55 protein-coding genes and 2 tRNA genes (2 of these 57 running past the window's edge) are annotated in these 57,335 nt (G+C 62.7%); 41 read left to right on the top strand and 16 right to left on the bottom strand.

What is annotated here, in order from left to right:
* Positions 1 to 490, top strand: the 3' portion of a protein-coding gene (locus tag IPM20_04035) for a hypothetical protein (protein MBK9130800.1). 224 nt of this gene lie to the left of the window's left edge; the window shows 490 of its 714 coding nt (coding positions 225-714); its start codon lies off the left edge, out of view; the stop codon is at positions 488 to 490.
* A 221-nt stretch (positions 491 to 711) separates the two neighbouring features.
* Positions 712 to 1,419 (top strand): ParA family protein, encoded by a 708-nt coding sequence (locus tag IPM20_04030; GenBank protein MBK9130799.1) that lies wholly within the window; start codon positions 712 to 714, stop codon positions 1,417 to 1,419.
* A 29-nt stretch (positions 1,420 to 1,448) separates the two neighbouring features.
* Here the strand turns inward: IPM20_04030 and IPM20_04025 are convergent, their stop codons facing one another.
* From IPM20_04025 to IPM20_04005, 5 genes are all read right to left on the bottom strand, one after another.
* Positions 1,449 to 1,727, bottom strand: a complete 279-nt coding sequence (locus IPM20_04025; GenBank protein MBK9130798.1) for a hypothetical protein — start codon at positions 1,725 to 1,727, stop codon at positions 1,449 to 1,451.
* 35 nt (positions 1,728 to 1,762) lie between these two features.
* On the bottom strand, positions 1,763 to 1,957 hold the full coding sequence (gene csrA / locus IPM20_04020; GenBank protein MBK9130797.1) for a carbon storage regulator CsrA: 195 nt from the start codon (positions 1,955 to 1,957) through the stop codon (positions 1,763 to 1,765).
* Between the two features lie 297 nt (positions 1,958 to 2,254).
* A complete protein-coding gene (locus tag IPM20_04015; GenBank protein MBK9130796.1) occupies positions 2,255 to 2,911 on the bottom strand; it encodes a response regulator transcription factor in 657 nt (218 codons plus the stop codon).
* A 211-nt stretch (positions 2,912 to 3,122) separates the two neighbouring features.
* Entirely contained in the window at positions 3,123 to 4,799 is a 1,677-nt protein-coding gene (locus tag IPM20_04010) for a hypothetical protein (GenBank protein MBK9130795.1), read from the bottom strand.
* Between the two features lie 206 nt (positions 4,800 to 5,005).
* Entirely contained in the window at positions 5,006 to 5,443 is a 438-nt protein-coding gene (locus tag IPM20_04005) for an Hsp20/alpha crystallin family protein (GenBank protein MBK9130794.1), read from the bottom strand.
* A 182-nt stretch (positions 5,444 to 5,625) separates the two neighbouring features.
* Between IPM20_04005 and IPM20_04000 the strand changes: the two genes are divergently transcribed.
* The 16 genes from IPM20_04000 to IPM20_03925 all read left to right on the top strand — a co-directional run bounded on the left by IPM20_04000 (position 5,626) and on the right by IPM20_03925 (position 24,508).
* Entirely contained in the window at positions 5,626 to 5,952 is a 327-nt protein-coding gene (locus tag IPM20_04000) for a BolA/IbaG family iron-sulfur metabolism protein (protein ID MBK9130793.1), read from the top strand.
* A gap of 64 nt (positions 5,953 to 6,016) precedes the next feature.
* The gene (locus IPM20_03995) at positions 6,017 to 6,493 is read left to right on the top strand and encodes a hypothetical protein (GenBank protein MBK9130792.1); all 477 of its coding nucleotides are present in this window, start codon (positions 6,017 to 6,019) and stop codon (positions 6,491 to 6,493) included.
* A gap of 78 nt (positions 6,494 to 6,571) precedes the next feature.
* Complete coding sequence (locus IPM20_03990) at positions 6,572 to 6,865, top strand: hypothetical protein (GenBank protein ID MBK9130791.1); 294 nt, start codon at positions 6,572 to 6,574, stop codon at positions 6,863 to 6,865.
* 218 nt (positions 6,866 to 7,083) lie between these two features.
* Positions 7,084 to 9,591 carry a DUF1631 domain-containing protein gene (locus tag IPM20_03985; GenBank protein ID MBK9130790.1) on the top strand — a complete coding sequence of 836 codons (2,508 nt, stop codon included), beginning with the start codon at positions 7,084 to 7,086 and terminating at the stop codon, positions 9,589 to 9,591.
* Between the two features lie 60 nt (positions 9,592 to 9,651).
* Positions 9,652 to 11,484 (top strand): YdiU family protein, encoded by a 1,833-nt coding sequence (locus IPM20_03980; protein ID MBK9130789.1) that lies wholly within the window; start codon positions 9,652 to 9,654, stop codon positions 11,482 to 11,484.
* 231 nt (positions 11,485 to 11,715) lie between these two features.
* Complete coding sequence (locus IPM20_03975; GenBank protein ID MBK9130788.1) at positions 11,716 to 11,907, top strand: hypothetical protein; 192 nt, start codon at positions 11,716 to 11,718, stop codon at positions 11,905 to 11,907.
* 255 nt (positions 11,908 to 12,162) lie between these two features.
* Positions 12,163 to 12,720 carry a 3-hydroxyacyl-[acyl-carrier-protein] dehydratase FabA gene (gene fabA / locus IPM20_03970; protein MBK9130787.1) on the top strand — a complete coding sequence of 186 codons (558 nt, stop codon included), beginning with the start codon at positions 12,163 to 12,165 and terminating at the stop codon, positions 12,718 to 12,720.
* A gap of 15 nt (positions 12,721 to 12,735) precedes the next feature.
* Entirely contained in the window at positions 12,736 to 13,953 is a 1,218-nt protein-coding gene (gene fabB / locus IPM20_03965; protein ID MBK9130786.1) for a beta-ketoacyl-ACP synthase I, read from the top strand.
* Positions 13,954 to 13,986: 33 nt separating this feature from the next.
* Complete coding sequence (locus IPM20_03960) at positions 13,987 to 14,298, top strand: DUF2007 domain-containing protein (protein MBK9130785.1); 312 nt, start codon at positions 13,987 to 13,989, stop codon at positions 14,296 to 14,298.
* A 94-nt stretch (positions 14,299 to 14,392) separates the two neighbouring features.
* Positions 14,393 to 15,316, top strand: a complete 924-nt coding sequence (locus IPM20_03955) for an ABC transporter ATP-binding protein (protein MBK9130784.1) — start codon at positions 14,393 to 14,395, stop codon at positions 15,314 to 15,316.
* Positions 15,316 to 16,074 (top strand): ABC transporter permease, encoded by a 759-nt coding sequence (locus tag IPM20_03950; protein MBK9130783.1) that lies wholly within the window; start codon positions 15,316 to 15,318, stop codon positions 16,072 to 16,074. Before IPM20_03955 ends, IPM20_03950 begins: the two co-directional genes overlap by 1 nt.
* Positions 16,075 to 16,120: 46 nt before the next feature.
* Complete coding sequence (locus IPM20_03945) at positions 16,121 to 16,444, top strand: sulfurtransferase (protein ID MBK9130782.1); 324 nt, start codon at positions 16,121 to 16,123, stop codon at positions 16,442 to 16,444.
* A 112-nt stretch (positions 16,445 to 16,556) separates the two neighbouring features.
* Positions 16,557 to 18,227 carry an ankyrin repeat domain-containing protein gene (locus IPM20_03940; protein MBK9130781.1) on the top strand — a complete coding sequence of 557 codons (1,671 nt, stop codon included), beginning with the start codon at positions 16,557 to 16,559 and terminating at the stop codon, positions 18,225 to 18,227.
* A gap of 19 nt (positions 18,228 to 18,246) precedes the next feature.
* Positions 18,247 to 19,554: an extracellular solute-binding protein gene (locus IPM20_03935; GenBank protein ID MBK9130780.1), complete on the top strand. Its 1,308-nt coding sequence runs from the start codon at positions 18,247 to 18,249 to the stop codon at positions 19,552 to 19,554.
* Between the two features lie 54 nt (positions 19,555 to 19,608).
* A complete protein-coding gene (gene hrpA, locus IPM20_03930) occupies positions 19,609 to 23,475 on the top strand; it encodes an ATP-dependent RNA helicase HrpA (protein MBK9130779.1) in 3,867 nt (1,288 codons plus the stop codon).
* Positions 23,476 to 23,596: 121 nt separating this feature from the next.
* The gene (locus IPM20_03925; protein ID MBK9130778.1) at positions 23,597 to 24,508 is read left to right on the top strand and encodes an HDOD domain-containing protein; all 912 of its coding nucleotides are present in this window, start codon (positions 23,597 to 23,599) and stop codon (positions 24,506 to 24,508) included.
* A gap of 548 nt (positions 24,509 to 25,056) precedes the next feature.
* Here the strand turns inward: IPM20_03925 and hypE are convergent.
* A complete protein-coding gene (gene hypE / locus IPM20_03920; GenBank protein ID MBK9130777.1) occupies positions 25,057 to 26,094 on the bottom strand; it encodes a hydrogenase expression/formation protein HypE in 1,038 nt (345 codons plus the stop codon).
* Between the two features lie 22 nt (positions 26,095 to 26,116).
* On the bottom strand, positions 26,117 to 28,426 hold the full coding sequence (gene hypF / locus IPM20_03915; GenBank protein MBK9130776.1) for a carbamoyltransferase HypF: 2,310 nt from the start codon (positions 28,424 to 28,426) through the stop codon (positions 26,117 to 26,119).
* Between the two features lie 239 nt (positions 28,427 to 28,665).
* Here hypF and IPM20_03910 point away from each other — a divergent pair, with 239 nt between their 5' ends.
* Positions 28,666 to 28,875: a dodecin domain-containing protein gene (locus IPM20_03910; GenBank protein MBK9130775.1), complete on the top strand. Its 210-nt coding sequence runs from the start codon at positions 28,666 to 28,668 to the stop codon at positions 28,873 to 28,875.
* 77 nt (positions 28,876 to 28,952) lie between these two features.
* On the opposite strand, the gene IPM20_03905 is transcribed toward IPM20_03910, so the two are convergent.
* The 6 genes from IPM20_03905 to IPM20_03880 form a co-directional block, all read right to left on the bottom strand.
* Positions 28,953 to 29,297, bottom strand: a complete 345-nt coding sequence (locus tag IPM20_03905; GenBank protein MBK9130774.1) for a 4a-hydroxytetrahydrobiopterin dehydratase — start codon at positions 29,295 to 29,297, stop codon at positions 28,953 to 28,955.
* A gap of 298 nt (positions 29,298 to 29,595) precedes the next feature.
* Positions 29,596 to 30,297: a protein-L-isoaspartate(D-aspartate) O-methyltransferase gene (locus tag IPM20_03900; GenBank protein ID MBK9130773.1), complete on the bottom strand. Its 702-nt coding sequence runs from the start codon at positions 30,295 to 30,297 to the stop codon at positions 29,596 to 29,598.
* A gap of 2 nt (positions 30,298 to 30,299) precedes the next feature.
* Entirely contained in the window at positions 30,300 to 30,743 is a 444-nt protein-coding gene (locus IPM20_03895; GenBank protein MBK9130772.1) for a universal stress protein, read from the bottom strand.
* A gap of 54 nt (positions 30,744 to 30,797) precedes the next feature.
* Positions 30,798 to 31,964 (bottom strand): hydrogenase formation protein HypD, encoded by a 1,167-nt coding sequence (gene hypD / locus IPM20_03890; GenBank protein MBK9130771.1) that lies wholly within the window; start codon positions 31,962 to 31,964, stop codon positions 30,798 to 30,800.
* A complete protein-coding gene (locus IPM20_03885; GenBank protein MBK9130770.1) occupies positions 31,961 to 32,305 on the bottom strand; it encodes a hydrogenase maturation nickel metallochaperone HypA in 345 nt (114 codons plus the stop codon). Before IPM20_03885 ends, hypD begins: the two co-directional genes overlap by 4 nt.
* A gap of 3 nt (positions 32,306 to 32,308) precedes the next feature.
* Positions 32,309 to 32,533 carry a HypC/HybG/HupF family hydrogenase formation chaperone gene (locus tag IPM20_03880; protein MBK9130769.1) on the bottom strand — a complete coding sequence of 75 codons (225 nt, stop codon included), beginning with the start codon at positions 32,531 to 32,533 and terminating at the stop codon, positions 32,309 to 32,311.
* Positions 32,534 to 32,602: 69 nt separating this feature from the next.
* Here IPM20_03880 and IPM20_03875 point away from each other — a divergent pair, with 69 nt between their 5' ends.
* The 22 genes from IPM20_03875 to IPM20_03770 all read left to right on the top strand — a co-directional run bounded on the left by IPM20_03875 (position 32,603) and on the right by IPM20_03770 (position 55,713).
* The gene (locus IPM20_03875) at positions 32,603 to 33,730 is read left to right on the top strand and encodes a 4Fe-4S dicluster domain-containing protein (GenBank protein MBK9130768.1); all 1,128 of its coding nucleotides are present in this window, start codon (positions 32,603 to 32,605) and stop codon (positions 33,728 to 33,730) included.
* Positions 33,633 to 34,568, top strand: a complete 936-nt coding sequence (locus IPM20_03870; GenBank protein MBK9130767.1) for an FAD/NAD(P)-binding protein — start codon at positions 33,633 to 33,635, stop codon at positions 34,566 to 34,568. Before IPM20_03875 ends, IPM20_03870 begins: the two co-directional genes overlap by 98 nt.
* Before the next feature lie 12 nt (positions 34,569 to 34,580).
* Complete coding sequence (locus IPM20_03865; protein ID MBK9130766.1) at positions 34,581 to 35,414, top strand: sulfhydrogenase subunit delta; 834 nt, start codon at positions 34,581 to 34,583, stop codon at positions 35,412 to 35,414.
* The gene (locus IPM20_03860) at positions 35,407 to 36,705 is read left to right on the top strand and encodes a Ni/Fe hydrogenase subunit alpha (GenBank protein MBK9130765.1); all 1,299 of its coding nucleotides are present in this window, start codon (positions 35,407 to 35,409) and stop codon (positions 36,703 to 36,705) included. The genes IPM20_03865 and IPM20_03860 overlap by 8 nt, the downstream gene beginning before the upstream one ends.
* 20 nt (positions 36,706 to 36,725) lie before the next feature.
* Complete coding sequence (locus IPM20_03855; protein MBK9130764.1) at positions 36,726 to 37,220, top strand: hydrogenase maturation protease; 495 nt, start codon at positions 36,726 to 36,728, stop codon at positions 37,218 to 37,220.
* A gap of 24 nt (positions 37,221 to 37,244) precedes the next feature.
* The gene (locus tag IPM20_03850) at positions 37,245 to 37,706 is read left to right on the top strand and encodes an Rsd/AlgQ family anti-sigma factor (protein ID MBK9130763.1); all 462 of its coding nucleotides are present in this window, start codon (positions 37,245 to 37,247) and stop codon (positions 37,704 to 37,706) included.
* A 125-nt stretch (positions 37,707 to 37,831) separates the two neighbouring features.
* The gene (relA, locus tag IPM20_03845) at positions 37,832 to 40,048 is read left to right on the top strand and encodes a GTP diphosphokinase (protein MBK9130762.1); all 2,217 of its coding nucleotides are present in this window, start codon (positions 37,832 to 37,834) and stop codon (positions 40,046 to 40,048) included.
* Positions 40,049 to 40,228: 180 nt separating this feature from the next.
* Positions 40,229 to 40,771 (top strand): ribosome-associated translation inhibitor RaiA, encoded by a 543-nt coding sequence (gene raiA, locus IPM20_03840; GenBank protein ID MBK9130761.1) that lies wholly within the window; start codon positions 40,229 to 40,231, stop codon positions 40,769 to 40,771.
* Positions 40,772 to 40,846: 75 nt separating this feature from the next.
* Complete coding sequence (locus tag IPM20_03835; protein MBK9130760.1) at positions 40,847 to 41,512, top strand: uracil-DNA glycosylase; 666 nt, start codon at positions 40,847 to 40,849, stop codon at positions 41,510 to 41,512.
* Positions 41,512 to 43,332 carry an excinuclease ABC subunit UvrC gene (uvrC, locus tag IPM20_03830; protein ID MBK9130759.1) on the top strand — a complete coding sequence of 607 codons (1,821 nt, stop codon included), beginning with the start codon at positions 41,512 to 41,514 and terminating at the stop codon, positions 43,330 to 43,332. The genes IPM20_03835 and uvrC overlap by 1 nt, the downstream gene beginning before the upstream one ends.
* Before the next feature lie 14 nt (positions 43,333 to 43,346).
* A complete protein-coding gene (pgsA, locus tag IPM20_03825) occupies positions 43,347 to 43,910 on the top strand; it encodes a CDP-diacylglycerol--glycerol-3-phosphate 3-phosphatidyltransferase (GenBank protein MBK9130758.1) in 564 nt (187 codons plus the stop codon).
* 65 nt (positions 43,911 to 43,975) lie between these two features.
* A tRNA-Gly gene (locus tag IPM20_03820) sits at positions 43,976 to 44,051 on the top strand.
* A 63-nt stretch (positions 44,052 to 44,114) separates the two neighbouring features.
* A tRNA-Cys gene (locus tag IPM20_03815) sits at positions 44,115 to 44,188 on the top strand.
* 637 nt (positions 44,189 to 44,825) lie between these two features.
* Positions 44,826 to 45,074 (top strand): hypothetical protein, encoded by a 249-nt coding sequence (locus IPM20_03810; GenBank protein MBK9130757.1) that lies wholly within the window; start codon positions 44,826 to 44,828, stop codon positions 45,072 to 45,074.
* A 282-nt stretch (positions 45,075 to 45,356) separates the two neighbouring features.
* The gene (locus IPM20_03805; protein ID MBK9130756.1) at positions 45,357 to 45,629 is read left to right on the top strand and encodes a helix-turn-helix domain-containing protein; all 273 of its coding nucleotides are present in this window, start codon (positions 45,357 to 45,359) and stop codon (positions 45,627 to 45,629) included.
* Between the two features lie 170 nt (positions 45,630 to 45,799).
* Positions 45,800 to 46,513, top strand: a complete 714-nt coding sequence (locus IPM20_03800) for a hypothetical protein (GenBank protein MBK9130755.1) — start codon at positions 45,800 to 45,802, stop codon at positions 46,511 to 46,513.
* A 61-nt stretch (positions 46,514 to 46,574) separates the two neighbouring features.
* Entirely contained in the window at positions 46,575 to 46,727 is a 153-nt protein-coding gene (locus IPM20_03795; protein ID MBK9130754.1) for a hypothetical protein, read from the top strand.
* Between the two features lie 775 nt (positions 46,728 to 47,502).
* Positions 47,503 to 48,180 carry a response regulator transcription factor gene (locus IPM20_03790; protein MBK9130753.1) on the top strand — a complete coding sequence of 226 codons (678 nt, stop codon included), beginning with the start codon at positions 47,503 to 47,505 and terminating at the stop codon, positions 48,178 to 48,180.
* 33 nt (positions 48,181 to 48,213) lie between these two features.
* On the top strand, positions 48,214 to 50,343 hold the full coding sequence (locus tag IPM20_03785) for a TonB-dependent receptor (protein ID MBK9130752.1): 2,130 nt from the start codon (positions 48,214 to 48,216) through the stop codon (positions 50,341 to 50,343).
* A 24-nt stretch (positions 50,344 to 50,367) separates the two neighbouring features.
* Positions 50,368 to 51,399, top strand: a complete 1,032-nt coding sequence (locus tag IPM20_03780) for a hypothetical protein (protein ID MBK9130751.1) — start codon at positions 50,368 to 50,370, stop codon at positions 51,397 to 51,399.
* Positions 51,396 to 54,554 (top strand): response regulator, encoded by a 3,159-nt coding sequence (locus IPM20_03775; protein MBK9130750.1) that lies wholly within the window; start codon positions 51,396 to 51,398, stop codon positions 54,552 to 54,554. The genes IPM20_03780 and IPM20_03775 overlap by 4 nt, the downstream gene beginning before the upstream one ends.
* 16 nt (positions 54,555 to 54,570) lie before the next feature.
* On the top strand, positions 54,571 to 55,713 hold the full coding sequence (locus IPM20_03770) for an aminotransferase class V-fold PLP-dependent enzyme (protein ID MBK9130749.1): 1,143 nt from the start codon (positions 54,571 to 54,573) through the stop codon (positions 55,711 to 55,713).
* A 6-nt stretch (positions 55,714 to 55,719) separates the two neighbouring features.
* Here IPM20_03770 and IPM20_03765 read toward each other — a convergent pair whose 3' ends face one another.
* From IPM20_03765 to IPM20_03755, 3 genes are all read right to left on the bottom strand, one after another.
* The gene (locus tag IPM20_03765) at positions 55,720 to 56,508 is read right to left on the bottom strand and encodes a TatD family hydrolase (protein MBK9130748.1); all 789 of its coding nucleotides are present in this window, start codon (positions 56,506 to 56,508) and stop codon (positions 55,720 to 55,722) included.
* A 97-nt stretch (positions 56,509 to 56,605) separates the two neighbouring features.
* On the bottom strand, positions 56,606 to 56,986 hold the full coding sequence (locus IPM20_03760) for a PilZ domain-containing protein (protein ID MBK9130747.1): 381 nt from the start codon (positions 56,984 to 56,986) through the stop codon (positions 56,606 to 56,608).
* A 55-nt stretch (positions 56,987 to 57,041) separates the two neighbouring features.
* On the bottom strand, positions 57,042 to 57,335 hold the 3' portion of the coding sequence (locus IPM20_03755) for a DNA polymerase III subunit delta' (GenBank protein MBK9130746.1). It continues 726 nt past the right edge of the window; the window shows 294 of its 1,020 coding nt (coding positions 727-1,020); its start codon lies beyond the right edge, outside the window; the stop codon is at positions 57,042 to 57,044.

The raw sequence follows: 57,335 nt of genomic DNA, 5'->3' as shown, positions 1-57,335 counted from the left end.
CATACAAGCGGCCGCGGCTCCCGCGACCGCCGGGGCTGCGGAGAGGAAGTCCGCCATGACGATCGCCCCTGCGGGCACTGTTCTGAGCGCGCCGCGAGCAGTCCCGACGCCGGCGTTCGATCTCGGCTACATGCGGCTGGCCGCGGCGGGTGCGGACGTGCTCGAGGGAATGGACCGTGTGGTGGCCGCTCCGCTCTACGATCTGTCCGCCCTGAGCATGGCGCCTCCGGGCATCGAACTCGTCGAGGCACGGCCGGCAAAGCCGGCGGACCTGCCCGAGTTGGGTGATCTGACCGTGGATCTGCCCGGTCCGGATCTCGATTCCCGTGTCCCCCCGGCCCCGGTCCCGTTGCCGGATATCAGCGCTATCACGCTCGCGCCTCCCGGTACCGCGGTACTGCGGCCCGACGAGGCCCGGCCACCACCCGCTCCGCCCGATATCTCGGGTCTGGGGTTCGTGCTCGAACAGAAGGACGTATTCGCCCGCTGAGTGGGCGTGCACGTCCGCGTACCCACCTCGACGTTGAAACCGCCGGAGATGCCGGCGGGTTTGGGCCGCTTCAATAATCGCTACGCTGTGCCGCTATTGTGACAGGAGACACGGTCAGGAAGACGGTTTCGTGCACAATGGGTGCAAGTCCATGATTCCAGTCTTTTCCGCGGGAATCGATGCGGGGTCCTGGGCATTCCGTACAAGCGTGGTCTGGTGGCATGCAAACGATACTGGTGATCAATTCAAAAGGCGGCTGCGGAAAATCGACGATTTCCGCCAATCTCGCCAGCTTTTACGCGGTCAGCGGTGTCAAGACGGCAATGCTCGACTACGATCCCCAGGGCTCGACCATGCACTGGCTGAGCGCGAGACCCGCCCATCTTCCTCATATCCACGGGATTCACGCCTGCAAGCCGCGCAACGGCCTGACCCGCGTCTGGCAGATGACCGTGCCGCCCGAGACCGGATGCGTGATCATCGATGCCCCCGCCGGCGTCACCGGACAGAAGTTCCAGGAAATGATCAGCCGGGCCGATGCGATCGTGATTCCCGTGACGCCATCGTCGATCGATATCCACGCCACCTCCGCGTTTGTCCGCGACCTCCTGCTGATCGGCAGGGTCCGGCGCGTGGGAATACGCGTGGGCGTCATTGCCAATCGCGTGCGGCGCGATGCCCCGCAGTATGAGCCGCTGAAGAGGTTCCTGGCCAGCCTTAACATCCCGTTTGTGACGTCACTTTCTGATACTGACAGCTATATTATCGCGGCGGAGGGTGGCATGGGGATTCACGAACTCGACGGTGATGAGACGGCGTTCGAGCGCGAGCAATGGGCCCCGCTGCTCAAGTGGCTTTCCGCGCCTGCCCAGACGGAAGCGCGTGAGGAGTCGCGTCCCCGCCTGAATCTGGTATCCGTCTCGCGTTGATGAGTTTCCCGCGCCCGGTTCGGGACGGTTCAATCGGTGAATTCGATATCGCCGAGCAGATCGCTCAGTGAGTGGCGGTCCGTTTCGAGATCCTCGTCGTGGTCGGTATCGAAGGGAAGCAGTGCGGAGGCGGGTGGCGAGGACGGCACCGGCTGGATGTCCCGCCAGGTTTCCTGATCGAGCTCCTCCAGATCCCCGTCATCATATTGCACTTCTATCGTGTCAGTGTCGCGGGACACGACTTCGAACAGCCGGCCCGTCGTCGTGCGGTACCAATTTCCAATATTCACATTGTAGGTCATCGCCATGACGGATTCCTCCGCGCAGCTTGTGAGCCCGACGATCAGTCGTGAATGGCGGCCTCCTCGGCCGGCCCTTCCTTTTGTATGCGTTCGTAGACCTCTTTGCGATGTACTGTGACATGCTGCGGCGCCTGTATGCCGATGCGCGCCTGGCTGTTGCGAACGGAACAGACAGTGATGATGATATCGTCCCCGATCACCAGGGTTTCCCCGACTCTCCGAGTCAGTATCAGCATGATGTCTCTCCTCAATATCCTGATTGGACGTTATTTTGCAATGCCTGCTGTCACTGTGGTTGAACCGCCGTTCGCCTGGAAGGCGCCGGTGTTCCGGTCATTGTTAATAATTCGCATTCATTACTATAGATTCCGTGGCCATGCTCAGGACGATAAGTCCGTGCACGCAAGCTTGTAAATTCCTCAATTGGGGTACTCGCCGGGGAGTTCGATGTTGCCGCCGCGGGAGAGGGGCTCCAGGGTTTTCGGGCAGCTGCGCCAATTCGCCGGCGCTGGCGGGCGGGGCTCCGTCGCCGTTTAACGCTGGTTGTAGAGCAGCATGGCCTCGACGAGGGTGTGCACATGCAGCTTCTGGTAGATGTTCTTCAGGTGGGTACGCACCGTTTCATAACTGATTTCCAGTTCTTCCCCGACTTTTTTCGTCGAGTATCCCAGCTTGATGTATTCCAGGATCTGGAGCTCGCGTTTGGTCAGTTCGTCGAATTTCGTCTTCCGCGCATTCGGGGTGGCGGATTTGAAGGTTTCCAGGACCCGCTTGGCGATCACGCGCGACATCGGGGCCCCGCCATCGATCACGTCATGGATGGCGGATTCGATTTCCGTCAGGGAAGTCGATCCCTTCACGATATACCCGACGGCGCCGGCCTGAAGCGCGGAAAACAGATGGGCATCGTCATCATAGACCGTCAGCACGAGAAATTCGGTGGGGCAGCCGCGGGAAGAGACCTGCTTGATCACCTCGACACCGGAGATGTCCGGCAATTCAATGTCGATCAGGGTCACGTCGGGGTTGAGCCGGGTGATTGTTTCCACGGCCTCGGTTCCATTGGAGTACTGACCAACGATGCGCAGGCTCGTCGTATTCCCGAGCAGCAGAGCAAGTTCGTCCAGGTATCTCTTGTTGTCCTCGACGATGGCGACGTCGATGGTCTTTTCTTGGTTTAATTGAGACATTCTGCGGTGCGGCAACGGTAATTTGGGCTGGTGTTACCCGCCGGGCGGGAAACAGTCGGTACCGGCCGGCTATCGTGCGGGCGCGGGTAAAAGATCCACCCTAGTGGACGACATAAATCGAGTAAATACCACATTTGGGTGAATCGGCGCGCTAGGCGGAAATATCGCGGGTTTCGCGCCAGTTGGGCGTGCGGCGGCACAGGATTTCATGTCAGTTGAGCGGGAGTCGCATGGTGATCTTCGTGCCGCCGCCCTGCGGCGATTCGATGTCGATATCGCCGTTGTTTTCCCTCACGCGACGGATCATGTTGTTCAGTCCGTAACCCTTTCCATCGTTATGGTTCGCTTGCAGCCCGACGCCGTCGTCGGAGATGGTAATCGAAACCGCCCGGGCGTCGACCGTTAGGGTCGATTTCACATGAGCGGCCCTGGCATGCTTGGTGATATTGATCAGCGCCTCGCGGAAAATCTGGTGGATGGTGTGTTTGACCGCAAGAGCTGGCGCCGGGATCCCCGCGCTGATGCCGCTCGCGTGCATGTCGAATGTGATGTCGAAATTATTGAGCAGGTCATAGCCGAGCCTGCGCAGGGAGTTCACGATCTCTTCCCATGAATTCTGCCGTTCGTCGATGACCCACAGGAAGCTGCGCAGCTTGCGCGCCGATTCGGCCGTGTTGTTCCTGATCTTCTGAAGTTTCTCGCGCAGCCGGGCCGGGTTGTCGACACTGCGTTCCGCGCCTTCCGTGGCGATGGAAATGCTGGCCAGGTCGTTCAGCACGGTGTCGTGCAACTCGCGGTGAATTCGTTCCTTCTCCTGACGCGAACGGAATTCGAGCGCGAGCCGGTCGTGATACAGCCTGAGATTGTCGAGCGACAGAATGAGGGCGAAGGGCAGCATCAGGGAGAACAGCGCGTAGTTGTTCACCAGCCGGCCGCCTTCCGGCCAGGGCAGTACGATGGACATCAGGAAGAAGACCGCGACCAGGAGCAGGGCGATGAAAGTCGTCCGGATCTGCTTTTTCATGAATTCATCCTGGATGTACACCATCGAGTGGGTAAATGCGAATGACATCAGGACGATCCAGATGATCAGGAACGGCAGCGTCGTGGCCAGCGAGATGTGGCCGGCCAGATAGAGGAATGAAATAAACAACGAATAGAGATAGAAGCCCGCGGCGAGCGCAGGGTGATGCTGCAGAATGCGCTTCCTCTCCGGGAATACCATCGCGAAATGCACGATGGAGATCTGGCCGGTACTGGCAATGAAGAAGACGTCGATGAGCAGCTTCATCAGATCCGGATCCAGGATGATCGAGCGGTGCACGATCGGCGCGACGCTGACCAGATAGAGCGCGGTCGTGCTGAGGAAGAACGCGCAGATGAAGCCGGCGGTCTTCTCGTGATGAAGCAGGACGGATATCGCGGCGAAGATGTAGATGGCCGCGACGATATAGATGAGCCCCAGCCGCTTGGCGATCTCCTTGATGGGCATGACGCCCTTCACCGCGGCGATCTCCCAGGTATTGTCCGTGTCGTCAAAGAATTCGATGACGACGGTAAAGCGGCTGGAGATCTCCCTGTAGAGGTTTCTCTGGGCATCCCACCATGCGCCTTCTTCTTCGGCGGTGGCGAACGCAGGGAGTTTCCACAGGTCGGTGCCGTTGAGCCCGAGATCGCCTACCCGCGTGATCTCGATGTCATCCCGGACGGTGATGATCTCGCCGTCCGAGAACAGCGTGGGCGCGGAGCGGAGCGCGTGTACGCCGACGCCTGCGATGATGACGCTGCAGAGCGTTATGGCCGAGATCAGCGCCCACTGCAGGACGCGGTAAGTGATCCTGATCCCGAAAAGCCTTCGGGCCGATTCGGAGTGGGCTTGCGGTTTCATCTCGATCGGTGGCGGCTCGTTCCCGTACGCTGGCCGCGCAGCAGGGTCGAGGCATCGGCATAGGCGGGCCGGCGTCTCGCGGCATGGCAGATTATGCCCTACCACCGCCTTCGGTGAAACACGCTCCGATGGTGCAGGGACTTGGCTCGACGCGCCGATTCCTCATCCGCCGGACACGGAATCGGCGCGCAGGCCAACAGATACGGTCAGCCCTCCACGACGATTTTCCGGGCCAGTGTACGCTGTTGTTTCGGAATGGAGATCTCGAGCACGCCGTTTCTGCATTTCGCCGCGATGCGGTCCGCGTCAGTCGCATCGGGCAGGCTGAAGCGCCGATGGAAGGTCCCGCGCGGCCGTTCGACGCGTTTGTAGGATTCCGGATCTCCCTGCCCGGGCGCGCGTTCGCCCCGAATGGAGAGGACGCCGTTTTCCATCTGGATGTCGATCTTTTCCGGGTCGACCCCGGGGACGTCGACCTGGAGGACATAGGCCGCCGTGTTTTCCACGATGTCCACCGCCGGCGCCCAATCGCTGGTGGCGATGTAACTGCTTCCGCTGCCGTTCTCCTGGGAGTCGGACAAACGGTTAATCTCGTTGCGGAATTGTTCCAGCAACGACCAGGGTTCATAACGAAACACTTTCATGGGTATCTCCTCGTCAGATGGCTTGTCGTCGATTACACGGTTGATTTCGGGTCTCGACCCTGCTGAGAATATGGGAAGCGCCTGCGTGGTTTTCAAGTCGGCCGACGGTTGCAAGGCGGCGGCCGGTTCGATTAATCTGCGGCCCTTCAGGCGCGGTTGCGACAGGATTTCGGGGAGATAGGATGAACGTGCGGGAAACGATTGAGCGCAAGCTGGCCGAAGGCGTGTCTGGTGTGCGTCACCTCGAGGTCACCAATGAGAGTGACCGCCACAACGTACCGCCGGGCTCGGAATCCCATTTCAAGCTCGTGCTGGTGGCCGACGCGTTCGAAGGGGCCGGCCTGCTGGCGCGGCACAGGTTGATCAACACGCTGCTCGCCACGGAGCTCGCCGGTCCCGTGCATGCCCTGGCCATACACGCCTACACACGTGTGGAATGGGAGGAGCGTATGGGGCGGGCGCTGATGTCGCCGCCGTGCCTCGGCGGTGGTCAATCCGCGGCGGGTTAAGATCCGGCCGTCATTCGCAGATACAGTTCCCAGACCATTATTTCCAACCGCAAGGAGCAACAGGGTGAAAAGACGTCCATACCGTATCTGTTCGGCGCTGCTGCTGGCGTCAATGACCGCAATTCCCGTCGTCGGACACGCCGATCCCACTCCGCCGGTGCAGGAGGAGATGCATGACCCTGCATCGATGGGCGGTGTCGGTCGTCAGGATGCCGTGCCGCGCCGGGACCGTTCCGGCGGGCGTGACTGGGAGGGCCTGCTGAGCCCGGAACAGAAGGCGGAGATCGACTGGATCACGCTGCGGACTTCACCGCAGCAGCAATTGCTCAAGGCCCAGATCGACGTCAAGGAGGCGGAGCTCAATCAACTCATCCTCGGCGAGGATGTCACGCAGGATCAGTGGTATGCGAAGATCGATGAACTGCTGCAACTCAAGCGCGAGTATATGATCAACCGCTATCAGCGCATGATCGAGGTGCGGCAGGTGCTGAATCCCCAGCAGCGGGTGGTGTTCGATCTGGACGTGCTGTCCCGTCATTGAGCGACAGTGCCGGGCGCCTGGCGCGCTCCGGTGGTGAACCCGCCGCCGGCGGGATGGGAAATTTTTCGGAGATTAGACATGGCATCGACAGTCGAGGAACTCACGGTCAACTATTCGGAAGGCGATACCCAGCTGGTCAAGGAACTGGACAAGGTGGTGCTGTCGAAGGGCGCCTGGGCCACCCTCATGTATCGCTACCAGGACTGGGATGCCCAGAGCGGCGAGTTCGGTCCGGAAAAGTTCAGCATCCGGCGTTATCAGAAGCGTAACGGCGAGTATTTCCAGAAGTCGAAGTTCAATATTTCCAGCGCCGATCAGGCGCGCAAGATCATTGAAACCCTGGAGTCCTGGATCGGAACGTCCGCCGGGTAGATTTGGCCGGGCCGAAGCTGGCCCACAGCTGCCTATTATCCGCCTGTTGTTCCTACCCGTGCAGGGAGGGTTGGAGCCGACCGTGCGCCGGCGGGGTTCGATCGATTTCACGGAATCGGGAATCCACGTAAAGACATGCCTCCGAGCGGTCGATAACACCCCGGATATCCGGACAATTTTGTCCGGCGATTTTGGGGCTAGGCAAGCTGCGGATGGATATGGACGTGGAAAAGGACGGTAGTGCTTACGGTTCCCGGGTTTCCCAGGGCAAGAACCCGCCCCCCCTTGCCGCCTCAGGTATCTTGCAGGAATGCCGTGCGCGTGTCCTCGCGTTCGCTGCCGGCCTGCCCGGGCGATTCTTCGAGGTGCTGGAGAGGGATCTCACCGATCAGGCCTCCAACGTCTTCGCCAGTCCGGAGCAGGGCCGGGTCGTCGAAGGGCTGCGTATCGCCAAAAAGGGCAAGGCGGAACTGGAGGCGGCGTTGCCGGAACGTTTCTCCCGCCGGTTCGACCGCAAGCCGGCGCGCGATGCGGCCCCATCCGGCACTGCCGGCGGCGCCAGTCCTGCCCTGAGTCTGTCCCTCGTGGATGACAGCGAGCTCGAAGAGTCGCTCGCCGTCAATACCCTGATCGGCAAGCTGCGGGAGCGCTACAGCGACGAGTTGTTCGGCCTCTCGCAGCGCTATGAGGAACTCGCGCCCGGAACCGGAGACAACCTGCCCATGGGGCCGGACGCCTTCTGCGATGCCTTTCGCGACGGCCTGGGCCTGCTGGAACTGGAGCCGCCCGCCCGGGTGCATTGCTACAAACTGTTCGAACGCGTGCTGATCCCGGGGCTGGGAGAGTGCTACGCGGAGCTGAACAAATTCCTGGTTGCGCAGGGCGTGCTTCCCCAGCTCAAGGCGAAGATCCGTACCCAGCCCGCCGCCCCGGGGTCGCATCAGCCGCCCGGCGTGGCGGCGGGGCGCGGCCCGGCAAGACGCGGAGGAGGTGCCGGCGGTGGCGGAGCGGGCTCCGGTGGGGGATCTGCGACCGATGAAGGCTTCTTCGGCGAGATGATCACGCCGCTCGATGAGCCGATGGTGCAGGAGCCGATGCCGGTACGGGAGCCGGTCTTTCAGGCCATGCAGCATCTGCTCGGGGGCTACGCGGGGGGGGGCGAGGGCGACCTGCCGGCCACCGACGCGCGTCCTTCCGCCATCGTCTATCTGCCCGCCACTCCGATGCTGATCGACACCCTGTCGTCACTGCAGCATGATCCCGTACTGGTCGAGCATACCGGCGAACTGCTGCGGGGTGGGCTGAAGCAGCATGTCGTCGGCCGTTTCGCGACGGTCGACGCGCAGGGCCGGTCGGGGATGATCAACCAGATCGATGACGAGACCATCGACGTCATCAGCATGATCTTCGATTACATCTTCGATGACACGACGCTGCCCGATTTCGTCAAGGCGTTGATCGGCAGATTGCAGATACCGGTACTGAAGGCCGCCATCGTTGACCGCGAGTTCTTCAGCGACAAGGCGCATCCGGTGCGGCAGCTGCTCAATGAGCTCGCGTTTTCCGGGGTGGGCTGGGACGCGGAGTCGGATGCGGTCAGGGACCGGCTCTATGAAAAAATGGAGGCGGTCGTCCGCCGGGTCCTGGGCGAATTCAACGAGGACGTCGCTCTGTTCGCGGAGGTGCTGGGAGAATTCCGCGCATTCCTGGAGGAAGAGAAGAAGAGTTTCGCCCTGCTGCAGCAGCAGATAGGCAGCCGGAACGAGGAAGCCGAGCAGACCGAGCAGATCAGGCACGCCGTCGCCGAGGAGATCGCGGGCCGTGTGGCCGGCAGGGATGTGCCGGCGGAGGTGCGCGAGTTCCTGGCCACGACGTGGCGTCAGCTGCTCACCGAGGCCACGCTCGAGGAGGGCCGGGACGGCGCCTGGCGGTCGCGCGCGCTGCGGGCGCTGGATGATCTGCTCTGGAGCCTGGAGCCCAAGAGGAACGCCGAGCAGCGCAGGCGGCTCGGTGTCATCCTGCCGGTCCTGCTGCAGGATCTGCGCGAAGGCCAGCTCCGCGTCGGCTGTCGTGAGGAGGAGATCGAGGAATTCGTCGCCGTGCTTGAGCGGTGTCACTTCGCCAGCATGAAGGGTGGCAGGACGAATGCATCCCGGGAGGTTCCCTCCGTCGGGCCGGAGGCCGCGCCAGCCGGCGCCCCCCCGCAAGACGGGACCCAGGGTCCGGCGCAGTCCGATGAGATCGACCGGATGTTCAGGGAGATCAGCAGCGACATCGACAATCTGGACGAACTCGACGTGGAAGGGCTGTCCGGTTTCGATGACCTGCTGGAGAAGAACGATCCGGAGCGCCAGAGCCGGTTCGACAGGATGATGGCGGAGATGGGGTTCGAGACGGAAGGCGACGGTGGCCCGCAGATCGAGGACGTCCATACTGAGTGCGTCCGCAAGCTCGAGCCCGGCGCCTGGATCGAATTGACGAACCCGGACGGTGGGAAGCTGCGTGCCAAGCTCGCATGGGCCGGCGATGCCTACTCCAGTTTTTCATTCGTCAACCGCCAGTACAAGGTGGTTGCCGAACGGCCGTTGTACGTGCTGGCAGAGGAATTCAGGAACGGCAGCGCCCGGGTGATCGAGAACGTCGCGCTGTTCGATCGGGCACTGGACGGCGTGATTTCCGGGATCATGAAATTCGCGCGTCCGCGCACCCAGGCCCGCCACGCCTAGCCATACCGCTTAAAGCGCCGTCGGGCGCCATCCGATATAGGACTCATGGGAAAGTCCAGGGTGAATTCCACGCGCGCTTCCTGTCGTTGGGCGGGGAGTTATGGCAGCTTCGGCAAGCTCGACGGCGATCACCCCTTCAGGCAGTCCGTTCCCGGCGCTTTCGTGGATTACCCGGTCAGGTACCGCGACGGCGGCCGGGTGTTCTATTTCAACTTCGCCCTTGCACGCGAGATGGGTCTGATCCCGCGAGCACATCCCGATGAACTGACCACGGAGCTCGCACGGACCGTACTGAATACCTTCAGTCTGCAGATCATCAACGAATACGATTCCGTACATCATCCGGAGCTGCTGGACGAGGCGCGTCCTAAGCCGTACATGGCGACGCGATATCTCCAGCTTCAGCATCCGAGTCGCAGGGGACTTACCTCGGGCGACGGCCGCAGCATCTGGAACGGATGCCTCCGGGGTCGCGGAAAGACCTGGGACGTTTCCAGTTGCGGCACCGGCGTCACCCGCCTCAGCCCGGCGACCGGCCGGGAGAAAAAATTCTTCCGGACCGGTGACGTCGGCGCCTCCTACGGCAGCGGTCTCGCGGATTTGTGGGACGGTGTCGCGGCCGCGATGATGAGCGAGGTTCTGCATGGAAACGGCATCAGAACGGAACGCACCCTGGCCATCATCGACTACGGCGACGGCAGCGCGGTCAACGTGCGCGCCTATCCCAATCTGCTGCGCCCCGCGCATTTCCTGCATCATCTCAAACAGGGGAATAGCGAGTCGCTCAGACGGGTGGCCGATTACTATATCGCGCGCCAGGCCGCGAATGGCGACTGGCCCGCGCCGGTTTCGGGCGCGCGCGCGTACCGCTATCTGGCGCAGCGCATCGCCACCGATTTCGGCCGCATGGCGGCGCGCTTCGTGAGCGATTATATCTTCTGCTGGATCGACTGGGATGGAGACAACATCCTGATGGACGGCGGCATCATCGATTACGGTTCCCTGCGCCAGTTCGGTCTGTTTCACCATGAATACCGCTACGATGACGTCGAGCGGATGTCGACCACCATACGGGAGCAGCGCGCCAAGGCGCGTTACGTCGTGCAGGCCTTCGCCCAGATCGCGGAGTACCTGGTCAGCGGCCGCAAGACGAATATCAGGAATTTCCGGGCCGATGCCGCGCTGCGAACATTCGACGCGGCCTTTGCGGAGCACCGCGAGGAACTGCTGTTGTACAAGCTCGGTTACGCACCGGAACTCCATCGACGCCTGCTGGGAGATGGCGGATTCCGGCGGGATCTCGCTGAATTCACGCGGATCTTCTCCCATTTCGAGCGCACCAAATCCAAACGCGGTCCCTATGACATTACGGACGGCGTGACCTGGGATGCGGTGTTCTGCATGCGTGACATACTGCGGGAATTGCCCGCGAGATATCAGGCGGGCGAGGGCCCGCTGGATGCCGATGAATTCATCCGCATCATGCGCTCGAGGTATGCATCGCGTCAGGACGTCCGGATGTATCCTGCGCGACGGCGTCGCATCAAGCGTTTTCAGGTCCTCTATCGCCGCCTGCTCCGGCGCGCCGCCGGGCTTTCCGGCCGTGCCGCCGAACATCTGCTTGTACAGCTGGTGCGGCGTTCCGCCCTGATCAACCGCTATGAGCGGATTACCGGGGACGCCGCTCTGATAGCATCCAAAAGATTAATTAAAAGTCGTAATACCATGAATAAAAATGATATTTATAGACTGATCTCTGGGTTTGCCTCCGACCAGATCCTGTCTCCCGAGCGACGCGTGCAGGCGCCGGACACGGTGGCCTGGGATCGCTGCGCCAGACTGCTCTACCAATCGATGATCCGGGTCGTCGCGGAATACCGCGAAGGCTTGTAGAATCGCTCCGCCATTATTGCCGCGCGGTCAGTACGCGCTCCATTTTCGATGTGCAACACGGCGGGGAGCGGTCGCATGCCCCGTCGTTGCGCGCCGGTGCGGGATAATTGTCGAATCTGCGTGGAAATGCTAATGTTTGCCGTCGGTGAAGGTTTTAACCGTGGCCGATCATAGTTGAGCGTTTTATTCATGCCACGGCGAGCGGTGGCGACAAACCAGGAGAACAGAGATATGACGGATAAGAATGAAGTTCTTGTTGTGGCTTCGAAGGTTAAAACCTATATACGCGAAAAGTCCGACATGAATACCTCGGCGGGTGTGTTCGATGTGATGTCGGACAAGATTCGCGAAATGTGCGATCGCGCGATTGAGAATGCGCGCAATGACGGGCGCAAGACCGTGAAGGACAGGGATTTCTCCTGAGGCGGTCCCGAGCCGGGAGATCGCGTGCGCGGACCCGTGATCGCGTTGAGTAGAGGCCTGGATGCAATGCGTTCACGCCGGCAGGCGACGGGTCCGTACGGGCGGTCCGGCAGATTTCATGCGACCCCGTCTTCGCGACGGGGTTTTTGTTGCGTAACGACAGCCGCGCCCGCGCGGTGCGCGGTCAAGGGTTCGTAACGCCGCACCCATATAATAATGACGATGGTTCCCGCATATGAACCCGATGCCGGAGGGATGATTTGCGGGGATCCTTCCATAAAACGCCAGGTTTCCGTGTTACCAAAAAAAGACAGCTATTCCAGGACCGACCTGCTCGAATGCGGTCACGGCCGATTATTCGGGCCGGGTAACGCGCAACTGCCGCTGCCGCCGATGCTGATGTTTGACCGCATCGCGCGCATCGCGGAGACCGGGGGGCGTTACGACAAGGGCGAGATCATCGCCGAACTGGACATCAGTCCCGATCTCTGGTTCTTCGCCTGCCACTTCGAAGGCGACCCGGTCATGCCGGGCTGTCTGGGACTCGATGCCATGTGGCAGCTGGTGGGATTTTATCTCGGCTGGCTCGGTCAGCCGGGGCAGGGCCGCGCCCTGGGCGCCGGCGACGTGAAATTTTCCGGACAGATCACTCCGGAAACGCGTCTTGTGACCTACCGCATCGAGTTGAAACGGGTTATTTTACGCAAACTGGTCATGGGTATTGCCGATGCGGTGCTGGAGGCGGATGGGCAGCAGATTTACACGGCCAGCGATCTGCGGGTGGGCCTGTTTACATCCAAGGACAGCTTTTAACTCGATTAGGGGATCATGCGACGGGTTGTAGTCACAGGGCTGGGTATCGTCTCGAGTCTCGGAAACAACGCAGAGGAGGTGACCTCCTCCCTGCGGCAGGGGCGTTCCGGGATCGCCTACAGCGAGGAATATGCTGAGCTCGGGCTGCGTTCCCGGGTGTATGGTCCAATACGGCTCGATCCCGCAGAACACATCGATCGCAGGGTGCTCCGCTTCATGGGTGATGCCGCTGCCTTCGGTCATATCGCGATGGCGCAGGCCATCGCGGACGCCGGCCTGCGGGAACCGGAGGTATCGAACCCGCGTACGGGCCTGGTGACGGGTTCCGGTGGGGCCTCAAACCGGAATTTCCTGCAGGCCGTGGAGTCCTTGCGCAAGCGCGGCGTGCGCGGCGTCGGTCCGTACATGGTCCCGCGCACGATGGGCAGCACGACCTCGGCAAACCTGTCCACCGCGTTCAAGATCAAGGGTGTCAGTTACTCGATCAGTTCCGCCTGTTCGACCAGCGCCCACTGTATCGGCAACGGCTGCGAGCTGATCCAGGCTGGCAAGCAGGATGTGATCTTCGCGGGCGGCGGCGAAGAGGTCGACTGGACCATGACGATGCTGTTCGATGCCATGGGTGCGCTGTCATCCGGATATAACGAGACGCCGCAGCGTGCATCGCGACCCTATGATCGCGATCGTGACGGTTTTGTGATTTCCGGGGGAGGCGGCATGCTGGTCCTGGAGTCGCTCGACCACGCCCGTGCGCGCGGCGCACGCATCTATGCCGAGATCGTCGGCTACGGCGCCACTTCCGACGGCCATGACATGGTTGCCCCATCCGGCGAAGGCGCGGTTCGCTGCATGCGCCAGGCGCTGGCGGCGATCGACGGGCCGATCGATTACATCAATACCCACGGCACCAGCACCCCGGCGGGAGACATGAAGGAACTGGAGGCCATCCGCGAGACGTTCGGCGCCCGGATCCCTTTTCTGTCCTCGACCAAATCGCTGACCGGCCACGCACTCGGCGCCGCCGGCGTCCACGAGGCGATCTACAGCCTGATCATGATGCGGGACGGCTTCGTCGCCGGGTCCGCCAATATCGAGCACCTCGATCCGGCGGCCGAAGGGATGCCGATCGTCACCACCTGTCGCGACGGTGTCACGCTCGACCGGGTGATGAGCAACAGTTTCGGCTTCGGTGGAACGAATGCCGCCCTGGTGTTCGAGCGTTATTCCTCCTGACCGCGTGCCCGCCGGCCGGGTAACGCGTCGCAGATGCTGAAGCTGTATTCCGCCGCTGATCTCCAACAGGCCCACCTGCTGTCGCATCTGCTCGGCCAGGCGGGTATCGCGCACTACATCTCCAATGAAAATCTGCAGGGTGGGGTCGGTGAATTGCCGTTCACCCAGACCTATCCGGCCATCTGGCTGTTCGATGATGACGACAGGGAGCAGGCGCAGGCGATCATCGCGGCATTCGAACAGGCGGGTACGCGGCAGGCAGATACCTGGCGTTGCGGCGCCTGCGGCGAGGATAACCCGGGAACCTTCGAGACCTGCTGGAAATGCGGCCACGACCGGGACTAGCCGCCCGGTTCCGCGCCGGGACGTCCGTTTGCGGTAGAATGGCGGGCTTGCGGCGGCGGGCGGGGTGCCCGGGCCGCTACGGCGGGAGACCCAGGTGACAACGGCAGTATCAGCGCAAGGCGTGATCAAGAGCTTCCCCCGAGTGCGCGCCCTCCAGGGCGTCGACCTGACGATCGCTCAGGGGGAGTTCTTCGGCCTGCTCGGACCCAACGGGGCCGGCAAGTCCACCCTGATCAATATCATGGCCGGCCTGACCCGCGCCGATTCCGGACGGATCGCGATCATGGGTCACGATGTCGTGAGCGACTACCGCATGGCGCGCAGGAACCTCGGCGTGGTGCCGCAGGAGCTGGTGTTCGACCCCTTCTTCACCGTGCGTGAAACGCTGCGGATCCAGAGCGGCTATTTCGGGCTCGGACGGGAGAACGACGCCTGGATCGATGAACTGCTCGCCGAATTGAAGCTCACCGATCGCGCCGACAGCAATATGCGTTCGCTCTCCGGCGGCATGAAGCGCCGGGTCCTGATCGCGCAGGCGCTGGTGCACAGGCCGCCGGTGCTGGTCCTGGACGAACCCACCGCCGGCGTCGATGTCGAACTGCGCAAGCTGCTGTGGGGATTCATTCAGCGGCTGCATCGCCAGGGACACACCATCATTCTCACCACCCACTATCTCGAGGAGGCGGAGTCGCTGTGCGACCGTATCGCCATCCTCAATCACGGCAGAATCATCGCGCTGGATACCAAGCAGGCCCTGCTGAACGGGGATCTCGGCCGCGGGCTGCGTCTCAGGGTGGTCGCGAGCGCCGCGGTGTCCGCGATTCCTGACACTCTCGCGAACAAGGTTGTTAAGCACGCCGGTAACACGTTGGAGCTGGCGCTGGACAAGACGGCGGATTCCATCGTCGCGATCCTGAACGAGCTGCAGCGCTCCGGCATCGAGATCGTGGACCTCCATACCGAACAGGCCGATCTCGAGGATATTTTCCTCAATCTGACCACGCGCGAGGCCGGCTGATGTCGCGCGGATTCAGCACCCTGTTCTATAAGGAGATCCTGCGCTTCCACAAGGTCGTGCTGCAGACCGTGATCGCCCCCGCGATCACGACCCTGCTCTACCTGCTGGTGTTTTCCCATGCACTGGATCGGCACGTCACGGTATTCGGCGATATCGCCTATACCACCTTCCTCGTCCCGGGTCTGGTGATGATGACCATGATCCAGAACGCCTTCGCCAACAGTTCCTCCAGCCTGATCCAGTCGAAGGTCACCGGCAACATCGTCTTCGTCCTGCTGACGCCCTTGTCCTACACGGAGTTCTATCTCGCCTTCATGCTGGCCGCCGTGACGCGTGGCCTGGTCGTCGGCCTGGCGGTATATCTGTGCGCCATCCCCTTCGTTACGTTACCGGTGCACAGCGCAGCCATTGTCCTGGCGTTCGCACTGGCCAGCAGCGCGGTGCTCGGCACTCTCGGTATCATCGCAGGGATCTGGGCCGAGAAGTTCGATCAGTTGGCCGGGTTCCAGAACTTCATCATCCTTCCCTTGTCATTCCTCAGCGGGGTGTTCTATTCGATCGCATCGTTGCCGGAGTTCTGGCAGCATATCTCCAGGCTGAATCCGTTCTTCTACATGATCGACGGCTTTCGCTACGGTTTTGTCGGCCGCTCCGATATCGATCCGGGCGTGAGTCTGACGGTGGTGGTGGCGACGTTCCTGTTGTTGTCATCGCTTACACTGGTGCTCCTGCGGCGGGGCTATCGCCTGAGGAATTAACGGCCCGGCATGTTTCCGGGCGTGTATGCGCCCTGAGGAGTCGTCCATGATCCACCAGATGAACCCTGCCGCTTTGCAACAGTATCTCGCCGAGGCAGCGGCGAAGCCGCTGCTGCTCGACGTGCGGGAAGGCTGGGAATTCGTCCACTGCCATATCGAGGGTTCCCTCCATATCCCCATGGCGACCATCCCCGGCCGGATCGCCGAGTTGGACCCGGCGCGCGAGACCGTGCTGATCTGCCATCACGGAATGCGCAGCCAGCGGGTGGCCGGCTATCTAGAGCAGCGGGGTTTCACCCGACTCGTCAATCTCCAGGGCGGGATCGACGCCTGGGCCGCCGTCGTCGATCCCGCGATGCCCAGGTACTGAAGCCCGGCCGGGCCGGGCCGGGGCGGCGCCCCTTGGGGTATAATGGCCGGGTCTGCCGCGGAATATGACGCGGGCGGGCGGAATCCGGGCCTGTAATCGCGGAGGGGCGCTTATGACGGCATCGAAACATCGCATGGCGGTTTGTCTGTTCGCCGGCTTGCTGATGGCGGGCGCGCAGCCCGCGTCCGCGGCCGATGCGGGCACGGTTTCCACCGCGGTCGACGCGCCTGCGGAAAGTGGCGCCGAGGCGCCGGGGCACAGCGACCCGGCCCTGGTGTTGGCCGCCCGCTACGGCCAGCGCGATACCGTGCGTCTGCTGCTCGATCAGGGTGTGGCGCCGGACTCACGCGACGGTCTGGGCCGGACCGCGCTGATTGCCGCCGCCGGCGAGTCGGACGCCGCCATGACCTCCCTGTTGCTCGCTCGCGGCGCCGATGTCGCGGCCGCCGACGCCGACGGCACTACCGCCCTGATGCACGCCGCTTCGAGAGATCGCCTGGATAACGTGCGTCTGCTGCTGGACGCTGGGGCGGACCTAAATGCGTCCGACCGCCAGGGTGAAACCGCGCTGGGCGCCGCTATCCGATTCGGCCGTGTCCGCATCGTCGATTTCCTGCTGGCGCATGGCGCCGATCCCAACCGATATGAACCGGGTTCGGGCAACGCAGGCTACAGCCCGCTGATGCGCGCGGTCGCCAGCGATCTTCCGGCGGCGGACAGTCTGGCCATGGTGCGCGGCCTGCTGGCGCGGGGCGCGGCCCCGGATGTCGTGCGGGTGCGGGGCGAGACGGCATATACACTGGCCGTGCGCAATGGCAAGACGGCGGCCGCAGAGGAACTGCTGCGGGCCGGCGCGCGCGATGAGACACCGTATGTCGATCTGAGCCCGGAGCAGGCGCTGCTTCGGGCGGTGAAGCTTGGTGACGCGGACAAGCTCGCGCGATTGCTCGAGCAGTCCGTCGACCCCGACTACCGGGATCCGATCACGGGCATCACAGCGCTGGCGAGCGCGGCCTACCGCGGAGAGAACGCCATGCTGGAGCTGCTGATCCAGCATGGCGCCGATGTGAACGATGTCCCGTGGGGGCTCAGTGCGCAGCGTATCGAGGCCTCCGGCACACCGCTGCGCGAGCGTGAACTGCTGCGGGCGGTGGGGCGCGGGGACACCGCGCTGCTGACCGCGATCTGGCGCAATGACATGGACGCCGTCTGGATCCTGCTCGACCACGGCGCCGATATCCGCCTCCCGAATCGGGACGGTGACACACCGGGAATCGCGGCCGCGCGCGCGGGAAACCTCGATGTAATGCGTGCCCTGCTGGCGAAGGGGCTCGATCCGAACCGGAATGATCCGCCGCTGACGCGAGGTTATATGATCACCACCCTCGTCAACAACGGCGCGCCGGCGCCGCTCCTGGTGGAGGCGGCCCGCAACGGGCAGGTGGACATGATCGGCCTGTTGCTCGATGCCGGCGCCGCGCCCGATGCCCGGGATGCCGGAGGGCGGACGGCGCTGCACTGGGCCGTGGAGAACGGCTACGCGGAGGCGGTCGAACTCCTGCTCGCCCACGGGGCCGACACCAACATCGTCGCGCGTCCCGATGTCACCCCGCTCATGCTCGCCGTGCAGGGCGGACGTGAGACCATCGCCAGGGCCCTGCTGGAACACGGCGCCGATCTGGATGCGATCGGAAACCTGTCCGTGTCGGCGCTGGATGCCGCGGCGCGGGATGGCAATCCGGCCGAGCTGGCACGACTGCTCACCACCGCAAGCCCGGAGTGACATGCGTCCGGAATCCGGCATGATCCGCCATTCATTCCGGAGCCGTCTGGGCGCGGCCCGCGCGGCCGCCGCAGCCCTCATCGCCGGCGCGGTTCTGCTCGCCGGCTGCGATACCGGCCCGGCGGCGACGGCGGATCAATCCGAACGCACCGCCGAGCTCGAGGTGTGGATGCACGCCGGTTCTTCCGCCGAGAGCAGGATCGTGCAGGAGCAGGTCGCGCGCTTCAACGCGCGTCAATACCGGGTGCGGGTGAACGTCGTGATCCTGCCCCAGGAATCCTATGAGGCACAAATCCGGGAGGCGGCCGGCACGGGCGCGCTGCCCGACCTCTTCGATGTCGACGGGCCGCATATCCAGGACTACATCCAGCACGGTTACCTGATTCCGCTCGACAAGCTGTTGACCGACAACAGTCGGCTCGATCTGTTTCCGTCGGTGATCGGGCAGGGTATGTACCGCGGCAGGATCTACACCGTATCGAGCTACGACACCGGTCTCGGCATCTATGCGCGGCCGAGTCTGCTGCGCGCGGCGGGCGTGCGCATTCCCGCTTCGCTCCAGGACACCTGGAGCGCCGAGGAGTTCGGCCGGGTACTGCAGAGTCTGGCCAGACACGATCCGGACGGGGCCGTGCTCGATCTCGGTCTGGCCGCGAAAGGCGAGTGGTACAGTTACGCCTTTCTCCCCGTGGTACAGTCCGCCGGCGGCGACCTCATCGATCGTGCCACCTATCGGACTGCCGCCGGGTATTTGAACCGGGAGGGGGTCGTGGCGGCGATGTCGCGGCTGCAATCCTGGGTCCGAGAGGGCTACGTCGATATGGCCGGCGACGATACCGCCTTCATGAGCGGACGCGTCGCGCTGGCGTGGGGGGACCACACCGCGTTCCGCCGCTATGAAGGGCAGTTCCCGGGTGACGTCGTCCTGTTGCCTTTGCCGGATTTCGGGCACGGTCCGCGTACCGCACAAGGCGGATGGGGCTGGGCGCTCAGTGCCGCGTGCAAGGACCAGGGCGCCGCCATGCAGTTTCTCGAATACCTGCTGCAGCCGGATCAGGTGCTGGCGACCTCCATTGCAGTGGACGGGATTCCCGCGACCCGCAGCGCCGCGGCCCGCGCGGCGCTGTACCGCGACGACGGCCCCTTGCATCTCTTCATGCCGCAACTCGAAAACACGGTGATCTCGCGCCCCGGACTGCCTGCGTATCCCGTCCTCAGCGAGGAATTCCAGCACGCCTTCGACGACATCATGCATGGGGCGGATGTGCGCGGCACGCTCGACGCGGCGGTCAGGGCGATCGACATGAGATTGAGCGGCGGCGCCTGATCAGCGCGGACGCTTGCGCGTGTTCCGTCGATTCCAGGGCAGCGATCCTTCGACATGAACGGTATCTTCGACGAGCTCGAACGCGAACTCGCCTCCTGCCTGCGCATCGACCAGCCGCGCCTCCGGCAGCGCCTGCGGAGGATCGCGCGAGAGATCCGGGAAGATTCCGGCGGGCGCTCCGCGGAGGCGCGGGAGCGGCTCGTCCGGTTGCGCGCCGAGATCGAGGCATCCCGGTCGCAGGTCGAGCAGCGGCGGACGTTGCGGCGGGACTGGGGGTATCCGGAGGAATTGCCGGTCAGCGCCCAGCGCGCCGAGATCGCCGCCGCCATCGCCGCGCACCAGGTGATCGTGCTGTGTGGCGCGACGGGCTCCGGCAAGAGCACCCAGCTGCCCAAGATCTGCCTGGAGGCGGGCCGAGGTATCGCCGGCATGATCGGCCACACCCAGCCGCGCCGGATCGCGGCGCGCAGCCTGGCGGAACGCATCGCCGCCGAAATGAGGTTCGAGCCCGGCGGCCGGGTGGGTTACAAGATCCGGTTCGGCGATCACACCCGGCCGGAGACGATGATCAAGCTCATGACGGACGGCATCCTGCTGGCCGAACTGAGGCAGGATCGCAACCTGCTCGCCTATGACACCCTCATAATCGACGAGGCGCATGAACGCAGCCTCAATATCGATTTCCTGCTGGGTTATCTCAAACAGCTGCTGCCGCGCCGCCCCGACCTGAAACTGATCATCACCTCCGCCACCATCGATCCGGAGCGCTTCGCGCGCCACTTCGACGGGGCGCCGATTCTCGAGGTGTCCGGGCGCAGTTATCCCGTCGAGATCCGCTATCGTCCCTCCACCGCGAATGCGACGGAAGATGACGGCGCGCAACAGCGGATACTGGAGGCGACGGACGAACTGGCGCGCGAGGGCCCGGGCGATATCCTGATCTTCCTGCCGGGGGAACGGCAGATCCGCGAGACCGCCGAGGCGCTGCGCAAGCATCATCCACCACGGACCGAGATCATACCGCTCTATGCGCGCCTGAGCGCGGCGGAGCAGGGCCGGATCTTTTGCCCGGGGCGCGAGCGCCGGCTCATCCTTGCGACCAACATCGCCGAGACCTCGCTGACGGTGCCTGGCATCCGTTATGTGATCGATACCGGTCTGGCGCGTATCAGCCGCTACAGCCATCGCGCGAAGGTGCAGCGCCTGCCGATCGAGCCGATCGCACGCTCATCGGCCGACCAGCGCGCCGGGCGCTGCGGGCGCGTCGCGCCCGGCGTGTGCCTGCGCCTGTATGCGGAGGAGGACTATCTTGCCCGACCCGCGCACACACCACCCGAGATCCTGCGCACGAACCTCGCCAGCGTGATCCTCCAGATGCGCGCCCTGCAACTGGGCGAGATCGAACAGTTCCCGTTCATCGATCCCCCCGATTCGCGCTATGTCAGCGACGGGTACAAGCTGCTGGCGGAATTGAATGCGCTCGACGACCGGCGCCGGCTGACGGACATCGGCCGGAAGATCGCGCAGTTTCCCGTCGACCCGCGCATCGGGCGCATGCTCCTCGGCGGAGTCGCCGAGAACGCCCTGACGGAGACGCTCATCGTGTGCGCCGCGCTGTCGCTGCCGGATCCGCGCGAGCGCCCGCAGGAATCGCCGCAGGCGGCCGATGAGAAGCACCGCGCGTTCCAGGACGCGCGCTCGGATTTCCTGGCCTATCTCAAGCTGTGGTCGGAATTCGAGCAGCAGGCGCGCCATCTGTCGCAGAGCAAGCTCCGCAGGTTCTGCCAGGAGCAGTTTCTATCCTACCGGCGGATGCGGGAGTGGCGCGACATCCACCAGCAGCTCCACGAGCAGCTCAGGGAGATGGGGTACCGGCTCAATCAGCAGCCTGCCGAGTACGGCCAGCTCCATCGCGCCCTGCTCAGCGGCCTGCTCGGCAATGTCGCGCGTCTGAACGAGGAGCGGGAATACGCCGGCGCCTGGGGCAACAAGTTCGTGCTGTTCCCCGGGTCGGCGCTGGCCGCCAAGCCGCCCAAGTGGATCATGGCCGCTTCCCTGGTCGAGACCCAGCGCCTGTATGCGCATACCGCGGCGCGCGTCGAACCCGAATGGATCGAGCGGGCCGCGGCGCATCTGGTCAAACGCAGCCACTATGATCCGTTCTGGGACGCCCGCCGCGGACGCGTGATGGTCTACGAGCGCGTCATGCTGTACGGTCTGCTGGTCAACCCGCGGCGTTGCGTCGATTTCGCCCCCATCGATCCGGAGCAGGCGCGCGCGATCTTCATCCGTGGCGCCCTGCTGGATCCCGACTCCGGACTCGATGCCGACTGTCTGCGCCACAACCGTGCGCTCATCGACGAGATCCGCGCGCTGGAGGACAGGACGCGCCGCCGCGGGCTGCTGGCAGACGACGAGACCCTGTTTCACTTCTATGACGCGCGACTGCCTTCGGGTCTGGCCGACGCGCGGGCCTTCGCAGCCTGGTACAAGGAGGCGCGGCGCGTCGTTCCAGGTCTGTTGTTCATGGACAGGGAACTGCTCCTGCGGGGCGCCCGGGAGGGCGACGTGGACGCGCTGTTTCCCGCCAGGCTGACGATGAACGGGGTCGAGTTCGCCTTGCGGTATCGCTTCGAGCCCGGGCATCCGGACGACGGCGTCACGCTGGAGATTCCCCTCATGATGCTGAACCGGGTGGATGCCGCGCGCACCGAATGGCTGGTGCCCGGCCTGCTGCAGGAAAAACTGCTCGCGATGCTCCGGTCCCTGCCCAAGGCCTGGCGGCGCCGTTTCGCGCCGGCGACGGACTTTGCCACGGCCTGCGCGGAGGCCTTGCGCCCGAAGATGCAGGGTGATCTGGTGGCCGCGCTGGGCGCCGAGCTGAAACGCATGACCGGTATCGAGGTTTCGTCCGAGGTCTGGCGGCAACAGGAGATGCCGGACCATCTGCGCATGAATTTTCAGGTCATCGATGACGCCGGCGACGTGATCGCCTCGGGTCGTGATCTCACGCGCCTGCGGGACGCGCTGGGGGAGCAAGCGCGCCAGTCATTCATGACGGATCTACGGCCGGAATCCGCTGGGCGCAGACTCACCACCTGGGATTTCGATGACCTGCCCGAGACGGCCGAATACGAACGCAATGGAAGGCGCATCCTGGCCTATCCGGCACTGCAGGATGAAGGTGACTCGGTGTCGTGGCGCCTGTTTGATGATGCGCGCTGCGCGCGGGAGGCCACTCGCGCGGGCATGCGCCGGCTGATCGCGCTGAACCTCGCCGCGAAGATCAAGTATCTGCGAAAGGAGATCCCGCATTTGCAGCAGATGTGTGCGCATTATCTCCCCTGGGGGAGTTGCCGCGAGCTGCAGGATCAACTCATCGAGGCGGCCGTGGACCGGACCTTCCTCGCCGATCGGCCCGTGCCCCGCACCAAGGCGGATTTCGATCGCCGACTGGCCGAGGCGGGGCCGGACCTGATTACGAACTTCAACGAACTCTGCCGGCTCGCTGATGAAATACTGGGCGCCGGCCACGAGATCCGGCAGGCCCTGGGGCGGACATATCCTCCCGCCTGGCGGGCGGCGGTGGACGACATGAAGAGCCAGCTGGACGGGCTGATCCACCGCGGTTTCCTGCGCGATACTCCGCCGGACTGGTTGCGTCACTACCCGCGCTACCTGCGCGCCATGCGCATCCGGCTCGACCGGTTACGCGACCGGCCGGACCGGGACGCACAGGGCCTCGCCGGCATCGGACCGTTGTGGCAGAGATGGTTGCGGCAGGGTGTCGATGAAGCCGTGGCGGCGGAGCCCCCCGTGCGCTGGCTGCTGGAGGAATTGCGGGTGTCGTTGTTTGCCCAGGAGCTTAAGACCGTGGTGCCGGTCTCGGTGCAGCGCGTACAGCGCCTGTGGCCGGATTGACCGGGAACGTTCGGGGTTATTTTAAAGAATCTCCCGGGGCGGACGATTACTGTAATGCGCCGAAGCGCAAGCAGGTGGCGCGAGGATATCCCATTTACAGCGAGCGCCCGGTTCCTGGATCATGATGTCTGAGCGAGAAAACCGCGTTGCGCCTGAACCGATGCGCCCCGAGGATCTGGTGAAGGGGGCGATACGCCTGGCCGCGCTGCCCGACATGTTCATCCGGATCAGCCGCATGGTGGATGATCCGCGCAGTTCCGGCAATATGATCGCGCGCGTCATCAGCGAGGATCCCGCGCTCACCGCGCGGCTGCTGCGGATCGCAAACAGTCCCATGTATGGATTTACCGCCCGCGTTGATACGATTTCGCGCGCGATCACCGTGATCGGAACGCGCGGTCTGCGTGATCTGGTACTCGCATACGCCGCGCTGGACATCATGGGACGCTTCAGGGGCGGTTTGATCGATATCGAAGATTACCGTCATCGCAGCCTGTTATGCGGGCTGATCGCCCGCCTGCTCGGTGTGCGGGCCAGGATGGCGGATGCCGAATCACTTTTCGTCGCCGGACTGCTCTACGACATTGGCCAGCTGATTATTGCCAACAAGCTGCCCGAAATGGCGCGCGAGACACTGTTGCGCGCCAAGGATTCCGGGACCCCCCTGCATCTACTGGAGCGTGGCGTGATCGGTTTCGACCATGCCGAGGTCGGCGGCGAGCTGCTGCGCCAATGGCTGTTGCCGGATGCGCTCTGGGAAGCGGTGAAATGTCATCATGCGCCAGGCGAGGCCCGGAATGCGGTAATCAACGCCGCGCTGGTCCACCTCGCCGCCGTCATCGCGGACAGCCCCTACACGGGACCCCTACGCGATGCGGATAGGGCCGCGTTGGCCCATCACCTTGCGCGCGAGGCCGATCCGGTCAGCTGGGCTGTCAGCGGACTCAACGCCGATGCCCTGATCGAGGTGCATGCCGAGGCCGTCGACCAGTTGACTCAGCTGTCCGCCACCCTGTTGCCGCGGGCGGCCTGATCCGAGATCAAGCACGACAGTATCCCACGTTGGTTTGGCCTTCTGGTAAACGTCGATGTACCCAAGCCATGGCGAAGTTCAAGGACGGTGTGCCTGAGCCGAACCTTCCCAAGGGCGAGGCAGCCAGACATATAAGGGAGCGCGGGTTCGTCTGAGCATCGTGTAGTACTGCGCAGGTACTAATCCTCTCGTGTAGAAGGCAGGACTATTTTATGCCCGACATAAGAGTGTCGTATTAACCATTTGGTCGAGCAGTATTTTTATTTCCATATTTGTATACTCGCCGGATCAGAAACCACTGTCTTTCTTCATGAGGACGGACAGCCCTCGCAGGCAAGATCGGTGGATCACAGGGCGGTGACCCGGAGTGGATCGGCGACCGACCCGAACGAGTTTGACCGAACACCCATCGCGTGGGCGGTTCGAACCAACGTTGGATCGCCAGGGATGGCGCCATGGCTCGGTCATGGATATCCAATGGAATGGACAGACGGGGCTCGTCGCCGTCTGCGCGATGGGTTCCTTATGTCTCGCTGTAAGTACCGTTGTCAGCAGATCCTGGGCAGCGGATCGTCTTCCAGTTCCTCGATGAATCGTTCACCGCCCAGGGCGGTCTCCAGGATCACCCCGTCCTGATCCGCAACGGCGGCGCCGATGATCGCGGCGCCCGCGCCCTCCGGCATGGAACGCCAGGCCTCACACAAGGCCTGCGCCTGCGCAGGCTCGATGACGGCCACCACACGTCCTTCGCAGGCCAGGTAGAGCGGATCGTAGCCGAGCAGGTCGCACACGGTCCGCACTGCCGGACGTACCGGGATGTTGTGCATGCGGAGGCGCACACCGAGTCCGCCGGCGCGGGTGATATCGTGCATGACGGTGGCCAGTCCGCCGCGCGTGGGATCACGCATGAAGCGCAGCCCGGGAAAGGCGAGCGCCGCGCGCGTGAGGGGCAGCACGCTGGCGGAATCCGAGCGCAGGTCGCCGTGCAGACCGTACTGGCCGCGCGCCAGCATCACGGCGACGGCATGGTCGCCGACCGGCCCGCTGACCACGATGGCGTCTCCGGGGCGGATGCGCCGTGGATCCAGCGCGCGATCGCCGGGGCGACGGCCGATCCCCGTCGTGATCAGGTAGATCCCGCCGCCTTCGCCGCGCGGCACGACCTTGGTATCCCCCGTGACGACGCGCACCGGGATCGCGCGCGCGGCGGCGGCCAGGCTGGCGACGATGCGCGCAAGCCGGTGACGGCCGAAGCCCTCCTCGATGATCACACCCAGGCTGAGATGGCACGGCTCCGCGCCGGTGACCGCGAGATCGTTGACCGTCCCGTGCACGGCCAGTGAGCCGATATCGCCGCCGGGAAATTCCACCGGCTGGACCGTGAAGCAATCGGTGCTCATCACCACCGTTCCGGAAGGGTAGGCGAGCGTCGCCGCGTCGAGCATCGTGTCGAGTTCGGGGTTGCACAGCTCGCGCGTGAAGATCTCCTCGATCAGTTCGCGCATCAGACGGCCGCCGTTGCCGTGCGGCAGGCCGATGGGTTCGTCGGCAACTTTCTCGTTCGGCTTGTCAGCCGTCGGTTTCATGACTGTCCCCGTGTCCGGTTTTCTATTGCGGCTGCGCGCCATGCGGCGCGATCTCTCCGCGATATCCCGCCTCGATGATCTGCCCGTAACAGAGCCCGGCATCATTACACGGTATCCGTCCGGACAGGCGCACATCGAAGCCATGCGCCGCGAGCAGCGCGCAGGCCTGTTCGCTCAGCCGCCGATTCTGGAATACCCCGCCGGTCAGGCCGACGACGAAGTCACCCGCCTGCTCGCGCAGCAGGTTTGCCTGCGCGAGCAGGCTGTGTGCCAGGCTGCTGTGGAACAGGCCCGCGCGGCGTGCGCGGCTCAGCGAGGCATCCAGCAGCATTGGCACCAGGGGCGCCCAGTCGACTTCCAGCGTGTGGTCTTCCCGTCGCGTGACGGGCAGGTCGATATGGTCCGCAGTCGTTTGCGCCACGGCCTCCAGCAGCGCCGGCCCGTGTCCCTCGTAGCTGCCGGAGGACAGCACGCCGGTCAGCGCCGCAGCGGCGTCGAACAGCCTTCCGGCAGAGGAGGTGAGAGGGCAATTGAGGCCCTGGCGCCAGGCGTGGCGGAGCAGGGCAGTTTCCATCGGAGCGTCATCCCAGCGATGGCCGCTTTCCCAGCACAGCGCCAGGGCGCTGCGCCAGGGCTCACGCGCGGCGCGTTCTCCGCCCGGAAGACGGAACGGGCGCAGGTGTGTGGCGCGTCTCCAGTTGCCCGGCGCTCCGAACAGGCCCTCGCCGCCCCACAGGGAATGATCCTCCCCGTATCCGACGCCGTCCCAGGTGAAGGTCAGCCAGCGTGCTACCGCGGGATGCTCGCCGGCGAGCGCCGCCGCATGGGCGCGGTGGTGGAAGACCCCGATACAGGGCAGGCCGCTCGCTTCGGCCCAGCGCCGGCTGGCGTAGCGCGGATGTCGGTCGCAGGCCACGGCCTCGGCGCGGATCCCGTAGAGGGCTTGCAGATCTTCCACGACGCGGACGAACGCGGCGCGGCTGCGCGGCGCCTCAAGTTCGCCGACATGGGCCGAGACGACGACGCGCCTGTCCCAGGCCAGCGCCACCGTGTTCTTGATATGACCACCCACAGCGAGCAGTGGCCGTTTCAGTGCGAAGGGCAGCTCGAGTTCGAGCGGACTCAGGCCGCGACCCAGGCGCAGCGGGCGCGGCTCGCGAGCGATGACGCGATAGACGGAATCATCCACGCGGCGTTCGATCGGGCGATCGTGGTGCAGCCAGGCGTCTGCCACCCGTGCCAGGCGTTGTTCGGCCTCGGCGGCCTCGATCAGCACGGGTTCGCCACTCACGTTTGCGGAGGTCGCGATCAGCGGTCCGCCGAAATCGTCGAGGATCAGGTAGTGCAACGGGCTGCAGGGCAGCATGACGCCGATCTCGGCGAGGCCGGGCGCGATGTTCTCAGGAAGCGGCATATCTGCCGCGATCTTCGGCAACAGCAGAATGGGGCGGACGGCGGAACGCAAGGCGGCCTCGATACTCGCGTCCACTTCAACGTGGCGGCGCAGCGCGGCCAGTCCGGCATCCTCCGGGAACATCACCGCCAGCGGTTTATCGGGCCGGGGCTTGTTGCGGCGCAGGCGTGCGATCGCCCCGGTGTTATGTGCATCGCACAGCAGGTGGTAACCGCCGACGCCTTTCACGCCGATGATCTTCCCGGCGCGTAGCGCGGTGACCAGGGCATCGAGTGCCTCCACGTTTCCGTGTATCCGGACGCCGCTGCTGTCGGTAAACTCCAGCCGCGGTCCGCACACGTGGCATCCGATCGGCTGCGCGTGAAAGCGGCGATCGCCGGGATCCGCATATTCGCGCGCGCAGTCCGCGCAGAGCGGAAAATCGCGCAGGGTGGTATAGGGGCGGTCGTAGGGGAGGCGGGTGATCACCGTATAGCGCGGACCGCAGGCGGTGCAGTTGATGAACGGATGGCGATAGCGCCGGTTGCGCGGATCGCGCAGTTCCGAGAGACAATCCGTGCATGGAGGCAGATCGGGAGGGATATGCGCGTCGACCGCTGCATGTTCCCGGCTCGCGCGAATGGTGAAACCGCGCAGCGGCTGCCATCCCGTGTCGGCGGCGGTGACCAGGCGCGGCAAAGCGAGGGGCGGCGCCTCGCGCAGCAGGGCCTCACCGAAGCGTGCGACCTGTGTCGGCGGTCCCTGCGCAAAGATCTCCACGCCGTCCTGCCGGTTTCGCACCCATCCCTCGATGTCCAGGCGCGTGGCAAGGCGGTGGACGAAGGGCCGGTAGCCGACGCCCTGGACCCGCCCGCCGATCAGCCAGTGACGGGCGATGCGTTCGGGTGGCGCCGGCGATTGCGGGGCCGTAGGGGACATCTGCGGAGGATCGGCTGTCATGTGCATGCGGCGGATACACTATGCTACCGCAGAAACCGGTCGGCCCGCTCGAGATGTGGATTTCTCAATCTTTAATTAAATAATTCAATAGTTAGTAGAGGATATATGACTCAAGATCAGAGATATGGTGTGAGGCGGTTTTCCAGCGGGCATCGCGCAGGCTATGATCTGAATCGTAACCATGCCGTGTCCACCCATCCAACGACGAGGACCCTGGAATGAGCAACCATGTCTATAAACTGATCGAGCTGACCGGCTCCTCCCCCGACGGGATCGAGCCCGCGATCGAAAACGCCATCGCGCGCGCGGCGAAGACGGTGCGCAATATGCGCTGGTTCGAGGTCACCGGCACACGTGGGCAGATCGAGAACGGCAAGGTCGCCCATTATCAGGTGACGCTGAAGGTCGGTTTCACGCTGGAGGCTTGAACACAGCGGTGAGGGGCGGGCAACGCGTCGTGCGCGCCTGACGCTGAAGAACCCCGTCGAGGGGCAGCGCCGGGTGTTCAGTCCTGGCCGTAGAGCCGGTCGGTGCGCGCGGCGAGGATGAAATCGTTGCGATGCAATCCCTTGATCTTGTGCGACCACCAGGTCACGGTCACCTTGCCCCAGGCAGTGTGGATGTCAGGGTGATGAAATTCCTTTTCCGCCAGCATGCCGACCTTTACGGTGAAGGCGAGGGCATCGACGAAGTTGCGAAAGGTATAGCTGCGCTCCAGTTGATCGATGCCTTCACGCGTGATGATGCGCCAGGCGGGGATCTGGGGCTGGAACTCGGCGATCTCCTCCGTCGTTGCCGTCGGCGCCCCGGCGCGGCACGCCTCGCATTTGATCTCGGCCAGTCCAGTCATTGCAGTCTCCTGTGTGCTTGTTCACCACGATGGGCTCGCTCATGATCCCGCCGGTGAGCTGACCGGGTTATTATAGGCTGCGATCTGGGAGCCGAAAACGCTTCATCTGGCCCTGAACCTGAGGTATAGGTTGTATTTGTATAATTTCATAATTATTTATTACAGGATCATTCATATGCGCTGACGCTGCTGGACATCAAGCCCGCCTATCTCCCGAAGAAACGACAGCCCTCCGGCTTCAGGCGCGGGGTTATCAGGGCATACTGGAGAATCTGCCCTGTGAGATCGTTTTTGCCGGCTAGTCTCGTGCCGGCGCGTCCGCGTCCGCGGCGCCGGACTCGACCAGCGGAACGAAGGCCACCGGGAGGATGCTGCGGCGATGGGTCTCGCCGTCCGCGTCCTTGGTGACCAGCACCAGATCCTGCGTCATATAGCGCAGCCCGACCGGGATCACCATGCGGCCGCCCGGCTTCAGCTGATCGAGCAGTGCCGGCGGGATCTCGGGCGCCGCGGCGGTGACGATGATGGCATCGTAGGGCGCATGCTCCGCCCAGCCCAGATGGCCGTCGCCCACGCGCACTTCCACGTTACGATAGTCGAGTCCTTCCAGATGCTCGCGCGCCGTCTGCGCGAGTTCCGGCAGCGTCTCGACGCTGTACACCCGCCGGACGAGCTGCGCCAGCACGGCCGCCTGGTAGCCCGAGCCCGTGCCGATCTCCAGCACGACGTCGTCCGGCCCGGGATCGAGCATGTCGGTCATCAGGGCGACGATGAAGGGTTGCGAGATGGTCTGCCCGAGTCCGATGGACAAGGGACGGTTCTCGTAGGCGGAGGGCTGCATGCCGGGCGGCACGAAGCGATCACGCGGGACGGTTTCGATGGCGGCGATGACGCGCGGCGACAGGGTGTCGCGCCCGGTGGCGCTGGCGCAGTCGCGCATGTCAGTCTCGATCTCCCGCCGCAGACGCTGTCGCTCGCGTTCGAATTCCGACCCGGGCATGCTCAGGCCGTGATGCGCACCGCGAGGACGTCGCAGGTCGCGTGATTGAGCACGGCGTTCGCCGTGCTCCCGAGCAGACGGCCGAGGCCGTGCCGGCCATGCGAGCCGAGCACGATCAGGTCGGCCCCTTGGGCGCCGGCGAATTCCACGATCTGCTGATGCGGCGCGCCCAGCAGCACGTGACGCTTCACCTCCGCGGGAAGGCCGATCCTGCGCGCGAAGGCCTCGAGGGAGGATGTTCCGTGTTCCAGCAATTCCTTCTCGTCCACCAGCAGGGCCGGCGCGGGGAGGAGGTCATCGGCGAAGCCGAGCGGCGGGAGGTAATCGACCACATGGAGCAGACTCATCGTCGCCGAATTCTGCCGCGCGATCCCGGCAGCCTGGCGCGCGACATGCGCTGAGGCATCCGAAAAGTCGACGGCGATCAGGATATGGCTGTACGGCATGGGCGTACCTCCTTCAAGCGGTAGCGATCCGAACGCACACTCATTTCATCAGCTTCAAATGGGCGAGGCAAGCTGTTCGCCTCCCGCTCCAGTCTCCATTCCGGCATGACGGCGGGTGCGCTGGCGCACGCCGCCCGCCCACCAGATCCGGCACGCTCCCTCGTCGGAGACCATGCAGGGACCGATCGGCGCCTGCGGGGTGCAGCCGCGTCCGTAGAGCGCGCAGTCATCGGGAGCGATGCGGCCGAGCACGACACGCGCGCAGTCGCAGCCGGGCGGCATCTCTCCCGCCCGGCGCCGTGACTGATCCAGCTCGGCCTGAAAGGACAGCCGCGCATCCAGCCGCGACCAGGCGGCGCGGAGCTGATAGCCCGAGCGCGGGATCACCCCAATGCCGCGCCAATCCGCGTCGACGATATCCAGGGTCTCCTCAAGGCAACGGCGCGCGGCCGGATTGCCGCCGGGCCGCACCGTTTCCGCATAGGTGTTGTCGACGAAACAGTGGCCTTCGAGCGATTGACGCAGGGTCGAATAGATGCCGGCCAGCAGCGAGGCGGGGGTAAAGCCCGCGATGGCGGTCGGCAGACCGAAGCGCCCGGGCACGAAGTCCCATTCCTCCGGACCCATCACGGTCGCCACGTGTCCCGGGGCGATCAGGGCGTCGATGCCGGAGGCGTCCGAGTCGAGCAGCATGGCCACCGCCGGCCAGGTACGCCGGGCGGACAGCAGCAGTGACAGATTGTCCGGCACGCCTTGCAGCAGGCTCGCTGCCACCGGTGCCGTGGTGGTCTCGAATCCGGCGGCGAAGAACACCACCCGCCGACGGGGTTCGGCGCAGGCGATTGCAATGGCCTCCTGCGGCGAGGCGACCGCACGGACATCGGCGCCCGCGGCGCGCGCCTCGGCGAGCGAGCGCGGCAGCCCCCGGGCCGCGTTTGCGGGCACGCGCAGCAGGTCTCCGAAGGCCAGCAGCGTGATGCCGGGCCGTTGCGCCAGTTCGATCGCGGCGTGGATGTCCTGCTCCGGGCAGATGCACACGGGACAGCCGGGCCCCGGGATCAGTTCGATGCCCGCCGGCAGGATCGCGCGCAGGCCCGCCAGGGTCAGCGCGCGCTCGTGACCGCCGCACACGTTCATGATGCGAAAGCGGCGCGGGATGGGCAGACGGCGGATCTTTTCCAGCCAGCCGGCGGCCTCGTCGCTGCCGGGTGGCGCCGTCACACCGCGAGCTCCACGTTCAACAGCACCAGCTCGGCGCCGTTCAGGATCCGCGTGTCATCGCTGCCGCAGCGCCGGCAGGAGGGATCATCGGGCGCGGCCTCGGATTCCATGCCGCAGGCGGGGCAGTGCACCTGAAGGGCGGCGGTCTCGATCTCGATGCGCGCCTCCTGTGCCGGGGTGCCGAGGGCAATCTGGGTGAAGTCGTCGATGATATGCTGAGGATCGAGGCGGCCGAGCGGGCCCAGTTGCAGCCGGATGGCGGCCACGGCGGCGGCATCATGATGGCGCGCGATCTCCAGGACACGCGCCAGCAGGTTTCGGCACAGCGAGGTCTCGTGCATCGCTCAATGTCCGCTGCGCATGGCGTCGTGGAGTTCCCAGGCCGTGCGCGCGTCACTGGGCCGCACCGTCTGGATGGCGCAGCCGACATGCACGAGGACGTAATCGCCGACCGCCGGCGGATCGGGCCGGAGCATGAACAGGCTGACCTCCCGTTCGATGCCGCCGGCCTCGCAGCGGGCGCGGTCGCCGTCGACGGAAATGATGCGCATCGGTATTCCCAGACACATGTCGGGTCACAGTCCTCTATCGCGCGGTTCGTATGCCCCTATAATAGGCCATGTGTCTGGATCAGCGGAATGCCCGTTCGAGTGGATATCGAAGCCCCCGTGACTGAAACCCGCTTCCTGCCCCGCGCCGATCTGCAGCGTCTGCTGGATGTGCTGGCGGAGGCGGGGTACGAGTGCATCGGTCCGCGCGTGCGCGACGGTGCGATCGTCTATGATCCCGTCACGCGTGTGTCTGAGCTTCCGCACGGGGTCACGGACCGACAGGGGCCGGGGGAATACCGGCTGCAGGCGGGCGCGGGCGGGCGCTGTTTCGCCTGGGCCAACGGGCCGCAGGCCCTGAAGCCGCTGCTGTTCACGCCGCAGGAATCGCTATGGACGGTCCGCCGGGACGCGCAGGGCCGCCTTGCCTTTATCCCGGCGCCGCCCGTCGCGCGACCGGTGGCCGTGCTGGGGGTGCGGGCCTGCGACCTGGCGGCGTTGCGCCTGCAGGACGCCCATTTCCGTGACGGCCCGCGGCCCGATCCCGCCTACAGCGCGCGCCGCGACGCACTGTTCCTGATCGCGGTGCACTGCACCCATCCGGCCGCGACCTGTTTCTGCGTCTCCACCGGCGACGGCCCGCGGGCGGACTTCGGCTACGATCTCGCCCTGTCCGAGCTCGACGACGGCTTTCTCGTCGAGGCCGGGAGTGTTGCCGGTGGTGTCATCCTCCGGCGCCTGCCAACCGTCGAGGCGACCACGGACCAGCGCCAAGTGGCCGCGCGTGAGATCGAGTCGGGCGCGCGTGCGCAACAGCGCGCGCTGCCCGGCACTGACCTGCGAGATACCCTGTTCGGGCGTCTCGAGCATCCACGTTGGGAGGAGGTCGCGCAGCGGTGTCTGTCCTGCGCCAACTGCACCTCGGTGTGCCCCACCTGCTTCTGTTACAGCGAACATGATGTCCCGAGTCTGGACGGCACGGAGAGCACGCACACCCGCCAATGGGATTCCTGCTTCACCTTCGGACACAGCTATATTCACGGTGGCGCCGTGCGCGGCGGCACGCGGGAACGCTATCGCCAGTGGCTGACGCACAAGCTCGGCGGCTGGCATGATCAGTATGGCCGCTCGGGCTGCGTCGGCTGCGGCCGTTGCATCACCTGGTGCCCGGTCGGAATCGATATCACGGAAGAAGCGAGGGCGGTCTGTGCAGACTGAACCGTGGGTAAATCCTCATCTGCCGCATGAGGCCGAGATCGTCGAACGTATCGACGAGTCCGAGCATGTATTCACGCTGAAACTGCGCCTCGCCAATCCGGCGCAACACGCGGCCTACCGCTTCGCGCCGGGACAGTTCAACATGCTCTATCTGTATGGGGTCGGAGAGGTGCCGATCTCCATCGTCTCCGATCCGGAACACGACGATCTGCTCGACCACACCATCCGCCGCGTCGGCCGCGTCACCGACGGGATCGCGGCGCTGAAGGCGGGCGACCGTCTCGGTGTACGCGGCCCCTACGGGCGGGGCTGGCCGCTGGACGCGCTGGAAGGGAAGGACGTGCTGATCGTGACCGGTGGACTGGGCTGCGCGCCGAGCGTCTCCGTGATCCAGTACATGATGCGCCGGCGCGCCCGCTTCGGGGCCGTCACGATACTGCAAGGGGTCAAGCACTACAATGACCTGCTCTGGCGCGCGCGTTACGAGGCGTGGGCGGCCATGCCGCGCACCCGGGTCCTGTTTTCCGCCGACACCGGCGGGCCGCTCTGGCCCTGGCATATCGGGCCGGTCACGGGCCTGTTCGAGCATATCGAGCCGGAGCCGGGACGCACGCTCGCCTTGCTGTGCGGGCCGGAGGGGATGATGGCAGCCACGGTCAGGGCCTTGCGCGGGCTCGGTCTTGCGGATTCCGCCATCTGGCTCAGCCTGGAGCGGAGCATGCACTGCGCCGTGGGGCAGTGCGGGCATTGCCAGTTTGGCGGGAAATTCGTCTGCAAGGACGGCCCGGTGTTCGCCTGTTCCGAGATTGCACCGCTGTTTTCAGTCAAAGGTCTCTGATTTATCAATTTGATGAACGCAGAAGCTAACTTGAAGTCTGATGATAAATCCGCGTCGGAACGGGCCACGGTCGCGGTGCATAAATTCACCTCCTGCGACGGTTGCCAGTTGGCCTTCCTGAACCTGGGGGATGATCTGTTGACGCTGGCCGAACTGGTCGACATCCGCCACTTCGCGGAGGCCGGGATGGTGGATCCGGAGGCGCGGGTGGATATCGCCTTCGTCGAGGGCAGCATCACCACGCCGGATGAATACGAGCGCATCCGCCGCGTTCGCGCCAGCAGCCGCTTCCTGGTCGCGCTCGGCGCCTGCGCGACGGCGGGCGGACTGCAGGCCCTGCGCAACCTCGGCGGACTGACGCAGGAATGGATGGCCGGGATCTATGCCTCGCCGTCCCACATCCAGACCCTGGAGACCTCGACCGCCATTTCCGCGCACGTGAAGGTCGATCTTGAGCTATGGGGCTGCCCGGTCAATGGCCGGCAGGTACTCGGCGCGGTGCGGGCGCTGCTGTTCGGCGTATTACCGGAGCGTGAGCACGACAAGGTGTGCCTGGAGTGCAAGCGTGAACGGGCGGTATGCGTGATGGTCGCCCGCGGGACGCCCTGCATGGGGCCGGTCACGTTGAGCGGTTGCGGCGCCCTGTGTCCGCGCTTCGGTCGCGACTGTTATGCCTGCTACGGCCCCGCGGAGAACGCCAACACCGCGGCCCTCGGCCGGCGCCTGGCCGGGCTCGGACTGCCGCCCGAGGCGGTGGCACGGCGCTTCCACTTCATCAATAACGGGGCGCCGGTATTCCTGGAGGCGGGCCGACGTGCGGCCGAAGGCGGATTCGACGATGTCTGAAGAGCGCGATATCCGCATCAATGTCCCGGTGCTCGCGCGGGTCGAAGGCGAGGGCGCGCTGCATCTGCGCATCCAGGACGGGCGCATCGCCGAGCTCGGCCTGCGCATCTTCGAGCCGCCGCGGCTGTTCGAGAAATTCCTGGTCGGCCGCGATTGCCGCGAGGTCCCGGACATCGTCGCGCGCATCTGCGGCATCTGCCCGGTCGCCTACCAGATGAGCGCCGTGCATGCGATCGAGTCGGTCCTGGGGATCAATCCCGGCCCATGGGTCCGCGCCATGCGCCGGTTGCTGTACTGCGGCGAATGGATCGAGAGCCACAGTCTGCACATCCATCTGCTCGCCGCCCCGGATTTCCTGGGTTTCGCCAGCGCGCCCGAGATGGCGAAGGTCCATCCTGCCGAGGTGCGGCGCGGGCTGCGCCTGCAGGCCGCGGGCAACGAGATCATCCGCGTGCTGGGCGGCCGGTCGGTCCATCCGGTGGGCGTGTGCATCGGCGGTTTCCATCACGCGCCCGCGCCGGAGACGATGCGCGCGCTGCTCGCAAGGCTGCGCGCCATGCTGCCGGACGCCGGGGAGCTCGTGGCCTGGTGTGCACGCCTGGGCGCGGGCGGGATCCAGCGCCGGCTCACCTGTCTCGCGCTGCGGCATCCGGAGGAGTATCCACTGAACGAGGGCGAACTGACCACCGGCGACGGACTGGTTTTCGGCAGCCGCGAGTTCGCCCGCCATATTGAAGAATTCCAGGTGCCGTATTCGACCGCACTGCACGCCCTGCTGCACGGCGAACCCTATCTGGTCGGGCCGCTTGCGCGCCTGAATCTGAATCACGACCGTCTTCCCCTGGAGGTGCGCCGGGTGATGGATTCCGCCGGCCTGCGTCTGCCCAGCCATGACATGTTCCACAGCATGGCCGCGCGCGCCGTGGAGATCCTGTACGCCCTGCACGAGGCCATCCGCCTGCTGGAAGCCTATGAAACGCCGGAGCGGCCGGCCGCGGAATACCGCCCGCGCGCCGGCGTCGGCTATTCCGCCACCGAGGCCCCGCGCGGCGTATTGTGGCATCGCTACGAGATCGATGCTGACGGGCGCATCGCGGAGGCGCGCATCGTGCCGCCGACCAGCCAGAACCAGGCCTGCATCGAGGCGGATCTGCGCGCCTCGCTGGAGGCGTACGGCCTGGAGCATGCCGCGGGGGATCTGCGCGCCCACGCCGAGAAGGTGATACGCAATTACGACCCCTGCATCTCGTGCGCGACGCATTTCCTGGATCTGACGGTGGAGCGGGTTTGAGCCCTGTGCGTGTCATCGGCGTGGGTTCGCCGTTCGGCGCCGACCGCATAGGCTGGGATGTCGTGGAGGCGCTCGGCCGTTGGGAACAGCTACCCGCCGGGGTGGCCCTGTCCCGTTGCGCCCGCCCCGACGGCGAACTGCTGGGCGCGTTGGCGGTGCCGGGCCTGCTGATCCTGATCGATGCGATGCGCAGCGGCCGGTCACCGGGGACGGTTCGTCGTTTCACCGCGGCAGAGGTCATGGCCGGAGAAGGTATGATCTCCACCCACAGTTTTGGCATAAAGTCTGCACTGAGATTGGCGGAGGCCCTGGCCAGTCTGAAGGCGGAGGTGTGGGTCTGCGGCATAGAAATCGCGCCGCAAACGGCGCGACGGGACGGGATTCCCGACCCCGGACCGGTGCTGCCGGATTCGCCGGATATTGCTGGAATCATCAAGGAAATCAAAAAAATATTGCTTGATTCCATGAGAGAACATGATTATCCGGAGGGCCCGGATCTGGTATCATGCCAATAAAAAATTCAGCCCATGGGGAACCACATGTCCAATATCGGTAACGGGTTTCAGGAACGCCGCCAGCAATCACATCGCAAGATCCAGGAACTGGTCGGCGTGCGTGATCAGATGCTTTCCCTCTACAGCGAACTTGCGGCACAACATCCTTTCCAGAACGAGGATTCGGTGAGCGGGCTGCTGGAACAGTTCTGCCAGATGCTCATCGACTATACGGCGGATACGCATTTCGGCCTTTACCGCTACGTCGACGAGAAGCGCGAGCGTCGCCGGGCGGTTCTGGAAGTGGCGGACCGCATTTACCCGACTATCCTCGCGACCACCGATTCCATTCTGGATTTCAACGACAAATACGACTTTGAAAGCAAACGCGAAGACATCAGCCTGGAGACCCTCGAACAGGATCTCTCCCGACTGGGGGAATCCCTCGCCGATCGCATCGAGCTCGAGGACCAGCTGATTCAGGTGCTCAGCAAGGGCCGCGCATGACGCGGGTTATGACATTCCACAGTATTTAGCCCACCTGCCGCACGCACCCCCTTGTTATTCGGGGCCGCGCCACCCATTTCCTGGAAGAGGAGGTGTGGCGGCCATCAGAACGCGCGGTATTGCCCATGGTTAGCGTCAAGGACAGGCAGCTCGGGCTGACCAGCAAGGACAGCCTGCAGGGCGAGGAGTGGCTTGCCTCCATCACCCCTGGCCGGACGGCGCAGGACCTGGCGCTGATCCGGCGTGCCTGCGAGGTCGCGCAGCGTGCCCACGAAGGGCAGCGGCGTGCCTCGGGAGAGCCCTATTTCCACCACTGCATCGCCGTCGCGAATATCCTGGTCGACCTCAATCTGGACGCCGAGACCTTGGCCGCCGCCGTGCTGCACGACGTTGCCGAGGACACCGGCGTCACCATGGAGGACATCCGCGCCGGGTTCGGCGACGCCATCGCCCATCTGGTCGACGGCGTGACCAAAATGAAGCTGATCCGGGCCTACAAGAGCCTGCCGGACAGCGACAAACAGGAGCGTACACAGGCGGAAAACCTGCGCAAGATGCTGCTCGCGATGGCGGAAGACATCCGCGTCGTGCTGATCAAGCTGGCCGACCGCATCCACAATATGCGCACCCTGGCCGCGCTGCCGTCCGACAAACAGCACCGCATCGCGAAGGAAACACTCGATATCTACGCGCCGCTCGCCAACCGTCTCGGCATCTGGCAGCTCAAGTGGGAACTCGAGGACCTGTCGCTGCGCTATCTCGACCCGGCGTTGTACAAGCGCATTGCCGGCATGCTGGACGAGCGGCGTATCGACCGCGAGCGCTATCTCGATGACTTTGTTACCCGGCTGGATGGGGAACTGAAGAAGATCGGCCTCAATGCCGAGGTCACCGGCCGGCCCAAGCACATCTACAGCATCTGGCGCAAGATGGAGCGCAAGAAGATCGGTTATCACCAGATCTATGACATCCGCGGCGTCCGTATCCTGGTCGATTCGATCCCCGATTGCTACAAGGCGCTCGGTGTGGTGCATGGCCTCTGGCAGTACATCGCGGGCGAGTTTGATGACTACATCGCCACTCCGAAGGAGAACAACTACCAGTCCATCCACACCGCCGTGGTCGGGCCGGAAGGGAAGACCGTCGAGATTCAGATCCGTACGCGCGAGATGCACGAGCGCAACGAACTCGGCGTGGCCGCCCACTGGCGTTACAAGGAGGGCGGCCGGGACAGCGGCGCTTTCGATCGCAAGGTGGCATGGCTGCGCTCCTTGCTGGAGTGGAAGGAAGAGATCGCCGACGCGGGAGATTTCGTCGAACGTTTCCGCACCGAGGTGTTCCAGGACCGGATCTATGTCTTCACGCCCAAGGGCAGCGTAGTGGATCTCCCGCGCGGCGCCACGCCGCTCGACTTCGCCTATCACATCCACACCGAAGTCGGCCATCGCTGCCGCGGCGCGAAGGTGAATGGCCGCATGGTGCAACTGACCACACCGCTGGAGACCGGGCAGCAGGTCGAAATCGTCACTGTGAAGGAGGCGGCCCCCAGCCGCGACTGGCTGAATCCGCATCTCGGCTATCTCCATTCGGCGCGCGCGCGCGCGAAGGTCCAGCATTGGTTCAGGCTGCAGGACTACGACAAGAATGTCCTGGCCGGGCGGGGCATGGTGGAGCGCGAGCTGAAGCGGCTGGGACTGTCCAACGTGAATCAGGAGAAGCTGGCCGAGGCGCTCAACTATTCCCGGCCCGAGGATCTCTTTGCAGCGGTTGCCCACGGGGACATCAAGAGTACGCGCTATCTTCAGGCGGCCCAGACCCTGCAGGATACGCGTCCGGACGCGGGCGAGGCGGCGATTGTCGTGCAGAAGCCGGCGCGTCCACGGCCCGGGACGGAGGGTTTTCAGATCCAGGGCGTCGGCAATGTCCTGACGAATATGGCGCACTGTTGCCGGCCCGTGCCGGGCGACGAGATCCGCGGCTATATCACCGTAGGGCGGGGGGTCACGATCCATCGCGGCGATTGCGCGAACCTGCTGCGCTCGGGCGCGCGCCATCCGGAGCGTGTCATCGCCGTCGACTGGGGCGGCTCCGCGAATCAGACGTTTCCGGTCGACATCCAGATTTCGGCATTCGACCGGCACGGCCTCCTCAACGATATCACGGCCGTAGTCGCCAACGAGAAGATCAATGTGATTGCGGTCAACACCCTGTCCAACAGCCGGGATCACACGGCCAGCATGCGCCTGACGCTGGAGGTCCCGGATATCGACACCCTGAGCCGCGTCCTGACCAGGATCAACCAGTTGCCGAATATCCTGCAGGTGCGGCGGGTGTCCCGCTGAAACTGCGAGGGCGGTCGTTGATCTGCGGCAGCGGGCTGTAATAGGATAGGAACAGGTTCATGAAATGGTCTGTTGCAACGAATTTCCCTTCAGGCGGACGGCCCGGCAAATGGGCTTGCGATCGGTTTTTTTCGCGATCGGTAGAACCAAAGACAATATATCCACTCCGAGGTGATCCATATGAAATTACCCTTGCAAATTACAACAAGGAACGTGTCTCTCTCCGAAGCCGCCGAGGAGATAATCCGCGAAAAGGCCTCCAAGCTGGAAACGTTCTACGACCACATCATGTCCTGCCGCGTGCTGGTCGAGGTACCGCACCGGCACAAGCAGCACGGCATTAGCTACAACGTCCGCATCGACATCACCGTTCCCGGTAACGAGATCGTGGTCAAGCGCGAGCCGAACGAGGATCTCTATGTCGCCATTCGGGATTCCTTTGACGCCGCCCGCCGGCAACTTCAGACATTCGCCGGCCGCCAGCGCGGCGAGGTCAAGATCCATCAACAGGAAAGCGTGCCCACCGGGCACGTGCGCAAACTCTATCCGGAAAGCGATTATGGCTTCATCGAGACCCTCGACGGGCGCGAGATCTATTTTCACCGCAACAGCGTGCGGAACAGCGGCTTCGACCACCTGAGCCCGGATACCGAAGTGCGGTTTACCGAGGAGGAGGGCGAGCAGGGACCGCAGGCGGTGGTCGTCATTCCGCTCGGGAAATAGTCCTGCCATGCGTCGCGTGGGGCAGCGAGAGCCCCCGAACACCGCCGTCTTCGCGTGAAGGCGGCGGACGTTTCCATGTCGGAGCGCGCCGCCTATGAACCCGGCTGCGTCCGCTGCCCGCGACTCGCGGCCCATCTGGCCGGGGTGCGGGGCGCGCATCCGGAGTATCATGCCCGACCGGTCGCCCCGTTCGGGGCCGACGATCCGCGCCTGCTGATTGTCGGGCTCGCGCCGGGGATGCACGGCGCAAACGCGACCGGCCGACCCTTTACCGGTGACTACGCCGGGATCCTGCTGTACCAGACCTTGCACAAATTCGGTTTCAGCAACCTCCCGGTGTCCGAACATCGCGAGGACGGTCTGCGTCTGCGGGAATGCCGCATCACGAACGCGGTGAAATGCCTGCCGCCCGAGAACAAGCCGACGCCGGCGGAGATCAAGCAGTGCAATCCCTTCCTGCGCGCGGAGCTGCGCGACCTGCGCCCCGATGCCGCCATCCTTGCGCTCGGGACCATCGCCCATCAGGCGGTGCTGCGCGCCCTGTCATTGCCCGCGCGCGATTACAAATTCTCGCACGGGGCGGAACACCCGCTCCCCGGCGGGCGCCGCCTGTTCGATTCCTATCACTGCAGCCGCTACAACACCCAGACGAGACGACTGACGGCGGCCATGTTCCATGACGTCTTCGCCCGGATCGCGCATTACAGCGCTGCGACTGTGGGCGTTTCGCCCTCACGCTGATGGACGAGTCCGCCTTCGATCCGGCGGAACTGCTCAAGCAGCTTCCGACCCGCCCGGGGATTTACCGCATGCTGGGCAAGCGGGGCGAGGTGATCTATGTCGGGAAGGCGCGCAATCTGAAGCGGCGCGTATCCAGTTACTTCAACCGCGCCGATGCATCACCCAAGACGCACCGCCTGGTCGAGCAGATCCACGGCGTGGAAGTCACGATCACGCGCACGGAAGACGAGGCCTTGCTGCTTGAGAACAATCTGATCAAGGAGCTGAAACCCCGATACAACGTCCTGCTGCGTGACGACAAGAGCTATCCCTATATCCGGCTCTCGGAGACCAACGACTTCCCGCGCCTGAGTTTCTACCGCGGGGAGAGGAAATCCGGCGAACGCTATTTCGGCCCGTACCCGAACGCGGGCGCCGTGCGCGAAACCCTGAATCAGCTGCAGCGGCTGTTCAAGATCCGCCAGTGCGAGGATACCTTCTTCCGGAACCGCACACGGCCGTGCCTGCAATACCAGATCAAGCGCTGTACGGCGCCGTGCGTGGGCCTGATCGGCCAGGAAGACTACCGCGGCGACCTGCGCCACGCCATCATGTTTCTCGAGGGGAAGAACCGTGAGGTCATCGATGAGCTGATCCACAGGATGGATCAGGCCTCCGGCCGGCTGGATTACGAGCAGGCGGCCTATTACCGCGATCAGATCGCGTCGCTGCGCCGGATCCAGGATCAGAATTACGCGGGCCCGGGCGGCGGCGACGTGGACATCATCGCCAGCGTGGTACGCGACGGCGTGGGCTGCGTCGGGATCTTCTGCATCCGCGGAGGGCGAAATCTGGGCAACAAGGCCTTTTTTCCCCGCCATCCGCGCGAGGCGGAGGCGGGCGACATACTGACCGCGTTCGTTTCACAATACTACGTCAATCGCGAGGCGCCGCCCGAACTGATCGTGAACGAAGCACCGGAGGACCAGGAAATGATCCGCCAGGTGCTCGCGCATATCTCCGGTCACAAGGTCGCGATCCACAGCCGTGTGCGCGGGGAGCGCGCCCGCTGGCTGCGGCTGGCGATCGACAACGCTGAGGTCGATCTCCAGCGTTATCTCTCGACGCGGAGCAACCTGAACCAGCAGTTCCTGGAGTTGCGTGAGAGCCTGGGACTCGACGAGCCGCCGCAACGGCTCGAGTGCTTTGATATCAGTCACCTCGCGGGCGAGGCGACGGTGGCCTCCTGCGTGGTGTTCGAGCGCTTCGGACCGGTGAAGGCGGACTACCGGCGTTTCAACATCAAGGACATCACCCCGGGCGACGACTACGCCGCCATGAAACAGGCCCTGAGACGGCGCTATCTGCGCCTGAAAAAAGGGGAAGCGAAACTGCCCGACGTGCTGTTCATCGACGGGGGCAAGGGCCAGATCGCCCAGGTCAGCGAAGTATTCGAGGAACTCCAGATCAGCGGCATCGTCGTGGTCGGCGTGGCCAAGGGGAGGGAGCGCAAGCCCGGGCTGGAAACCCTGCATGTGCTCGGCCGCGGCGACGAGATAACGCTGCCGCACGATTCGGCCGCGCTGCGGCTCATCCAGTACATCCGGGACGAGGCCCATCGTTTCGCGTTGGCCGGCCATCGCGGCCGGCGCATGAAGACGCGTAACCGCTCCCCGCTGGAGGAGATCCCGGGCATCGGTCCGAGTCGGCGCCGCGACCTGCTGAAACAGTTCGGCGGCCTACAGGGACTGACGCGTGCGGGCGTCGAGGAACTGGCGAGAACGCCCGGGATAAACAAGGAGCTTGCGCAGAGGATCTATGATACTCTGCACGGAGCATAATACCGATCCAGATCATGACCACGCCAACGCTGTTGACGCTAGTACGCATCGGCCTGATACCCGTACTGGTGCTCTTCTTTTATCTGCCCTGGGAGTTGTCCCGGCCCGTCACGGCCCTGATCTTCACGCTCGCGTCCATCACCGACTGGCTCGACGGTTATCTCGCGCGCAAATTGAACCAGACCTCCGCCTTCGGTGCCTTCCTCGATCCGGTCGCCGACAAGCTGATGGTCGCCGTGGCGCTGGTCCTGCTGGTGCAGGCGAGTCCGACTCCGTGGCTTGCGATCCCGGCGGCCGTGATCATCGGGCGCGAGATCGCCGTGTCGGCGCTGCGCGAGCGCATGGCGGAGCTGGGCAAGGGCGGCGACGTCGCTGTCAGCATGATCGGCAAGATCAAGACCGGCAGCCAGATGGTGGCCATTATCCTGTTGCTGTACCGGGATCCTGTGCTGGGATTTCCCGTTGAAACGGCCGGGTATGTCCTCGTCTATGTGGCGGCGAGCCTGACCCTGTGGTCCATGATCGTCTATCTGGCGAGAGCCTGGCCGACGCTCTACGGGGCCGAGCGCGGACGTTAAACTTTTGCCGCCTCCACCTTGACATCAGGGGCCGGAAACATAAGAATATCTGCTCTTTACGGAGGGCGGGAATAGCTCAGTTGGTAGAGCACAACCTTGCCAAGGTTGGGGTCGCGAGTTCGAGTCTCGTTTCCCGCTCCAAATTTCCCTCCTGTCATGATGTACCTCTCGGCGCCCCGCGTTCGCGTCGTCATAACGAGTATTGGCTGGGTGGCAGAGTGGTTATGCAGCGGCCTGCAAAGCCGTGGACGCCGGTTCGATTCCGACCCCAGCCTCCATCACTACACCTCCTCATCGCTGCTGAAATTTTCCCCTCCATTGAGTACACTAGTCGGCGTTTATTTTGGCCCAGGTGGCGAAACAGGTAGACGCAAGGGACTTGATACATGATTTGAGCACCCAGGCGGGAAACCCTTGGCGTGAATGGAGTCAAATTCGGGGAAACCTCAGCATCCAGGATGGTGGCAATCCCGAGCTAAGCCCCGATGGCGCGGCGGATCGAGCGAATATTCGCGGTCGCGGGGAAAGTGTAGAGACTTGATGGCTCCTGCCTAAGTCGGCTGCGATAGGGCAAAGAGAAAGTCCAGACCCCAAACCCTGCGGTCGGGGCAGCGAAAGCTGTAGCGGGTAAGAAAATCCCTCGGGACTAAACTCCCATACCGGTTCGATTCCGGTCCTGGGCACCAAAATAAACCCATTTCCATATCGGATAAATTATTATTTGTTTTAAAAACAAACAGATAATATATAAATATAATGTAGTTATCTAGAAATATTCCTCGCAGAAAAGTATACTTGGGCCGTTGTTTTGGTCTGTGAGAGGCCACCAAATATATGCTCAAGTCGATAAGTAGTGCCCTGTCTGTTTCATGGTTATCCTTGCCTGCCCTAGTCGTTTGGTGCTGCATCACTCTGGTGCCCGTGACGTCCGAGGCCGCTTCCGATGAGCGCGCCGATGAGGACAGTCTCGAGCTGGGATCCACCAGGCTGATCCGATACTCGGTCGACAATAACTTCAAGGTCCGTGGCTGGAAACTTTCACCGGAGATCTATTTCGGGAACGCCAAGATCAACGGGGAATGGGGCGTGGGACTGCTGGTTGATAAAGGCGGCTACGCCTACGGTATCAACAATACGCAGGCCTCATTCATGTGGCGGTTTTGACCGGTGCGGTCCTGCCGTATTCACGTTTTTGCAGTCTCCGAGAATTCGCCTGTTCCCTAAGTTCATCCAGGACCCTGACTGCGAACGTGGCGCAGTGAGCGGCATCTTGTAACTCTGCTAATGCCTGCCTTGGTGGCGCACTTGCAGGGACAAGATCCAGCATTGCCAGCGAGTATTTAACATAATATGTATTATGCGAACTAATCAGGGGATGGCTGAGGCGGTTCTCACCCATTCCGGTAAAACGTTTGGAAATGGCGTACTAATTGCTCTTCGACGCGGATGCGTCCGATTCGTGCCGCCCGTCTACGGGCACATCTAACCCTCATTGAAGCCACTGATCTGTGCGGCGTGACCCTCAGAACCTTCCAGCGCTGGGAACGTGGCTACCGAGAGCCACCCCCAGCCGCAATACGTTTACTTGAGCATCGAGCCGACCTGGGTGAGATTAATGATGTATGGCGTGGTTGGCGGATTTTTAATGATTGCTTGCATTCGGGCAAACGTACATTTAATGAAAGTATTGAGAGAAATCGACAGGACACCCTGCGGTAACTTAGATGTTGCGTAATGCGGTTAACTGGAGAATTAAATAATGTCGCTTAATGATCCTTACGTAGATCTAGATGGATTATGTGAAGGTGGTCCTAGTAAACCATATAAATGGTCCACAATAATTTTAAATAATAATTTCAGCGAATATGAATGGAGACAGATTAATAATTATGGGTCAACGGACGGCGGCCCCGCTGAGGGAACGCGAGAAGGCCGGCTTTTGGAGTGCCCGGCAGGGACCCGCCCGGCCCCCCCCACAGGCCCAAGACCCCGCACGCAACCCCGCACCCCAAGCACGGGCCAGAGAATTTTTTGCGAATATTTACGACGTTGGTGTTGGTTCTCGTAGACTTAATTTATTAAATGATGAGAGCACCGGAAAAATACAAATCACTGATGCGAATTATCCGGGAAGACATAGGGCAAAATCACTATATTTGGATTTCAGGCACTTTATAAATCAGCGTGAACCTAGTCACTTTAATAAGGTTATTAACACCGTAAAGAAACAATTTACAGAAAAGAACATGCTTGACTTTTTCGAAGCAATTAAAAAGAACTTTGACTCAAATAATCCTATGATTTCATCATTCACAGGCAATGAATTTTCTACTAATCAATACATTGATGATTGGTTTAATGTTGAGTTTTTTCATTCCTCTCTTGATGAAAAAGCTGAACGAATAAAAGAGCTGCTTTTGGATTTTGATGCTGAAGGAGCCCAACATCTTCTATTTTCCAGCGTGATTTCTAGATCTAGTCACATAAGGTTGTTTTATGCTTGTATTAAAGACATGTATAGAGCTATGGAAAATGCGAGTTTAATTTTTAATTGTCCTGATCAGATTGTTGTCGAAAAAATAGGATCTAAATATAAGAAATAACAAGTATAAGTGACTTCTCAACTCACGCCGCGGTTTATTGTTCGACCTGGCCGGGTGCGCTATGAGCGCCCGGTTCATCACGCTGGAACTGAGCCAGCAGGATGCAGAGGTAGTGTTGCTTGTGATCGTGGCTGAGAAGATCGAGGCCGCGAAGGCGGGTGATAGAGAGATCTGCGGTGCACTGGACAAGCTCCGGATTCAATTGGATGGATGATGTTGTACCGCTACGGATGGCGGTTTATTTCATCCAAACCCCTATAAAGATAATAGTAGGCCTGTCGATTGTATGGGTATATCGCCATCCCCATGCCCCGATCTTGAGGCTGGCGATATGGTGCTAATGTGTGGCCCATCCCCTCTCCGCGCACATAAGCATATTGGCCCCTGATTTTGATCAGGGGCCAGTTTTTTCTAAGACCACCACAGAAATTGCAGTAACTACTACCCACCTGGACTCGCGGGCAAGGTCTTGGTAAGTAGCTGAGGCGGGGGGTCCGCATAGACCGGAGCGACCACCTCCCCCGCTTTCTCTTCATGGGCCTAAGCGATGAAACCTTGCCCGGATCTCCACCAGATCAGCAGCCCCGAACGAGCATGCTCCCAACGTTGGGGGAGTCTTGTGGACTTTCGAGATCGACCCATGCGGACACGACGGACTCCATATTCAGGGCAGTGGTAGATGCAAGGCTTTCCGGCCAAACCCCCACTGCATTTGCCGCCAGATACGGGGCCTGAAAAATACTTGAGGAAAATGCTTGGTTATTGATATTGATCATTTTTTGGGCATGCAGATAGCTATAAATAACTAGCTATAATTAATTACTGACAATACGTATCAAAATATGAAACCATGCGTGGTAACAATTAATATTTGACTAATTCTAAATTCAATCCTATAAAAGTTAGACCCGTTCTAATAGATATTCAAAGCGATAAGGGGTCCGCGCCGCAGCAAAAACTTACAATACCGATCTTGGGGGGAGGGATTGTTGAAGTTCCTTATTGCTGATGACCATCATCTCATCAGAGAAGGTCTTAAAAACACTCTGGAGAGTGTCTATAACGATCTCCTGGTAGTTGAAGCCAAGGATGGCGGGCAAGTTGTGGAGATGGTCGAAAATAATCCGGATCTCGATCTGATCCTGCTCGACTATTTCATGCCGCTGACGGACGGTTTTTCATTGGTCACGACTCTGTGTGACCGCTTCTCCTCCATTCCCGTCATTGTCATCTCGGCTTCCGACGACCCGGCGCTGATGCACAAGGTGCTCGATCGCGGTGTCGCCGGGTTCATTCCTAAGGCCACCAATCAGGAACTGATCGTGCGCGCGATCCAGCTCGTGCTGTCGGGGGGTACGTATATTCCGCCGGAGCTGATGGAGCCGGTCAACGCGGCGGTTAATGGCGCGAATACTATCAGCACGGCTCCGGTCGAGGGATCCATCGTGCTGGCGGAGTCCGCGCACATGTTTTCCAGGTTGACACATCGGCAGCAGGAAGTGCTTCGGTTGCTGGCCAAGGGTGAGACCAACAAGGATATCTCCCGCCACCTGAACGTGTCGGAGAACACCGTCAAGGTCCATGTCACGGCCATTCTGAAGGCCCTGGGCGTCAGTAACCGGACGCAGGCCGTGATAGTATCCCAGAAGATGGGGCTGTCGGGATAAGCGGTGTGAACCGGATCCAGACCTGATAACACGATGGCCGGCACCGCGTCGGCTACAGTCCGCGGCACGGATGGCTTGCGGATCATCGGCACGATAATAACTACAGTGAAACCATCAAGCGTACTCGCATCGCTGTTGTTGTGTGGACTTGTTCCCGCTTCCTTGCCTGCCGCCGAGACCTACCTCACGGAAGAGGAAATTCTGACGGAGATCCCTCTCGTCATCACTGCCTCCAGGCTTTTGCAGACGCCCGCCCGGGCGCCCGCCTCCGTGACGGTCATCGACAGGGAGATGATCGAGGCGTCGACCGCGCTGGACATCCCGGACCTGCTAAGGCTGGTGCCGGGATTTCAGGTGACGTATCCCAACGGCAACATCACCAGCGTGACATACCATGGGAACGAGGACGCCTGGTCCAACAGGATGCAGGTGCTGATCGACGGGCGCTCGGTGTATTCGCCGCTGTTTTCCATCGTCGACTGGACGCATCTGGATATCGATATCGACGACATCGAACGCATTGAGGTGATCCGTGGCCCGAACGCGCCGGTTTACGGCTCCAATGCGTTTCTCAGCACCGTCAACATCATTACCCGGCAACCCTTTCAGGACCGTGGATTGACAGCACGTGCGACCCGGGGCTCGCTCGATACGCGCGCGGGGATGTTGCGCTACTCGGGGAGCAACGGCGAGCTTGATTACCGCGTGACGGCGAGCTATCGCGCGGATGACGGCTTCGAGGACGTGAATGACGACAAATCCCTGAACAGCATCTCCCTGCGTGCAGTCTATGACGTGACGCCGAATGACAATGTCGACCTGCAGATGGGATTGACCCAGGGACCGGTCGGCGCCTGGGGACAGAGCCCGCTCACCTCGCCCGATCGTGACAAGGATACCCGGAGTTTCTTCGTATATTCGCGCTGGCGTCATGCGCTGAGCGCGATGAGCGAGGTCCATGTACAGGCCTACTCCAATTATCTCGACTGGTCGGACACCTATCAGATCGGCCCCTTGTCCTCCCTCTTCGGTGTCGATCCGGCGCTGATACCCTTAATATTCGGGCAGCCGGATCAGCTCTTGTCACTCAGCCGCTACGACGGAACCGTGAGGCGCGACGATATCGAGGTCCAGCACACGCTCGCGCCCGGCGCGGACTGGCGGCTTGTGTGGGGCGCCAGCTACCGGATCGATACCCTTGAGAGCTTTCAGGTCCTGGGTACTTCCGAACCGCGCAGCGATTACATACGACGCCTGTTCGCCAACGCCGAATGGACAGCGAGTCATTCACTGACCGTGAATGCCGGTGCCATGATCGAGGATAACGGCATCATCGGGACCCACGTATCCCCCAGGCTGGCGGCGAACTATGAACTGGTGCCCGATCACACCTTGCGCGCGGTCGCGACGCGGGCGCTGAGGTCGCCTTCGATTTATGAATACTATGAATTCAACGCGGTCCGTTTCGCGGATGGTACCCTACTGGACATCCAGTTTGTCTCGGATCAGTCCATTGAAGCGGAGACGATCGAGTCATATGAGATCGGTTACCGCGGGATTCTTCCCGAATCCCACCTTGAGCTCGATCTCAAGATATTCCAGGAACGTATGGACAAAATCATCACCCATCCCCGGGACCTCACCTATCCCGACCTGATCTCGCCCTTCCTGCCCCCCGACCAGGCGACCGGCAGCTTTGTCCGTGTCAACGACGGTTATGTCGATACCGCCGGGGCCGAATTTCAGCTTGTGTACCGTCCTGCGCGGAACTCGCTGTTTTCCCTTCAGTATGCCTATACCGACGCTACCGGCCGGCTCATCCGGCGGATCGAAGGGGATCAGCCGGTGCGTTATGATGAAAACATCAGCGATGCCGTGCCCACCCATACCGTTAGCGCATTGGCGAGTCATGGATTTGATAACGGTTTTCAGGCCAGTGTGGCATTCTTCTATCTGAGCGACATGGACTGGGGTGGCGACGGCAACTTCCTGCCGTCCTACCGGCGATGGGACGCGAAACTGACCAAGAAGTTTCTGCTGGGGGGGCTGGAGTCCAGCATCAGTGTTCTCGTGCAGAATCTCCTGGACGAAGAGTACGCGGAATTCCAGGAGGAGAATATCTTCGACAGGCGGACCTATGTGCAACTGGGCGTGAGGATATAGACGGAACATTCCGGAATGGGTTTCATGATTTTCCGAAGCCGTACCGTATGGCGCAGCTGGATCATGATGCTGTTCCCGGTACTCTTGCTGCTCATTGTTCCGGCCGGCGCATCCGGCTCGCCGCCCTACAAGGTCCTGTTGCTTCTGAGCGGAGATGGCACCCCCTACCACCTTGCCGCGGAGAGCTTTTCCAGGACGCTGCTGAAATCCGCCGGACGCGCAGTTCCATTCGAGATATCACGGCGGACCCTGCCGCCGGAGGAAACTGATGCGTCGCGCGCGGAGGTGGTCTCGCGCAATGACTACGATCTTATCGTCCCGATCGGGACGAACGCCGCGCAAGTGCTCAAGACCGCTCCCGGCAAGGGCGCCGTCCTCAACATCCTGACAACCCGGGACGCGTTCGAGGCGATCTGGAAGATCGATCCGGATCAGGACGCGGGCCCGGTTTCCGCCATTTACCTCGAGCAGCCCATCGCCCGGCAGGTCCGCTTCATTCAACTTGCCCTGCCTCATCACAGGCGTTGCGGGGTGATCCTCGGAAAACGTTCCCTGCACCTGGTGGATGCGCTCGAGACGGCCGCGGCAAACAGCAGGCTCAGCCTGCGCGCCATGGACATATCGGCGACCAGCAAGCCGATCGACGGTATCAAGGGGATCCTTGGAACGAATGATGTGATACTCGCGGTTCCCGATGCCGATGCCTTGACCCCGAATGTCGCCAAATGGCTGCTCTACATGGCCTACCAGAAAGAGATCCCGGTCATCGGGTTTTCGAAGGCCTTTGTCGATGCGGGCGCGCTGGGCGCGGTCTATACCGATCCGGAACAGGTTGGACGCCAGGCGGCAGAGATCGCGCTGCGGGCGGCGCTCGCGGCCGGGAACAGGGGCTCCGACAGCTGGTCCCTCCCTTCCCCGCAGTATCCCGAATATTTCAATATCGCGATCAATGAATCGGTCGCCCGATCGCTCAAACTCAGGGTACATACGGGCCAGTACCTGACCCAGTCACTGATACAGCTGGAACAGGCGGAAACCTGGAGGGCGCAGAATTGATCAATATCAGCATCAGGACGCGGATTCTGCTGTTGACCCTGACGCCGCTGCTCATCATCAGCCTGATTCTGGGCACCTACCTGGCGGGGACTCGCATCCAGGACAGCGAAACCACGCTCCGCGAGCGTGGCGATGTCCTGGTGCGCCATCTGGCCCGAGAGAGCGAGTTTGCCCTGTTTTCTGAAGATGCGAGACAGCTCGCGGCGCTTGCCGACATCGCCGCGGGTGGAGACGACGTCTACGACGTGACCATTCTGAATGCCGATGGAAAAACCGTTGCGCATGCCGTTGCCGCAGATTGGCGCGGCGACACCGCCGGCAAAATCCCGCAGGATCATCTGTTGTTGCTGTTCACGGCCCCGGTCCAGCGTTCTGGGATCATGATCTCTGACAATGCGGAACAATACCGGGAGGATCCGAATTCACGCCTGGCGCAGGATTCGACCATCGGCCGGGTCGAACTGAGGCTCTCACGCTCGGGCACTTTGGCGCGCCAGCGGGAGATCGTACGGAACATCGTCCTGCTGACCCTGGGGTCCTCGCTGCTCTGCGCCCTGCTCGCCTTCTGGATGGGCAAAGGTGTTGTCGGGCCGATCATGCGCCTGAGCCGCGCGGTGGATGGTATCCGTAAGGGCAGATTCGAGACGCGGGTTGATTGTCTGTCCAGCGGCGAACTCGGTGCGCTGGAAAGCGGATTCAACGACATGGCCGCCGCGATGGAGTCCTCCCAGTCCCAGTTGCAGGAGGAGGTCAGAAATGCCACCAACAAACTCTCGCTGTTGCTCGAATCCCTGCCCGTCGCCGTCTTTCACGCCGAGACGACCGGGAACCGCAGGGTCGTATTCATGACTCAGAGCGTAAAGAATCTCACCGGATTTGACGCGCAGGAATTCGTGGACGACGCCGCGTTATGGATCGACAGAATGCATCCTGAAGACAGGGACGGATTCCTGTACGGCATGGCCTCCATCGAAGTCGATGGCTATCATGAATTCGAATATCGCTGGCAGGTCAGGGATGGAGCATATCACTGGTTCTATTGTTACATCAGGACCAACGAAGTCGTCACTCCGAGGCTGATCGGTATGCTGCAGGATATCACCGAGTTCAAGAAGCTGTCGCTGCAGCTGACGAACACCATAACCTCGCTGCAGGAGAAGAACCGAGAGCTCGACCAGTCGCGCAAGGAAGCGCTTGATGCCGGCTACAATAAGGGTGTGTTCCTTGCCAACATGAGCCATGAAATCAGGACTCCGTTGAGTTCGATCATCGGATACAGCTCAAAAATCGAATCTCTCCTCAACACCGCCGCGAATACCGAAGCGGTTCATGAGTGCGCGCGCATCATTGGACAGGCATCGAGCCAGTTGAAGCGGATCATCGACGACATTCTGAGCTTTTCTAAGCTGGAATCCGGAACGGTGCATCTGGAGCAGGTCTCATTCGACCTGCGCACGGATTTCGAGGACGTGATCAGCATGATGAGCGCCGAAACCGGCAATAAGAGGATAGAGCTCTCGTTGCGGTTCGATTCCGATGTGCCGACGCGCCTCATCGGTGATCCGGGTCGCATCAATCAGGTGCTGTTCAATCTTTTGAGCAATGCGATCAAGTTTACCGAGGCCGGATACGTCGACGTGCACGTCACCGTCCGGGAGATGTCCGGGGAGTGGGCTCTCATCGAGGTGAGCGTCAGGGATACCGGGATCGGAATGCCGCGCGAAGTGATGAATGGAATCTTCACGCCCTTCCACCAGGGAGATGCTTCCATCTCGCGCCGCTATGGCGGCACCGGGCTGGGCCTCTCGATCGCTTCCCGGGTGGTCGAGCTATGGAGCGGTGAACTGGGCGCCGAGAGCGAACCCGGGAAGGGATCCTGCTTCCATTTCACCATCAATTGCCTGCGGCAGCCGGTACAGGATGATTTCGCTATCGATGAAGGAATCCGTGGTCGCAAGGTTCTGCTGTACGACGATCATCAGCCCGCCTTGAGGGCGGTGCGCAGCCTGCTGCTGGGGTGGTCGATGAATCTGTACCAGGCCCGTTCGCGCTGCCAGATAAAACCCATGATCGATGAGGCTGAAGCGGTGGGAGAGCCCTATGATCTTCTGATACTGGGGGCCGGCATTACCGACGGGATTCCCGGCGTGATCAGCCTGAATGTATTGCTGGGGATACTAGGTATTGAAGGTGAGCCCCCGTTGCTGCTGTTGTTGAACCGCCAGGATATGGGCGAAGCGGAAAGGCTGGTCGGCCGGCGGGCAATCATGATGGAAAAGCCGGTGCGGCGCGATGCCCTCTACCACAATGTAGGCAAACTGCTCGGAGTGACTGTGGCGTATCCGGGACAACAGCCGTCAAACGGGATCTCGGAAGCCACTCGTTATGAAGGCGTCCACGTGCTGCTCGCCGAGGACAACGAGTTCAATCGCGCCCTGATCACCGCGGTGCTGGAGACCCGCGGGCTGATCGTTACCCAGGCCGACAATGGGCTGGCGGCGCTGGAGCGGGCCGGTGAACAGGCCTATGATCTGGTGATCGTGGACATCCATCTTCCCGGAATGGACGGCAGCGAGGCGGCACGCCGCATTCGTTCGCTGAGGCCTGAATATCGATCCGTGCCGATCATCGCCCTGACCGCCGACATCTTTTTTGATACCCCGGAAAATCTGGTTCGCTATGGCATAGATGCCTGTCTGTTGAAGCCGCTCGACGAGCACAGGTTGTGGAAACTGATCGATTCTCTCCGCAGCGCGCGGACGGAAGCGCCGGTACCGCCGCGCAGTCCGGTCCCGATACGCCCTGTCCGGCCGATGGATCCCGGCAGGCCGAGTGGGCAAGCAATGATTCAGAATTTCATGGGGATGGAGTCGGCGCTTGTCACTTCACTGGAGAACCTGAATGAGCGTCTGAAGGAGGCCCTGCGTCCCGAGTCCGGCGAGGACCTGCACGCCATCATCCATGAGATGAAGGGTGTGGTCTGCTATTTCGGGATTTCCGAGCTTTCCAACACCGTCATCGAGGCCGAGAGGCTGGTCGCCGCCGACGCACGCTCCGAGGCCGCGGGCCTGTGTTTGCGCAGGCTTGAGATGCAGGTCGCCGATTTCGCCGCGGCCTATGGCGGCCGTAAACAGCAGGCGGATGCGTCGCACTAGCACTCGAGGCGGAGCCATGGAGATCGATCGGGTTATCGCGGCGGAATTTCCGCCGCAAGACCGTTGTATTCACCTGAATCATGCCGGTGTGGCGCCCTGGCCCAGGCGCGCCGTCGCCGCGGTGACGCGATTCGCGGAGGAGAGTCATGCCTGCGGCGTGACTACCTATGAGGGCTGGTTGCGCACGGAAGCGAATCTGCGTCAGTCTCTGTGCCGGCTGATTCAGGGCGCGATGCCGGAGGATATCGCTCTCCTGAAGAATACCTCGGAAGGCCTCTCCGTGGTCGCCCATGGCCTGTCCTGGCGCGACGGTGACAACATCGTGACCACCGACCAGGAGTTTCCTTCCAACCGCGTCGTATGGCAATCCCTGGCTCCACAGGGCGTGGAGTTGCGCCAGGCTGCGCTCGATGGTGTGACGCCGCCGGAAGAGCTGCTGTTCAGGTGCGTCGATCAGCGCACCCGCCTGATCGCGGTGAGTTCGGTCCAGTACGCCACCGGTCTGCGCATGGACCTCGAACGGATCGGTGAATTCTGTCGCCGGCACGGGATCCTGTTCTGTGTCGATGCGATCCAGAGCCTGGGTGCGATTGAGTTCGACCTCGAGGCCATACAGGCCGATTTCGTCGCCGCTGACGGCCATAAGTGGATGCTAGGGCCGGAAGGCGTCGCGCTGTTCTACGTGCGCCCCGAACTGCGCGAACGGATTATCTTGAGGCAGTTCGGTTGGCACATGGTCGAGGCGATGGGCGATTACGCGCGCGCCGACTGGAGTCCCGCCCGTTTCGCGCGCCGTTTTGAATGCGGCAGCCCGAATCTGCTCGGCATTCATGCCCTGGAGGCAAGTCTTTCCCTGCTACTTGAGATCGGCCTGAAGACTGTATCAAGAATGATTCTGAACAATAGTTCTTATTTGATTGAAGTTATTGATGATAATCCGGACAGCCTGGAGTTGCTCTCGGTGCGGGATCCGGGCCGCCGCTCGGGTATCGTGACCTTCCGGCACCGCGCCCTGCCCACTGCGGGGCTGTACCAGATCCTGCGTGATCAAGGTGTCATCTGCGCCATGCGCGGCGGCGGGATCCGTTTCTCACCGCATTTCCACACCCGGCGCAAGTCACTGGAAAAGGCGATGCAACTGGTGCTCGTAGCGGTCTGAAGCGGCTCAGGCCGCGATCTCGACGCCGAACAGGCGCGAGAAGTTGTCCGTAGTGATACGCGCGATCCGCTCCAGTGATACCCCACGCAGACCGGCGAGACACTCCGCCACATGGCGCACATGCGCCGGATGGTTCGGTTTGCCACGGTGCGGCACCGGTGCCAGATAGGGCGAATCGGTTTCAACGAGCAGGTATTCCTCCGGGATGCGTGCCGCGACCTCGCGCAGTTCAGTTGCGCTGTTGAAGGTGAGGATGCCGGAGAACGAGATGCTGAACCCGAGTTCGATCGCCGCCTGCGCGGTGGCGAGGTCCCCGGTGAAACAGTGCATGACGCCTCTGACGTTCGCCCCGCCCGCTTCGCCCAGGATCTTCAGGGTATCTTCCGTCGCGTCACGCATATGGGTGATGAGCGGCAGCCCGGTCTCGCGCGCGGCGGCGATGTGGCGGCGGAAGCGTTCCCGCTGCCAGTCCATGTCGCCATTACTGCGGAAGTAATCGAGACCGGTCTCGCCGATGGCGATCACCTTGCTCTCCGCCTTCGCGATACTGACCAGATCCGCCACCGTGGGATCCCGACCATCGCGTTCGTTGGGATGTACGCCGACCGAGGCGTAGACATGTTCCCAGGCCTTCGCCAGGGCGAGCACGCGCGGGAATTCCTCCAGCGTGATGGAGACACAGAGCATTCGCCCCACGCCTTGTGCGCGGGCGCGTTCCATGACCTCCTCCAGACTGCCGCCGAGCTGGGGCAGATCGAGCAGGTCGAGATGGCAATGCGAATCGACGAGAAGCATCGGCCTCGTTCCGATTGGGGTGTCTCGCGGTCGTGAAGGAAAAATCGACGGAAATCGACAGGCGCGGATGCGGGTTCGCGCCGGCAGAATCGTCAGGCTACATGGTATGGGTCATGCGGTCGGATTTCAACGCGCCCGCGAGATAGGTCTCAATCTTGTTGCGTACCGCCTCGCCGTCCTTGTCCGTGAACTGTACGCCGATGCCGGGGACGAAATGGCCCTGGGCGCCTTTGGGATTGATCCAGGCCACACGGCCGACGACCGGCATCTTTTCCGTCTCTTCCATGAGGGTCAGCAACATGAAGACCTCGTCGCCGAGGGCGTAGTTCTTGTTCGTCGGGATGAAGATGCCGCCGCCCTTGAAGAAGGGGATATAGGCCGAATAGAGCGAGCCCTTGTCCTTGATCGCCAGCGACAGAATGCCCTGGCGCGGGCTGCCTCCGGCGGCGTGTTCCCCTGCTCCTGTCGCGTCGCTCATGAATTAATTATCTTTTATTTATCAGTATGATAAATGGGAAATATCGCAAAATCTGTCAACCGGGGACCCGATCCTTTTCCCGTTGTGCCCAGGGCAGCAAGGCCTCTTCAAGTACCAGCTGGGCGTTCGCGGAGCCGTCCAGGAGGCGCAAGGCCCGGGAGATCCGGTCCAGTTGTTCGAACAACCATGGGCCATTCAGTTCCGACGAGAGCCGCGCCAGGGTGTCCTGTCCATCGGGGTTGCTGATGCGGGGCGGCTGATCCGAGGACTGAAATCGGATCATGTCGACCAGCCATCCGTGTAACCAATATAGCGATGCTTTGGCATCAAACTTTAGCCAGTTTTCCGC

This window comes from Gammaproteobacteria bacterium (genome assembly GCA_016716465.1).
Classification (GTDB): domain Bacteria; phylum Pseudomonadota; class Gammaproteobacteria; order SZUA-140; family SZUA-140; genus JADJWH01.
Note: the sequence above shows the minus strand (reverse complement) of the source record. Positions and strands in the feature narration are given on the sequence as shown.

What these genes read in the sequence shown, in the direction of transcription:
- IPM20_04030 (MBK9130799.1), top strand. Translation starts at nt 712, where the DNA reads ATGCAAACGATACTGGTGATCAATTCAAAAGGCGGCTGCGGAAAATCG.
- IPM20_04025 (MBK9130798.1), bottom strand. Translation starts at nt 1,727, where the DNA reads ATGGCGATGACCTACAATGTGAATATTGGAAATTGGTACCGCACGACG.
- csrA (MBK9130797.1), bottom strand. Translation starts at nt 1,957, where the DNA reads ATGCTGATACTGACTCGGAGAGTCGGGGAAACCCTGGTGATCGGGGAC.
- IPM20_04015 (MBK9130796.1), bottom strand. Translation starts at nt 2,911, where the DNA reads ATGTCTCAATTAAACCAAGAAAAGACCATCGACGTCGCCATCGTCGAG.
- IPM20_04010 (MBK9130795.1), bottom strand. Translation starts at nt 4,799, where the DNA reads ATGAAACCGCAAGCCCACTCCGAATCGGCCCGAAGGCTTTTCGGGATC.
- IPM20_04005 (MBK9130794.1), bottom strand. Translation starts at nt 5,443, where the DNA reads ATGAAAGTGTTTCGTTATGAACCCTGGTCGTTGCTGGAACAATTCCGC.
- IPM20_04000 (MBK9130793.1), top strand. Translation starts at nt 5,626, where the DNA reads ATGAACGTGCGGGAAACGATTGAGCGCAAGCTGGCCGAAGGCGTGTCT.
- IPM20_03990 (MBK9130791.1), top strand. Translation starts at nt 6,572, where the DNA reads ATGGCATCGACAGTCGAGGAACTCACGGTCAACTATTCGGAAGGCGAT.
- IPM20_03985 (MBK9130790.1), top strand. Translation starts at nt 7,084, where the DNA reads ATGGACGTGGAAAAGGACGGTAGTGCTTACGGTTCCCGGGTTTCCCAG.
- IPM20_03975 (MBK9130788.1), top strand. Translation starts at nt 11,716, where the DNA reads ATGACGGATAAGAATGAAGTTCTTGTTGTGGCTTCGAAGGTTAAAACC.
- fabA (MBK9130787.1), top strand. Translation starts at nt 12,163, where the DNA reads ATGATTTGCGGGGATCCTTCCATAAAACGCCAGGTTTCCGTGTTACCA.
- fabB (MBK9130786.1), top strand. Translation starts at nt 12,736, where the DNA reads ATGCGACGGGTTGTAGTCACAGGGCTGGGTATCGTCTCGAGTCTCGGA.
- IPM20_03960 (MBK9130785.1), top strand. Translation starts at nt 13,987, where the DNA reads ATGCTGAAGCTGTATTCCGCCGCTGATCTCCAACAGGCCCACCTGCTG.
- IPM20_03950 (MBK9130783.1), top strand. Translation starts at nt 15,316, where the DNA reads ATGTCGCGCGGATTCAGCACCCTGTTCTATAAGGAGATCCTGCGCTTC.
- IPM20_03945 (MBK9130782.1), top strand. Translation starts at nt 16,121, where the DNA reads ATGATCCACCAGATGAACCCTGCCGCTTTGCAACAGTATCTCGCCGAG.
- IPM20_03940 (MBK9130781.1), top strand. Translation starts at nt 16,557, where the DNA reads ATGACGGCATCGAAACATCGCATGGCGGTTTGTCTGTTCGCCGGCTTG.
- IPM20_03935 (MBK9130780.1), top strand. Translation starts at nt 18,247, where the DNA reads ATGATCCGCCATTCATTCCGGAGCCGTCTGGGCGCGGCCCGCGCGGCC.
- hrpA (MBK9130779.1), top strand. Translation starts at nt 19,609, where the DNA reads ATGAACGGTATCTTCGACGAGCTCGAACGCGAACTCGCCTCCTGCCTG.
- IPM20_03925 (MBK9130778.1), top strand. Translation starts at nt 23,597, where the DNA reads ATGATGTCTGAGCGAGAAAACCGCGTTGCGCCTGAACCGATGCGCCCC.
- hypE (MBK9130777.1), bottom strand. Translation starts at nt 26,094, where the DNA reads ATGAAACCGACGGCTGACAAGCCGAACGAGAAAGTTGCCGACGAACCC.
- hypF (MBK9130776.1), bottom strand. Translation starts at nt 28,426, where the DNA reads ATGTCCCCTACGGCCCCGCAATCGCCGGCGCCACCCGAACGCATCGCC.
- IPM20_03910 (MBK9130775.1), top strand. Translation starts at nt 28,666, where the DNA reads ATGAGCAACCATGTCTATAAACTGATCGAGCTGACCGGCTCCTCCCCC.
- IPM20_03905 (MBK9130774.1), bottom strand. Translation starts at nt 29,297, where the DNA reads ATGACTGGACTGGCCGAGATCAAATGCGAGGCGTGCCGCGCCGGGGCG.
- IPM20_03900 (MBK9130773.1), bottom strand. Translation starts at nt 30,297, where the DNA reads ATGCCCGGGTCGGAATTCGAACGCGAGCGACAGCGTCTGCGGCGGGAG.
- IPM20_03895 (MBK9130772.1), bottom strand. Translation starts at nt 30,743, where the DNA reads ATGCCGTACAGCCATATCCTGATCGCCGTCGACTTTTCGGATGCCTCA.
- IPM20_03885 (MBK9130770.1), bottom strand. Translation starts at nt 32,305, where the DNA reads ATGCACGAGACCTCGCTGTGCCGAAACCTGCTGGCGCGTGTCCTGGAG.
- IPM20_03880 (MBK9130769.1), bottom strand. Translation starts at nt 32,533, where the DNA reads ATGTGTCTGGGAATACCGATGCGCATCATTTCCGTCGACGGCGACCGC.
- IPM20_03875 (MBK9130768.1), top strand. Translation starts at nt 32,603, where the DNA reads ATGCCCGTTCGAGTGGATATCGAAGCCCCCGTGACTGAAACCCGCTTC.
- IPM20_03870 (MBK9130767.1), top strand. Translation starts at nt 33,633, where the DNA reads ATGGCCGCTCGGGCTGCGTCGGCTGCGGCCGTTGCATCACCTGGTGCC.
- IPM20_03865 (MBK9130766.1), top strand. Translation starts at nt 34,581, where the DNA reads ATGAACGCAGAAGCTAACTTGAAGTCTGATGATAAATCCGCGTCGGAA.
- IPM20_03860 (MBK9130765.1), top strand. Translation starts at nt 35,407, where the DNA reads ATGTCTGAAGAGCGCGATATCCGCATCAATGTCCCGGTGCTCGCGCGG.
- IPM20_03850 (MBK9130763.1), top strand. Translation starts at nt 37,245, where the DNA reads ATGTCCAATATCGGTAACGGGTTTCAGGAACGCCGCCAGCAATCACAT.
- relA (MBK9130762.1), top strand. Translation starts at nt 37,832, where the DNA reads ATGGTTAGCGTCAAGGACAGGCAGCTCGGGCTGACCAGCAAGGACAGC.
- raiA (MBK9130761.1), top strand. Translation starts at nt 40,229, where the DNA reads ATGAAATTACCCTTGCAAATTACAACAAGGAACGTGTCTCTCTCCGAA.
- IPM20_03835 (MBK9130760.1), top strand. Translation starts at nt 40,847, where the DNA reads ATGTCGGAGCGCGCCGCCTATGAACCCGGCTGCGTCCGCTGCCCGCGA.
- uvrC (MBK9130759.1), top strand. Translation starts at nt 41,512, where the DNA reads ATGGACGAGTCCGCCTTCGATCCGGCGGAACTGCTCAAGCAGCTTCCG.
- pgsA (MBK9130758.1), top strand. Translation starts at nt 43,347, where the DNA reads ATGACCACGCCAACGCTGTTGACGCTAGTACGCATCGGCCTGATACCC.
- IPM20_03805 (MBK9130756.1), top strand. Translation starts at nt 45,357, where the DNA reads ATGCGTCCGATTCGTGCCGCCCGTCTACGGGCACATCTAACCCTCATT.
- IPM20_03800 (MBK9130755.1), top strand. Translation starts at nt 45,800, where the DNA reads ATGGGTCAACGGACGGCGGCCCCGCTGAGGGAACGCGAGAAGGCCGGC.
- IPM20_03795 (MBK9130754.1), top strand. Translation starts at nt 46,575, where the DNA reads ATGAGCGCCCGGTTCATCACGCTGGAACTGAGCCAGCAGGATGCAGAG.
- IPM20_03785 (MBK9130752.1), top strand. Translation starts at nt 48,214, where the DNA reads ATGGCCGGCACCGCGTCGGCTACAGTCCGCGGCACGGATGGCTTGCGG.
- IPM20_03780 (MBK9130751.1), top strand. Translation starts at nt 50,368, where the DNA reads ATGATTTTCCGAAGCCGTACCGTATGGCGCAGCTGGATCATGATGCTG.
- IPM20_03770 (MBK9130749.1), top strand. Translation starts at nt 54,571, where the DNA reads ATGGAGATCGATCGGGTTATCGCGGCGGAATTTCCGCCGCAAGACCGT.
- IPM20_03765 (MBK9130748.1), bottom strand. Translation starts at nt 56,508, where the DNA reads ATGCTTCTCGTCGATTCGCATTGCCATCTCGACCTGCTCGATCTGCCC.
- IPM20_03760 (MBK9130747.1), bottom strand. Translation starts at nt 56,986, where the DNA reads ATGAGCGACGCGACAGGAGCAGGGGAACACGCCGCCGGAGGCAGCCCG.